Source organism: Rheinheimera sp. (assembly GCF_036782235.1).
Taxonomy (GTDB): domain Bacteria; phylum Pseudomonadota; class Gammaproteobacteria; order Enterobacterales; family Alteromonadaceae; genus Pararheinheimera.
Genome location: NZ_DAIPZL010000015.1, coordinates 1 through 57,671 on the forward strand (window position 1 = coordinate 1; position 57,671 = coordinate 57,671).

Annotated in this window: 47 protein-coding genes and 1 riboswitch (1 of these 48 running past the window's edge); of the genes, 31 read left to right on the forward strand and 16 right to left on the reverse strand. The window is 48.9% G+C overall.

The window, feature by feature from the left end:
• Positions 1–117: 117 nt before the first annotated feature.
• Positions 118–3,285: a ribonuclease E gene (gene rne, locus V7P87_RS14150; protein WP_333798001.1), complete on the reverse strand. Its 3,168-nt coding sequence runs from the start codon at positions 3,283–3,285 to the stop codon at positions 118–120.
• A gap of 537 nt (positions 3,286–3,822) precedes the next feature.
• Here rne and rluC point away from each other — a divergent pair.
• Both rluC and V7P87_RS14160 read left to right on the forward strand, forming a co-directional pair.
• The gene (gene rluC, locus V7P87_RS14155; protein ID WP_296298367.1) at positions 3,823–4,776 is read left to right on the forward strand and encodes a 23S rRNA pseudouridine(955/2504/2580) synthase RluC; all 954 of its coding nucleotides are present in this window, start codon (positions 3,823–3,825) and stop codon (positions 4,774–4,776) included.
• A gap of 91 nt (positions 4,777–4,867) precedes the next feature.
• The gene (locus tag V7P87_RS14160; RefSeq protein WP_333798002.1) at positions 4,868–5,515 is read left to right on the forward strand and encodes an HAD-IA family hydrolase; all 648 of its coding nucleotides are present in this window, start codon (positions 4,868–4,870) and stop codon (positions 5,513–5,515) included.
• Between the two features lie 15 nt (positions 5,516–5,530).
• Here V7P87_RS14160 and V7P87_RS14165 read toward each other — a convergent pair whose 3' ends face one another.
• The gene (locus tag V7P87_RS14165; RefSeq protein WP_333798003.1) at positions 5,531–6,121 is read right to left on the reverse strand and encodes a Maf family protein; all 591 of its coding nucleotides are present in this window, start codon (positions 6,119–6,121) and stop codon (positions 5,531–5,533) included.
• Between the two features lie 139 nt (positions 6,122–6,260).
• Between V7P87_RS14165 and yceD the strand changes: the two genes are divergently transcribed.
• From yceD to V7P87_RS14305, 28 genes are all read left to right on the forward strand, one after another.
• Complete coding sequence (yceD, locus tag V7P87_RS14170; protein WP_296298372.1) at positions 6,261–6,785, forward strand: 23S rRNA accumulation protein YceD; 525 nt, start codon at positions 6,261–6,263, stop codon at positions 6,783–6,785.
• Positions 6,786–6,801: 16 nt separating this feature from the next.
• Entirely contained in the window at positions 6,802–6,966 is a 165-nt protein-coding gene (gene rpmF, locus V7P87_RS14175) for a 50S ribosomal protein L32 (protein WP_031564938.1), read from the forward strand.
• Between the two features lie 6 nt (positions 6,967–6,972).
• Complete coding sequence (gene plsX, locus V7P87_RS14180) at positions 6,973–8,013, forward strand: phosphate acyltransferase PlsX (RefSeq protein WP_260656595.1); 1,041 nt, start codon at positions 6,973–6,975, stop codon at positions 8,011–8,013.
• Positions 8,014–8,019: 6 nt separating this feature from the next.
• Entirely contained in the window at positions 8,020–8,979 is a 960-nt protein-coding gene (locus tag V7P87_RS14185) for a beta-ketoacyl-ACP synthase III (protein WP_333798004.1), read from the forward strand.
• A 107-nt stretch (positions 8,980–9,086) separates the two neighbouring features.
• Positions 9,087–10,028, forward strand: a complete 942-nt coding sequence (gene fabD, locus V7P87_RS14190) for an ACP S-malonyltransferase (protein WP_333798005.1) — start codon at positions 9,087–9,089, stop codon at positions 10,026–10,028.
• Between the two features lie 14 nt (positions 10,029–10,042).
• Entirely contained in the window at positions 10,043–10,786 is a 744-nt protein-coding gene (gene fabG / locus V7P87_RS14195; RefSeq protein WP_333798006.1) for a 3-oxoacyl-ACP reductase FabG, read from the forward strand.
• A gap of 128 nt (positions 10,787–10,914) precedes the next feature.
• On the forward strand, positions 10,915–11,151 hold the full coding sequence (gene acpP / locus V7P87_RS14200) for an acyl carrier protein (protein WP_031564929.1): 237 nt from the start codon (positions 10,915–10,917) through the stop codon (positions 11,149–11,151).
• Between the two features lie 124 nt (positions 11,152–11,275).
• Positions 11,276–12,514: a beta-ketoacyl-ACP synthase II gene (gene fabF, locus V7P87_RS14205; protein ID WP_333798007.1), complete on the forward strand. Its 1,239-nt coding sequence runs from the start codon at positions 11,276–11,278 to the stop codon at positions 12,512–12,514.
• Positions 12,515–12,652: 138 nt separating this feature from the next.
• Positions 12,653–13,432: an aminodeoxychorismate lyase gene (gene pabC, locus V7P87_RS14210; protein WP_333798008.1), complete on the forward strand. Its 780-nt coding sequence runs from the start codon at positions 12,653–12,655 to the stop codon at positions 13,430–13,432.
• A 6-nt stretch (positions 13,433–13,438) separates the two neighbouring features.
• Positions 13,439–14,449 carry an endolytic transglycosylase MltG gene (gene mltG, locus V7P87_RS14215; RefSeq protein WP_333798009.1) on the forward strand — a complete coding sequence of 337 codons (1,011 nt, stop codon included), beginning with the start codon at positions 13,439–13,441 and terminating at the stop codon, positions 14,447–14,449.
• The gene (gene tmk, locus V7P87_RS14220) at positions 14,446–15,066 is read left to right on the forward strand and encodes a dTMP kinase (RefSeq protein WP_333798010.1); all 621 of its coding nucleotides are present in this window, start codon (positions 14,446–14,448) and stop codon (positions 15,064–15,066) included. The genes mltG and tmk overlap by 4 nt, the downstream gene beginning before the upstream one ends.
• Before the next feature lie 2 nt (positions 15,067–15,068).
• Positions 15,069–15,962: a DNA polymerase III subunit delta' gene (gene holB / locus V7P87_RS14225; protein WP_333798054.1), complete on the forward strand. Its 894-nt coding sequence runs from the start codon at positions 15,069–15,071 to the stop codon at positions 15,960–15,962.
• An 11-nt stretch (positions 15,963–15,973) separates the two neighbouring features.
• Positions 15,974–16,300, forward strand: coding sequence for a PilZ domain-containing protein (locus tag V7P87_RS14230; protein ID WP_333798011.1), 327 nt, complete (start codon positions 15,974–15,976; stop codon positions 16,298–16,300).
• Positions 16,301–16,441: 141 nt separating this feature from the next.
• Positions 16,442–17,224 carry a TatD family hydrolase gene (locus V7P87_RS14235; RefSeq protein ID WP_333798012.1) on the forward strand — a complete coding sequence of 261 codons (783 nt, stop codon included), beginning with the start codon at positions 16,442–16,444 and terminating at the stop codon, positions 17,222–17,224.
• 543 nt (positions 17,225–17,767) lie between these two features.
• Entirely contained in the window at positions 17,768–18,445 is a 678-nt protein-coding gene (locus V7P87_RS14240; protein WP_333798013.1) for a GntR family transcriptional regulator, read from the forward strand.
• 1 nt (position 18,446) lies between these two features.
• Positions 18,447–19,334, forward strand: a complete 888-nt coding sequence (gene prpB / locus V7P87_RS14245) for a methylisocitrate lyase (RefSeq protein ID WP_333798014.1) — start codon at positions 18,447–18,449, stop codon at positions 19,332–19,334.
• A gap of 132 nt (positions 19,335–19,466) precedes the next feature.
• On the forward strand, positions 19,467–20,597 hold the full coding sequence (gene prpC / locus V7P87_RS14250; RefSeq protein WP_333798015.1) for a bifunctional 2-methylcitrate synthase/citrate synthase: 1,131 nt from the start codon (positions 19,467–19,469) through the stop codon (positions 20,595–20,597).
• Between the two features lie 96 nt (positions 20,598–20,693).
• Positions 20,694–23,279 (forward strand): Fe/S-dependent 2-methylisocitrate dehydratase AcnD, encoded by a 2,586-nt coding sequence (gene acnD / locus V7P87_RS14255; RefSeq protein WP_333798016.1) that lies wholly within the window; start codon positions 20,694–20,696, stop codon positions 23,277–23,279.
• A 68-nt stretch (positions 23,280–23,347) separates the two neighbouring features.
• Complete coding sequence (gene prpF / locus V7P87_RS14260) at positions 23,348–24,529, forward strand: 2-methylaconitate cis-trans isomerase PrpF (RefSeq protein ID WP_333798017.1); 1,182 nt, start codon at positions 23,348–23,350, stop codon at positions 24,527–24,529.
• A 237-nt stretch (positions 24,530–24,766) separates the two neighbouring features.
• The gene (locus tag V7P87_RS14265; protein ID WP_296298401.1) at positions 24,767–25,153 is read left to right on the forward strand and encodes a hypothetical protein; all 387 of its coding nucleotides are present in this window, start codon (positions 24,767–24,769) and stop codon (positions 25,151–25,153) included.
• A gap of 47 nt (positions 25,154–25,200) precedes the next feature.
• A complete protein-coding gene (locus tag V7P87_RS14270) occupies positions 25,201–25,701 on the forward strand; it encodes a GNAT family N-acetyltransferase (protein ID WP_333798018.1) in 501 nt (166 codons plus the stop codon).
• A gap of 71 nt (positions 25,702–25,772) precedes the next feature.
• Positions 25,773–26,957: a glycerophosphodiester phosphodiesterase family protein gene (locus V7P87_RS14275; RefSeq protein WP_333798019.1), complete on the forward strand. Its 1,185-nt coding sequence runs from the start codon at positions 25,773–25,775 to the stop codon at positions 26,955–26,957.
• A gap of 131 nt (positions 26,958–27,088) precedes the next feature.
• Positions 27,089–28,240 carry an efflux RND transporter periplasmic adaptor subunit gene (locus V7P87_RS14280; RefSeq protein ID WP_333798020.1) on the forward strand — a complete coding sequence of 384 codons (1,152 nt, stop codon included), beginning with the start codon at positions 27,089–27,091 and terminating at the stop codon, positions 28,238–28,240.
• 2 nt (positions 28,241–28,242) lie between these two features.
• Positions 28,243–31,383 carry an efflux RND transporter permease subunit gene (locus V7P87_RS14285; RefSeq protein ID WP_333798021.1) on the forward strand — a complete coding sequence of 1,047 codons (3,141 nt, stop codon included), beginning with the start codon at positions 28,243–28,245 and terminating at the stop codon, positions 31,381–31,383.
• Between the two features lie 225 nt (positions 31,384–31,608).
• Complete coding sequence (locus tag V7P87_RS14290; RefSeq protein WP_333798022.1) at positions 31,609–31,953, forward strand: hypothetical protein; 345 nt, start codon at positions 31,609–31,611, stop codon at positions 31,951–31,953.
• Positions 31,954–32,029: 76 nt separating this feature from the next.
• Positions 32,030–39,067: an FG-GAP-like repeat-containing protein gene (locus V7P87_RS14295; protein WP_333798023.1), complete on the forward strand. Its 7,038-nt coding sequence runs from the start codon at positions 32,030–32,032 to the stop codon at positions 39,065–39,067.
• Between the two features lie 10 nt (positions 39,068–39,077).
• The gene (locus V7P87_RS14300; RefSeq protein ID WP_333798024.1) at positions 39,078–39,515 is read left to right on the forward strand and encodes a hypothetical protein; all 438 of its coding nucleotides are present in this window, start codon (positions 39,078–39,080) and stop codon (positions 39,513–39,515) included.
• A gap of 566 nt (positions 39,516–40,081) precedes the next feature.
• Complete coding sequence (locus tag V7P87_RS14305) at positions 40,082–42,376, forward strand: TonB-dependent receptor domain-containing protein (RefSeq protein WP_333798025.1); 2,295 nt, start codon at positions 40,082–40,084, stop codon at positions 42,374–42,376.
• A 172-nt stretch (positions 42,377–42,548) separates the two neighbouring features.
• On the opposite strand, the gene V7P87_RS14310 is transcribed toward V7P87_RS14305, so the two are convergent.
• Together V7P87_RS14310 and V7P87_RS14315 are read right to left on the reverse strand one after the other, a co-directional pair.
• Positions 42,549–43,592, reverse strand: a complete 1,044-nt coding sequence (locus V7P87_RS14310; RefSeq protein ID WP_333798026.1) for a patatin-like phospholipase family protein — start codon at positions 43,590–43,592, stop codon at positions 42,549–42,551.
• A 51-nt stretch (positions 43,593–43,643) separates the two neighbouring features.
• On the reverse strand, positions 43,644–44,897 hold the full coding sequence (locus V7P87_RS14315; RefSeq protein ID WP_333798027.1) for an anti-phage deoxyguanosine triphosphatase: 1,254 nt from the start codon (positions 44,895–44,897) through the stop codon (positions 43,644–43,646).
• Positions 44,898–45,087: 190 nt separating this feature from the next.
• Between V7P87_RS14315 and V7P87_RS14320 the strand changes: the two genes are divergently transcribed.
• Entirely contained in the window at positions 45,088–45,432 is a 345-nt protein-coding gene (locus tag V7P87_RS14320; RefSeq protein ID WP_333798028.1) for a YebG family protein, read from the forward strand.
• 122 nt (positions 45,433–45,554) lie between these two features.
• Here V7P87_RS14320 and V7P87_RS14325 read toward each other — a convergent pair whose 3' ends face one another.
• The 12 genes from V7P87_RS14325 to sbcB form a co-directional block, all read right to left on the reverse strand.
• On the reverse strand, positions 45,555–46,904 hold the full coding sequence (locus V7P87_RS14325) for a hypothetical protein (RefSeq protein ID WP_333798029.1): 1,350 nt from the start codon (positions 46,902–46,904) through the stop codon (positions 45,555–45,557).
• A gap of 152 nt (positions 46,905–47,056) precedes the next feature.
• A complete protein-coding gene (gene thiH / locus V7P87_RS14330) occupies positions 47,057–48,235 on the reverse strand; it encodes a 2-iminoacetate synthase ThiH (protein WP_333798030.1) in 1,179 nt (392 codons plus the stop codon).
• Positions 48,232–49,002, reverse strand: coding sequence for a thiazole synthase (locus V7P87_RS14335; RefSeq protein WP_333798031.1), 771 nt, complete (start codon positions 49,000–49,002; stop codon positions 48,232–48,234). The genes thiH and V7P87_RS14335 overlap by 4 nt, the downstream gene beginning before the upstream one ends.
• A 1-nt stretch (position 49,003) precedes the next feature.
• A complete protein-coding gene (gene thiS, locus V7P87_RS14340; RefSeq protein WP_333798032.1) occupies positions 49,004–49,231 on the reverse strand; it encodes a sulfur carrier protein ThiS in 228 nt (75 codons plus the stop codon).
• Positions 49,231–50,193, reverse strand: coding sequence for a HesA/MoeB/ThiF family protein (locus V7P87_RS14345; RefSeq protein WP_333798033.1), 963 nt, complete (start codon positions 50,191–50,193; stop codon positions 49,231–49,233). Before V7P87_RS14345 ends, thiS begins: the two co-directional genes overlap by 1 nt.
• Positions 50,184–51,809, reverse strand: coding sequence for a thiamine phosphate synthase (gene thiE / locus V7P87_RS14350; RefSeq protein ID WP_333798034.1), 1,626 nt, complete (start codon positions 51,807–51,809; stop codon positions 50,184–50,186). Before thiE ends, V7P87_RS14345 begins: the two co-directional genes overlap by 10 nt.
• Positions 51,806–53,629, reverse strand: a complete 1,824-nt coding sequence (thiC, locus tag V7P87_RS14355; protein WP_442967976.1) for a phosphomethylpyrimidine synthase ThiC — start codon at positions 53,627–53,629, stop codon at positions 51,806–51,808. Before thiC ends, thiE begins: the two co-directional genes overlap by 4 nt.
• 143 nt (positions 53,630–53,772) lie before the next feature.
• Positions 53,773–53,874, reverse strand: a riboswitch (TPP riboswitch).
• Between the two features lie 40 nt (positions 53,875–53,914).
• Positions 53,915–55,033, reverse strand: coding sequence for a nucleotidyltransferase domain-containing protein (locus V7P87_RS14360; RefSeq protein ID WP_333798035.1), 1,119 nt, complete (start codon positions 55,031–55,033; stop codon positions 53,915–53,917).
• Positions 55,020–55,895 (reverse strand): HprK-related kinase A, encoded by an 876-nt coding sequence (locus V7P87_RS14365; RefSeq protein ID WP_333798036.1) that lies wholly within the window; start codon positions 55,893–55,895, stop codon positions 55,020–55,022. The genes V7P87_RS14360 and V7P87_RS14365 overlap by 14 nt, the downstream gene beginning before the upstream one ends.
• Positions 55,885–56,124, reverse strand: coding sequence for a hypothetical protein (locus V7P87_RS14370; RefSeq protein ID WP_333798037.1), 240 nt, complete (start codon positions 56,122–56,124; stop codon positions 55,885–55,887). Before V7P87_RS14370 ends, V7P87_RS14365 begins: the two co-directional genes overlap by 11 nt.
• A 16-nt stretch (positions 56,125–56,140) precedes the next feature.
• Complete coding sequence (locus V7P87_RS14375) at positions 56,141–56,737, reverse strand: hypothetical protein (RefSeq protein WP_333798038.1); 597 nt, start codon at positions 56,735–56,737, stop codon at positions 56,141–56,143.
• A gap of 179 nt (positions 56,738–56,916) precedes the next feature.
• Positions 56,917–57,671, reverse strand: the 3' portion of a protein-coding gene (sbcB, locus tag V7P87_RS14380; protein WP_333798039.1) for an exodeoxyribonuclease I. The gene runs 673 nt beyond the window's last position; the window shows 755 of its 1,428 coding nt (coding positions 674–1,428); its start codon lies off the right edge, out of view; it ends in the stop codon at positions 56,917–56,919.

Consider the following 57,671-nt stretch of genomic DNA (forward strand, 5'->3'; position numbering starts at 1 on the left):
GGTAAATATCCGCACAAAAAATAATGCCAGTCAGCTTAACTGACTGGCATTACAGACTCAGGTCTGGCTTTTTGTTATCTCAAAGAAGCAGGGGTTACCCCTGCTTTTGGCTATGGTTTATTCATCCACAGCTTTTGGTTTGGTCATAGGCGCAGCTGTGACCTGACGTGCCACTGTGCGTGGTGTTGATACCACCACAGGACGTTCAGCAGCCGGCATGCCGGTTGGCACTTCGGCCGCAGGTTCAGCATCCACCACCACAGGTTTAGTCATGGTCGAGGTCACCATATTGCCGTAGCGGTTGCCTTTGGCAGCGGCAGGCGCGGCAGTGACAGGGGTTGTCTGAGCCACAACCTGTTCAGTTACTGGTGTTGCTTGAGCCACAACTGGCTCTGCAGACTCAACCGGAGCTGGTTTGGCCGCCGGTGATTCAGCTTGTGCAACTGCAGCTGGTGCAACTGATGTAGCAACAGCTGTTGGTACCATTTCAACTGCAGCAGGAGCAGCGACCACATCAGCCGGTGCAACTGTTGCAGTGGCAACAGGCTCAGTACTCAGCATAGTTGGTTCTGATGTCGCCTGAGTCTCTGCTGCGACTTCAGCTTGTGCAGCTGCTTTGGCGCGGCTACGGCTACGTGGTTTAGCAGCAGCTTCCGGTGCTTGTTCAGCTTCAGCCTGAACTGTTGTTGCAGCAACGGCGTCAGCCACAGCTTCAACCGCAGTTTCCGCCAGAATTGGCAGGTCCAGCTGCTGTTCTGCCGCGAGCTCTACATCATCAACCGGATAACGGGCTTCAACTGATTCGTCCGTTTCACCGTTTTGTTGCTCTTTTTTGCGTTTTTGGCCAGCAGCACGTAAATGACGTGGTGAACGGCGTGAACGGCTACGATTTTCGCTGTTTTCTTTATCTGCAGTTTCGCCTTGCTGAGTTTCAGCTACTTCTGCTTGCGTTTCAACAGCGAGCTCTGCAGTTGATTCTGCAATGACCACTGTTTCAGCTGCAACTTGAGGGACTGACTCAGGGCTTACTGGCACAGTTACAGTGTCTGCAGCCACATTTGCCACTTCAACACTTTCAGTAACTGCAGTATTTGCCACAGCTGTGTCTTGTGGAGCAGTTTCTAAAGCGGTGATCACCTGATCTGCTGCAACTGCTTTTTCCAGGCGTACAGATTTACGCATATTACGACGCTGACGGCGCTCAGCCACTTTGCTTGAGCTCGGTACTTCATCGTCGCTGTCAACGGCGACAACCTTGACTGGTTTTTCGGCTGCAGGTTTTTTGCTTTCGTTGCGATCTAACCTTTCTGTGCGTTCAGCACGTTCCGGGCGCTCACTGCGTTCTGCACGTTCGCCGCGGGCAGGGCGTTCACCCCGTTCGTTGCGTTCATTACGGGCTTGGCGGTCCTGCTGCGGACGAGCCTGCTTGCCATCTTCACGCTGCTGCTGTGGTGCGCGTTCTTCCTGACCTTCGTTACGACGGTTTTGGTTACGGCCGTTACGACGGTTTTTATTGTCGCGGTTGTTCACACGGCGTTGTGGCTGCTCAGCTTTTTCTTCGACCTTGGCCGGGGCAGCGCCAAACAAAGATTTAAAGAAACCTGTGACTTTGGCAACCAAACCGGTTTCAGCCACTGCTGCCACCTGAACCTGTGGTTGTGCTTTAGCCACAGGCGCTGGCACCGGAGCTGTTTCCTGCAAAGAAATAGCGGCAATGGCCGGTTTTTCTTTCACTGCATCTGACACCGGGTGGTACAGCGTATTTTGTACTGCTGGTGCTTTGACCATGTTGTAACTGGATTCTTCGATTTCTTCATCAAAACGAATGCGGGTTACTTCATAGTGAGGGGTTTCCATATGCTCGTTTGGAATGATGTAAACACGCACACCTAACCTGCTTTCGATACGGCGGATAGATTCGCGTTTTTCATTCATCAGGTAAGTGGCCACTGATACCGGCACCTGAGCATGAATTTGGCTGGTGTTGTCTTTGATGGCTTCTTCTTCGATCAAACGTAAAATCGACAGGGCAGAAGACTCGGTGCTGCGGATAGTGCCGCGGCCATGACAACGTGGACACACATGAGTGGCCGACTCGCCAAGTGATGGACGCAGACGCTGACGCGACATTTCCAATAAACCAAAACGGGAAATACGGCCAATCTGTACCCGGGCGCGGTCTTGTTTTACAGCTTCTTTTAAGCGGTTTTCTACTTCACGCTGATGCCGTACCGGCGTCATATCGATAAAGTCGATCACAATCAAACCACCTAAGTCGCGCAGGCGTAACTGACGGGCAATTTCATCTGCTGCTTCTAAGTTGGTGTTAAAGGCCGTCTCTTCGATATCACCGCCTTTGGTGGCTTTTGATGAGTTGATATCAATAGCGGTTAAGGCTTCGGTGGAGTCGATGACAATAGAACCACCAGAGGGTAAACGTACTTCACGGCGGAAGGCGGTTTCAATCTGGGTTTCAATCTGGAAATGCATAAACAGCGGCACTTCACCCTGATACATTTTGACACGGTGGGCAAAATCCGGGCGGAACTGCTGGATATACAGTTTGGCTTCTTCAAAAATTCGGGTGTTGTCGATCAGGATTTCACCAACGTCACGGCGCAGATAATCGCGGATAGCGCGGAATACCACGTTGCTTTCCTGGTGAATAAGGAAAGGTGCAGGGCGGTTTTGTGCTTCAGTGGTAATGGCTGACCAATGTTTCATCAGCGCTTTTAAGTCGTAATCCAGCTCTTCGTAAGATTTGCCAACACCGGCGGTGCGCACAATCAAACCCATGCCATCTGGCATTTCCAGCTGACCTAAAGAATCTTTTAATTCCTGACGTTCATCCCCTTCGATACGGCGGGAAATACCACCGGCACGTGGGTTGTTTGGCATCAGTACCAGGTAAGAACCGGCCAGACTGATAAAAGTGGTGAGCGCAGCGCCTTTTTGGCCACGTTCTTCTTTATCAATCTGGATAATAACTTCCTGACCTTCACGTACCACTTCTTTGATATTCGGGCGACCGTCAAAAGAATAACCTTGTGGGAAATATTCACGGGAGATTTCTTTGAGTGGCAGGAAACCATGGCGCTCTGCACCATAATCAACAAAAGCAGCTTCGAGGCTTGGTTCTACGCGGGTGATACGGCCTTTGTAAATATTGGCCTTTTTCTGTTCATGGCCTGGGCTTTCGATATCCAGGTCGTACAATTTCTGGCCATCGACCAGTGCTACGCGGATTTCTTCTTCCTGCGTGGCGTTAATGAGCATTCTTTTCATTGTGTCTGACTCGTCCATTCAGCCACAACGACAGCGAACATGCGTTTGCGTGTCAGATGTTGTCAAACATATTCTGGTGCAGTCTCACGACTGGAATGCTTGAATAATCAATTATTTATCAATTGTTATTGTCAATCTTGTTTATCCGGCCGGATTGAAACCCCCGCCGTATTACAAATTTGCTCTGATCCACATCGCTTCTGAGCGCTGCGTTATAGCGTTTTACTTTTATTTTTTTGCTCATCGACCGGAAGCGGTGTTGTGCTGGTGTTGGTAACAAATTACGCAGCATTACCTCAAGCATCTGGCGTTATTGTCGTTCGGGATAGATAAAGTCGTTGGTTTTCACCACGAATTAGGTATGATCTGTCTCCCGACCGGTGCCTCACATCTTCTCTTACGTCTTGATGAGCGCCCTAATGGCCTTAAGTGATTCAAACCACTGGCACAATTAGCGGGCTGATTATCCCATCAATCAGTAAATAATAGCAACCGAAAATATTGTTAAAACCCGAAGTAGCAGAGCAGCAAATACGCATGACTGATGAAATCAAAACCCCGATCCAATTTATTGATGTGGATGAAGAATATGCAGGCCAGCGCCTGGATAATTTTTTGCTGGCCAGGCTCAAAGGTGTGCCTAAAAGTGTGATCTATCGGGTAGTGCGTAAAGGTGAGGTTCGGGTGAATAAAGGCCGGATCAAACCTGAATACAAATTGCAGGCCGGTGACCAGGTGCGGGTGCCACCTTTGGTGGTGTCGGCTGAAAAAGACCAGGTGTCGACCAAGTTGTCGCTGGTGAAAAATCTCGAAAGCCATATTTTGTTTGAAGACAACGATTTAATTGTCATTAATAAACCCACCGGCATGGCAGTGCACGGCGGCAGTGGCTTACAGTTTGGCGTCATTGAAGCTTTACGCGCGTTGCGACCAACTGCGAAGTTTTTAGAGCTGGTACACCGGCTGGACCGTGATACCTCAGGCTGTTTATTAATCGCCAAAAAACGCTCGGTGCTTACTCACTTACATGAGCAGCTGCGTTTAAAAACTGTTGAGAAAAAATACTGGGCTTTAGTGGCCGGCCAGTGGGATGCCCGCAATAAAAAAGTCACGGAGCCTTTAAAGAAAAATACCCTGCAATCCGGCGAGCGGGTAGTTAGGGTGGATGAAAAAGACGGTAAACCGTCGGAAACCCGCTTTAAAATTCTGCAGCGTTATGTTGAAGGTACTTTGGTGGAAGCTTTTCCGGTAACAGGCCGCACCCACCAAATCCGCGTGCACACTGCCTGTGTTGGTCATCCTATTGCCTGTGATGATAAATACGGTGACAACGAATTTACTGCGCAAATGAATGCCCTTGGTTTAAAGCGGCTGTATCTGCATGCCAAAACTCTGGCTTTTACCCACCCCAATACCGGGGTTGTGATGAAGTGTGAAGCACCGCTCGATGCCGAGCTGGAAAAAATTCTGCAGAAACTCAGCAAAAAATAACAAGGTACAGCATAACACCAGGTTAGTTGCTCAAATGGAAAAAGCCGGCCGAGGCCGGTTTTTTAGTTGCATAAAAAGGTAGTAGCAATAAATGTCGGCACAAAAAGTTGTGATTTTTGATTGGGATGGCACTGTGATGGACTCCATTGGCAAAATTGTCAATTGTGTGCAGGGTGCGGCCAAAGCGCTGAACATCGAGGTGCCCGGTCATCATCAAGCCAAACAAATTATTGGTCTGAGCCTGGAAACCGCTTTTGCCACTTTATTTCCGTCTGCTGATAAGCCAACACTTTTATTGTTGTGTGAAGCTTATAAAGACATTTATCTGCATCAGGATAAAACGGCAACACCGCTGTTTGCAGGCGCTGTTGAGCTTTTTGAAAGGCTCAGGCAACAGGATTATTTATTGGCGGTGGCAACAGGTAAAACCAGGGTTGGTCTCAACCGGATGCTGGAAGAAACTAATACTGCACATTTTTTTGCAACCAGCCGCTGTGCTGATGAAGCAAAGTCAAAACCAGATCCACAAATGCTGCAACTCATTCTTGCTGAGCTTGCTTGCTCAGCAGACCAGGCGCTGATGGTCGGCGATACGACTCATGATTTGGCAATGGCACACGCGATACAAATGCCAAGAGTCGGCATCACCCATGGAGTACACAGTGCTTTGGATTTTGCGCCTTTTGCGCCAAAAGCAGTGATCGACTCACTGCCGGAGCTGCTGGCGCATTGTGCCTGACGCTGCGCCGATCCTTCAGGGCTGCAATAACAAGTCGCGGCCTTGTTGTTTTAACAACTGATGCAGCTTAATCAGCGGTAAACCAATCAGGCTGTTTGGATCATCACCTTCCAGTCTGGAAAACAACGTAATGCCCAAACCTTCACTTTTAAAACTGCCGGCGCAGTTCAGGGGTTGTTCGCGCTTGATATAAGTGTGGATGTCATCATCACTCAACTCGCGAAAATGCACATAAAAAGGCTCAACACAGTGACTGACTTCAGCCGTAGCGGCATTGACCACGGCAAGACCGGTTAAGAAAGTGACTTTGTGACCGCTAAAAGCTTTTAACTGACGATAGGCATTTTCAGCGGTGTGAGGTTTGCCAAGAATGGCGCCATTAAATAAAGCAACCTGATCTGAACCTATCACCAGGCCGTTGTTAAGCTTGTCAGCAATAGCGCAGGCTTTGGCAATGGCGAGCCGCTCAACCAGCGCCTGGGCAGTTTCGCCAGGCAGTGCAGTTTCATCCACTTCTGGTTTTGCGGTTTGAAAGTTGGGGGTGAGTTTTTCCAATAAGGCTTTACGATAGACTGAAGTTGAGGCCAGCCAAAGGTTTTGTGGCATAAAACAGCTCCGTTTTCTCTCAGAAGCAAATGAATGGCGGCACTATACTTATTTTTTCACCGATTTGCGCGTGAAAAATTGACAAAAGTGTGATCAACCCTTTGACAGTGCAGGCCTTGATCTATATGATGCGCGCCTTATGCAAAAGGTAAAAATTCCAATCACTATAGATCCGTCCCGTACTGCACAAAAAAGGCTGAGTTACGAAGGGATCATTCCGCTGAACACGCTGACGCGTTTTACCGAGTCATTGCTGAGCACGGAAGGTGATGTTGCTGTAATCATCGATTGCGGAACCGACGAACAAGGCTTGGTCTTTATTAAAGGTGAAGCCCACTGTACTGTCAGTCTGACCTGTGAAAGGTGTGGTGACGAAATGTCGCTGACGATTGACAGCAGTTTTGCATATACCCCTGTTAAAGGGGATGATTCGGCTCACGATGAAATTCCGGAACGCTACGACGTGATCGAAAAAGACGAACACGGCGAAGTTAACTTGAGGCAATTGGTTGAGGACGAATTAATTCTGGCTTTACCGTTGTTCCCGATGCATGATGCTGACCAATGTGATCCAGCAAAGTTGCAAACGAGCTTCGGGCATATAGAGCCGGAACCAGAAAAACCGAACCCATTTGCAATATTGCAAGAATTGAAGAAAAAGTGAATTTAGGAGAATAGCAATGGCTGTACAACAGAACAAAAAATCTCGTGCAAGACGTGATATGCGTCGTTCTCATGATGCGTTGACAGGCCCAACGCTGTCTGTAGACGCAACAACTGGTGAAACGCACCGTCGTCACCACATCACTGCTGACGGTTTCTACAAAGGCCGTAAAGTTAAATAAGTCGCGGTGCACTCGTTGCAACCAGAACGGCTTAAAATAGCTTTAGATATGATGGGGGGCGATCATGGCCCCCTGTCTACTATTCCTGCAGCTATAGCTGCTGTCGAAGAATTTCCCAATCTTGATTTAATCCTCTGTGGCGACGCCACGACGCTTGAGCAGCAACTGCTTGAAGCCGGCATTTCCAACCATCCACAACTTTCTGTAAAACATGCATCACAACAAGTGCTGATGACGGATAAACCTTCGGTGGCACTGCGTAATAAACGCGACTCTTCAATGCGTGTTGCCCTGGATTTAGCAGAAAAACAACAGGTGCATGCCTGTGTCAGCGCTGGTAATACCGGTGCTTTAATTGCCATGGCACATTTTGTATTAAAAATGCTGGGTGGGGTGGAACGACCTGCGCTGATTAGCGCTTTGCCAACCACAGTGGGCAGTCCGGTTTTTATGCTCGATTTAGGCGCCACAGTAAACTGTGATTCCGATACTTTATTTCAATTTGCCGTGATGGGCGCTGTGATGGCGGAGGAAGTTGAAGGTATTCACCGCCCAAAAGTAGCGCTGTTGAATATGGGCGAAGAAGAAATTAAAGGTTCGGATCAAATCAAACGCACTTCTTTATTGTTGTCTGAATGTGCTGATATTAACTACATAGGTTATATCGAAGGCAATGATATCTTCTCCGGCAAGGCAGATGTGATTGTCTGTGACGGTTTTGTCGGCAATGTGGCACTGAAAACCTGTGAAGGTGTGGCCAAACTCATTATTAAAAGGTTTGAACAGGCACTGAAAAACAGTATGTCTGCGCATTTATTCGGCTGGATGATCAAACCGCTGTTAAAAAGTATCGGAACAGGCGTGAACCCCGACCACTATAACGGTGCAAGTCTGATAGGATTGCGCGGAATTGTAGTGAAAAGTCATGGAAATGCGACAAAAGAAGCATTTCTCAGTGCCATCCGGCAGGCGGTGCGCGAGGTTGAACGCCAGGTGCCCGCAAAAATAAAAGACCGGTTGGAACACGTATTAATCGATAAAGCGTAGGTCCTCATGTATTCACGCATTATAGGCACCGGCAGTTATTTCCCGGCGCAAATCCGTACCAATGCCGATTTAGAAAGCATGGTTGAAACCACCGACGAGTGGATTATTGAACGTACCGGCATTCGTGAACGCCGTATTATTGGTGAACACGAAACAGTGGCCACCATGAGTACACAAGCTTCATTAAAAGCTATTGAAGCTGCGGGTATCGATAAAAATTCCATTGATATGATAGTGCTGGCCACCACCAGTGGTTCACGGGCTTTGCCAAGTTCCGCCTGTGAAGTACAGCGTGAACTGGATATTCCGAATATTCCTGCCTTTGATATTTCCGCGGCCTGTGCCGGTTTTTGTTATGCCTTAAGTATTGCTGATCAATATATTAAAAGTGGCATGGTAAAACGGGTGCTGGTGATTGGCGCCGACTGTTTATCACAGCTGGTCAGCCCTGAAGATCGCTCTATGGTGATTCTGTTTGGCGATGCCGCCGGTGCCGTGGTGCTGGAAGCCTCTGAAGAGCCGGGCATTTTATCAACCCATATTCACTCTGATGGCAAATATTCTGAGCTTTTATATGTCAACAACCCGCGCCGTGGTGATGAAGCCTCTATCCACAACAGCTGGGGTGTAATGAAAGGCAACGACGTGTTTAAAGTGGCCGTCACTAAGTTGTCTGAAGTGGTAGAGCAAACGCTGGCTGCCAATAACCTGGACAAATCTCAGATTGACTGGCTGGTGCCACATCAGGCGAATTTGCGCATTATCTCTGCTGTTGCCCGCAAACTGGATATGTCGATGGACCAGGTGGTGATTAACCTGGACCGTTACGGCAACACTTCAGCGGCCACAGTGCCAACAGCGCTGGATGAAGCAGTACGGGATGGCCGGATCAAACGCGGACAAACCCTGCTGCTGGAAGCATTTGGTGGTGGTTTTGCCTGGGCTTCTGCGCTGGTGAAATATTAACAACGATGCACAGCCTAGATTTACTGCGGCACAGCACCCATTTAAAGGGCTTTGCTGCGCAGTAAGCTGTGCCAGCTGAACAATACAAATACAAAGCGAGCATTCAAATGACCAACAAACTTGCATTGGTATTCCCGGGCCAGGGCTCACAGAGCCTTGGCATGTTAGCTGAACTATATGCTGAATTTCCTCTGGTTCGTGACACTTTTGCTGAAGCTTCCGAAGCTTTGGGCTACGACTTATGGGCGCTTGTCGCCAATGGTCCGGAAGAAGCATTAAATGAAACTTTCCGCACTCAACCTGCACTGCTGACCGCTTCTGTTGCAGTTTGGCGCTTATGGCAGCAGCAGGGCGGCCAAACGCCGGCTTATCTGGCGGGCCACTCTTTAGGTGAATATTCAGCTTTGGTTTGTGCCGGTGTACTGAGCCTTGCTGATGCGGTCAAACTGGTCCAAAACCGCGGCCACTATATGCAAACCGCAGTGCCGGCCGGTACCGGCGCTATGCAAGCCATTATTGGTCTGGATGATGAGCTCATTGCCAAAGCCTGCGAAGAAGCTGCGCAGGGTGAAGTGGTGTCACCGGTGAACTTTAACTCACCAGGCCAGGTGGTGATTGCCGGTAATAAGGCAGCGGTCGAACGGGCCGGTGAACTGTGCAAAACTTACGGTGCAAAAAGAGCCTTACCACTGCCGGTGAGCGTGCCGTCACATTGTGCATTGATGAAGCCAGCAGCCGAAAAACTGGCGGCCGATTTAGCAGCGCTGTCGTTTCACACCCCTGTCATCCCGGTGCTGAATAATGTGGATGTGGCCATAGCAAATGACGCTGCAGCTATCAAAGATGCGCTGGTGCGACAGTTATTCAGCCCGGTGCGCTGGACTGAAAGTATCGAATGGCTGGCCGCTCAGGGTGTGACTGAAGTGGTAGAACTTGGCGCAGGCAAAGTACTGGCCGGTTTGATTAAACGTATTGATAAAAATCTGCTGACAACTTCGGTAAACGATGTTGCCAGTTTAAAAGCGGCCTTAAACCCGGCTGCAGAATAAGGAATTTTGCATAAATGACAGCTTTTATTTCTTTAGAAGGCCAGGTTGCGCTGGTAACAGGTGCCAGCCGTGGTATAGGTCGTGCTATTGCTGAGCAACTTGCTGCACTGGGCGCCAAAGTGATTGGTACCGCCACCACCGAAAAAGGCGCTCAGGCCATTGCCGACTACTTAGGTGCAGGTCAGGGCCTGGTGTTAGATGTAGCCAACGCTGAGTCTATTGAACAATGCCTGGAAACTATTAAAACCAACTTTGGTGACATTGATATTCTGGTCAATAACGCCGGTATTACCCGTGACAACTTATTAATGCGGATGAAAGATGAAGAGTGGTTTGACATTATGCAGACCAACTTAACCTCAGTATTTCGCATGAGCAAAGCTGTGCTGCGAAGCATGATGAAAAAACGCCATGGCCGTATTATCACTATTGGATCTGTAGTAGGATCAATGGGTAACGCCGGTCAAACCAACTACTCAGCGGCCAAAGCCGGGGTACTTGGTTTTACAAAATCTCTTGCGAAAGAAGTGGCGTCTCGTGGTATAACTGTCAACGCTATTGCGCCAGGTTTTATCGACACCGATATGACCAAAGATCTGTCAGATGAGCAAAAGCAAGCAATCTTTAGTCAGGTACCGGCGAATCGTCTCGGTCAGCCTGAAGAAATTGCGGCAACGGTCGCGTTTTTGGCATCCCGCCAGGCGGCTTATATCACCGGTGAAACGATTCACGTAAACGGTGGCATGTATATGGTGTAAGCTAATCAGGTTTGACCAGCAGGAAATGAAACGCTCATTGCTTGCATCAAACCGCGCTTGCCACTAAACTAGCCGCCATCCAAAATTGCACGAATTGTTGCGATTTATATGAGAAAAAGGAAGAAAAGATGAGCAACATCGAAGAACGCGTTAAGAAAATTATCATTGAGCAGTTAGGCGTTAAAGAAGAAGACGTAAAACACGAAGCTTCTTTTGTTGATGACCTGGGTGCCGATTCTTTAGACACAGTTGAACTGGTCATGGCGCTGGAAGAAGAATTCGATACAGAAATTCCTGATGAAGAAGCAGAAAAAATCACGACAGTACAATCTGCTATCGACTACATCAAAGCGCACGCTGAATAAGCAAAGCGCGATGCAGACGGGTAGCTAAGCTACCCGTTTTCATTTCTGGCACAGGCAAACCGATGATCTGAAACCGGTTTGTAGCAGTAAAGCAGAGAAAGATAATTTCCTTGCGGAGGACATAGTGACTAAACGTCGAGTCGTTGTAACTGGATTGGGGATGCTGACGCCGCTTGGCAATGATGTCGCTTCTACCTGGCAGGGCCTGCAACAAGGCAAAAGTGGCATTGGTTATATCACGCATTTTGATACCGAAGCCTACAGCACCAAGTTTGCTGGTTTAATTAAAGATTTTGATGTCGAGTCGTTTTTCCCGGCCAAAGAGGCGCGGAAAATGGACTTATTTATTCAATATGGCGTGGCAGCAGGCATTCAGGCCTTCCGTGATTCCGGTATTGAAGTAACAGAACAAAATGCCGGCCGTATTGGCGCTGCTATAGGTTCAGGCATCGGCGGTTTGGGTTTGATTGAAGAAAACCACGAAAAGCTGCTGGCCAGTGGCCCCCGCAAACTGTCTCCGTTTTTTGTGCCTTCAACCATCATCAATATGATTGCAGGTCATCTGTCGATTATGTTGGGTTTGCAAGGACCAAACATCAGTATCGTGACCGCCTGTACCACTGGTGTGCACAATATTGGTCACGCAGCGCGGATGATTGCCTACGGTGATGCCGATGCCATGTTAGCCGGTGGTGCTGAGAAAGCCTCAACCCATTTAGGGATGGGTGGTTTTGGTGCTGCCCGTGCACTCTCTACCCGCAACGACGCACCACAGCAAGCCAGCCGGCCCTGGGACAAAGACCGTGACGGTTTTGTGCTGGGTGACGGTGCCGGTGTGGTGATGCTGGAAGAATATGAACACGCCAAAGCCCGTGGTGCAAAAATTTATGCCGAACTGGTTGGTTTTGGTATGAGTGGTGATGCTTATCATATGACATCACCACCGGAAGATGGCCGCGGTGGCGCCAATGCGATGGCCAACGCGCTGCGTGATGCCGGTGTTGCACCGGAGCAGGTGGCTTATATCAATGCGCATGGTACTTCAACACCAGCCGGTGACATCGCTGAAACTATGGCGATTAAAAAAGTATTTGCCGGTTCGCTCGACAAGCTGATGGTTAGCTCCAGTAAGTCGATGATTGGCCATTTATTGGGTGCAGCAGGTTCGGTTGAATCCATTATTACCATTTTGTCGTTACAGGATCAGCTGGTGACACCAACCATCAACCTGGATAACCCGGGTGAAGGTTGTGACCTGGATTACGTACCGCACGAAGCACGTCAGGTGGCAATGGAGTACGCGCTGTGTAACTCTTTTGGATTTGGCGGCACCAATGGTTCTATTCTGTTCCGTAAGGTCTGATGGCTTTAAAGTACAGAAAACCGGCAAAGTAACCCTTTGTGTTTTATTCAGGACCGCCGCTTTGGCGGTCTTGTCATTTTCAGGCCGGAAAATTTCAGGCATACTGCCTTTTTAACCGCTTTTAGGCATCTTCTGGCCATGCATGTGCAGCAACCCTCTGTTTCTGACCGCAGTTTTCAGTACGGCGATGGTATTTTCAGCACTATCAGAGTGAAAAATGGCGTTTTGCAGTTCTGGCCTTTGCACTGGCACAGGTTGCAGCAGTCGATGCAACGCCTCGGCTTTGGTTTGATACCCGAAGCAGAGGTAAAAGCACAGGCACAGGCGCAAATCAGCATGCCGGAGCAGGTGGTGAAAGTGTTGGTCAGCCGTGGTCATTGCGGCCGAGGTTACAGCACCAAAGCACTGGGCGCACCTGATATTTATTGTACGGCCAGCCCTTTGCCTGATTACAGTGTGCAGCAACAACAGGGCATCAATGTGGCCAACGCCAGTTTAAGATTGGGTATTCAGCCGCTGCTGGCCGGTATTAAACATACCAGCAGGCTTGAAACTGTGCTGCATAAAACCGAAGTAGAACAAAGCGGCTTTGACGAGCTGCTGGCATTTGACACTGAAGGTTTTGCTGTTGAATTTAGCGCCGCCAATATGTTTTTTTATCAAAATGGCCAATGGTTTACACCTGAGCTTAGTCAAGCTGGTGTTGCCGGAGTGATGCGGGCATTTTTACTTAAAAAGTTGGCAGTGACAGAGGGCCGTTTTATGGCTCAGGATATTGCTGATTGTGAGGCTATGTTTGCCTGTAACGCCCTGATGGGGGTGGTACCGGTGCACCATTATTTACAGCGGCCACTTGCGCTTGCGCCGGTGTGGCCGGTGCAGCAGCTGCTGGCTACTAATTCTGAAGAAGGTTGTTAACGCAGGATGTTTAAAAAACTCGTTGTCATACTGCTATTGTGTTCTGTTGTTGCTTTTGGTCTGCGTAATCAGGTGCAGCAGTTTAGTCAGACTAGGCTTGCGCTCGCGGGCCCTTATTTTGAAGTGAAAGCGGGCAGTTCGTTATCTGCCTTGTGCCAAAGCTGGCAGCAGCAGGGTTTATTAAGCCGTTTTCAGTGTACTCAGCTGAAATTGCTCAGTGTATTTCATCCACAGCTGCGTGATATTAAAGCCGGTGTTTACCGGGTTGCCCCGGATTTGCTGTTGTCTCAGCTGGCGTTGTTTCGAAGTGGCAAAGTAGCGCAGTTTAGTTTTATGCTGCGTGAGGGTGAAACCTTACAACAAAGTTTGCAGGCGCTAAGTCAGGCTGAATTTGTGCAAAACGATATTCAGTCTGTGGCTGAGCTGCAGGCGCTGGTGCGCTGGCCGGCGGACTGGGGACCTGTGCCGTCCGATCCTGAAGCGTTGTTTTTCCCGGAAACATATTATTACCATGCCCACAGCAAAGCCTCCGACATTTATCGGCGGGCACATCAGGCGTTATTAACCCAACTGGAAAAAGCCTGGGCAGCGCGCGACCCGTCTTTACCGCTGCAGTCGCCTTATCAGCTGTTAACACTGGCTTCTATTATTGAAAAAGAAACCGGCGTGCTGACAGAAAAGCCGCTGATCGCCTCGGTATTTGTGAACAGGCTCAGATTAAAAATGAAGTTACAGACTGATCCGACCGTTATTTATGGTTTAAAAGAGCGTTATCAGGGTGACATCACCAGAGCACACTTAAAAGATCCGCACCCTTATAACACTTATGTTCATTTTGGCTTGCCACCTGGCCCTATAGCGCTGGTCAGCGCAACTTCGTTGCAGGCCGCCGCTCAACCAGAAGTCAGTAAGATGTTGTATTTTGTGGCAAAAGGCGATGGTTCGCATCAGTTTTCCGAAAATTTAGATGCCCATAACAAAGCAGTTCAGCAGTATATTTTTGGGAAAAAATCATGAGCAGAGGCCAGTTTGTTGTGATTGAAGGCCTGGAAGGGGCCGGTAAAACCACGGCGGTTCATACTGTGTATCAGTGGCTGACAGCACAAGGTCATACAGTGGTGCAAACCCGTGAACCCGGCGGTACACCGCTGGCCGAGCAGATCCGGACTTTGGTAAAGTCCGTGCAGCATGAGCCCATGGCGCCGGAAACAGAGTTACTGCTGATGTATGCCGCCAGAGTGCAGTTACTCAGTCAGGTTATCAGGCCAGCACTTGAGCGTGGTGACTGGGTGCTGGGGGACCGGCACGATTTATCGTCCCGTGCTTATCAGGGCGGCGGTCGTCAGCTGGATGAACAGCTGATCAACCAAATCCGTACTGCGGTGCTGGGTAATACCAGGCCAGATTTCACTCTTTATCTGGACATTGACCCGGCACTTGGACTTGCAAGAGCCAAAGCACGGGGTGCGCTTGACCGGATTGAGCTTGAGCAACTGGCGTTTTTCCAGCGCACCAGAGCCAAATACCTGCAAATTGCACGGAGTGAAGCCAATATTTGCGTGATTGATGCCAGTCAGCCACTTGAGCAGGTGCAGCAACATATCCGTAAGGCTCTTACGGAGCATTTCGGGTGACTATGCGCCTTCCGCCCTGGCTTGAAGCAACACAGTTACAGCTTGGCACACTGGCATTAGCAGGGCAGTTGCATCATGCGTTGTTGCTGACCGGGGTTGCTGGAGTGGGCAAACACCTGCTTGCGGCAGAGCTGGCGCAGCTGCTGTTGTGCAGTCAGCCAACGGCTTCGGGCGGCTGTGGCCGATGCAAAAGCTGTTTGCTGGTGAAAGCCGGACATCATCCGGATTTACTGCACTTACAAAGTGAAACCAGCCTGGGTGTAGATGCGGTGCGCGAACTCAGCCATTTTATGCAGGGCTCGCCGCAGCAAGGCGGCGCCCGGGTTGTGCTGTTGCCACAGGCACACAAAATGACAGAAGCCGCCGCCAATGCGTTATTAAAAACATTGGAAGAACCGGGCGCCAATAGCTTTTTATTGTTGCAAACAGCTTATGAGCAGCAGTTATTGCCCACTATTTTAAGTCGCTGCCAAAAATGGCTGATAGCGCCAGTGCCTTCCTTTGTTGCCAGAAACTGGCTGGCTGAACAAAATCACATGGCCATTCCGGAATTTTTACTAAGTTTTTGTGAAGGTGCCCCCCTTAAAGCACTTGAGTTGTTAGAGTCTGGTGCCGCAGCAGATATTGCGGCCTTATTAGCGCAGCTCGAGGCTTATCTGCTTGGTGAACAAGCATTGCCCGAGTTGGTCAAAAGGCTGGAACAATTTGAGGATACCGCAACCTTATTCAGCTACTTTGTGCGCCAGCAGCTGTTATCGGCTCCACAACTGGTAAAACCGCAGGCACTGTTTGAGCGGCTGGCACAATGGTGCCGTGACGAACAGCAAATTTTGGGGCAGAATAAGAACTTAGCACTCACTGCCTTGTTGTTGGACTTGCCCAGATTACTGCGCTGAGAGAGGAATAAATGGAAGAAATCCCACTGGACTTTTTAGACATCAAAGAACTGAATCGCGCTTATATGCCTTTTCTGAAACAAGGTGGGTTGTTTGTCCGTACTGCACGCCAATATAAAATGGGTCAGTCGCTGGCACTGTTAGTGACTTTACCCGATGCGCTGGAGGCTATTCCGGTGTCTGGTAAGGTGGCCTGGTTAACACCACACGGTGCACAAAATAACAGCCCGGCCGGTATAGGTGTGGCTTTTATTGACGATAAACTTGGCCTTCGCGACAAAATTGAAAAGCTAGTCAGCGGTTTGCAGGAATCTACAGATCCAACCTACACACTGTAACAGTGACAGCAAGGCGCATCTTAAGCTAAGATCGCGCCCGTCCCGCCACCCCAAAATCATCACATTCGCCGGAATATTGGTTTATTTTGAATAACATCTGCAGTCTGTTTTGCTTTGCCCAGAGGGCTTGGAGATATTGTTTTGTTTGTTGATTCCCATTGTCATCTTGATCGCCTGGAACTGGAAAAATTGGGCATGGATTTGCCTGCAGTGCTCGCCGCAGCCAGGGCACAGCAAGTTGAACATATGCTCTGTGTGTCCGTGAGCCTTGCGGAATTTCCGGCCATGGCGGCACTGGTACAGCATTACCCCCAGGTGTCGGTGTCTTGTGGTGAACACCCGTTGCATCAAACGGATGTGCTGGACGCGGAGCTTTTGGCACAACTGGCCGCTGATGCGCGGGTTGTCGCAGTGGGCGAGACAGGGCTTGATTATTTTTACAGCCCGGACACTAAACAACTACAGCAAGATGCGTTTATCCGGCATATCGAGGTGGCGAACCTGGTCAATAAACCACTGATCGTACACACCAGGGACGCGAAAGCCGACACTTTAGCCATATTGCGGCAATATCAGGCACAAAATTGTGGTGGGGTGCTGCATTGTTTTACTGAAGATTGGGATACAGCAAAGGCGGCGCTGGATCTTGGTTTTTATATTTCGTTTTCCGGCATTATGACCTTTAAAAATGCCGATCCGCTGCGTGAAGTGGTTAAACAGGTGCCGCTGGATCGGCTGTTGATAGAAACAGACTCTCCTTATCTGTCTCCAGTGCCTTATCGTGGCAAAACCAATCAGCCCGCTTACGTCACTGCTGTTGGCGCTGCTGTTGCAGAACTGAAAGGCGTAACTGTGGAACAGCTTGCGCATCAAACCACGGAAAACTTCTATCGTTTGTTTTCTTTGGTTAAAAAGCCCAGTTAAATAAATCAGTTAGCTCTAAAAGAAAAGAAGCCCAGAACCAATCCGCATTGTTCTGGGCCTAGGGGAATGGCTCATTAACTGAGCCGTGCGCTACCGGTGAACACTGCCCAAAGTGCAGTGTGACATAAGCTTCAGTGTAGCCAAGCGCACAAAAAATGCTCAGCAGTGAAAGGTGCAACAGAGCGTTGAAAAGGTGAAGAATTTGTAAGTTTCCCCAAAGTTGCTCTCAACTTATGCAGGGGTTATCCCCAGCTTGTTCAGTGCAAGCCAATAACGGCGCGATAGTCCCTGTTTGAGATCCAAATCTACGTATTATTTTTTATTCTACCAGGCTATTGGTTGTCTTTTTTATAATCGAAAATAATCTAAAAAAATTTAATTAAAGCTGTGCTTCAAGCCAACCGGCAAAAATTTTTTACATACCCTCAGCGCTTCTCAGTCTAAAAACAACAGCAACCTTGAGTATTTTGTCGACAATTGTGTTGACTGCGGTGGTTGTTAAAGGTAAAAAGGCAACATTCATTCTGAATTGTCGACAATATTATGCAAAGCCCCATTTGGCGTGATCCTGTTACCGCCGCTGATCGTGTGCTGCTGGAAATCCAAAAAGCCATTGTCGAAGGCCAGATAGCGCCAGGCAGCAAAATTTCTGAACCTGAGCTTGCCAAAAAGTATGATCTGAGCCGGGCGCCGCTCAGGGAAGCCTTAGCCAGACTGGAGCGTTGTCACTTAATTGAACGTACTCCAAATGCTGGCGCCAGAGTGGTGAAGTTATCGGTTGCTGGCCTGATTTCGTTGTATCAGCTTAGGGAAACGCTGGAAGGTTTGGCCTGTCGTCTGGCGGCAGAGCATATGTCGGATGATGAAATTGCTCAGGTGCAGCAGCTGCTGGATCAGCATTTGTCGACACAAAGAGTGCGCGAAGGTGAAAGTTATTATCAGGAAGCAGGGGATGTCGACTTTCACTACCGCATTATTCTGGGCAGTAAAAACCCATATTTAATTAATTTGTTATGTGACGAGTTGTATTTTCTGGTGCGGATGTACCGGGTGCAACTTGGCATGAATGGTCCGAGGGTGTCGCGGGCATTTGATGAACATAAAGCTATTATCAATGCCATTGCCAACCGTGACGGTGAACTGGCCGATTTACTGATGCGCCGCCATATAGGGGCATCCAGACGCAATATTGAAAATCATTTTAAGCAACAGGGGAATTAACATGGCAACAGCAAGCGCAGGTCTGAAACTTCGTCAGGCCATTACCGCACATAACCCACTGCAACTGGTGGGTACTATTAACGCTTACACCGCCATGATGGCCGAGCGGGTTGGTCACCAGGCTTTGTACCTGTCAGGTGCAGGTGTGGCCAATGCCTCTTTTGGTTTGCCGGATTTAGGTATGACATCACTCAATGACGTCTGTGAAGATATCCGCCGCATTACAGGCGCCACATCCTTGCCACTTCTGGTAGATGCCGACACAGGTTGGGGTGGGGCTTTTAATATTGCCCGTACTGTCAAAGAAATGACCCGTGCCGGTGCGGCCGGTTTTCATATTGAAGATCAGGTGATGCAAAAACGTTGTGGCCACAGACCCAACAAAGAAATTGTGTCACTGGAAGAGATGGTTGACCGGGTCAAAGCCTCGGTCGATGCCAGAACCGACGAAAACTTCTTTATTATGGCGCGCACCGATGCGCTGCAGCAGCAAGGTTTACAGGCCGCTATCGAACGGGCTCAGGCTTGTGTGGAAGCCGGTGCTGATGCCATTTTTGCCGAAGCTGTGTATACGCTGGAACAATACAAAGCTTTTACCGATGTGATTAAAGTGCCGGTGCTTGCCAATATCACCGAGTTTGGTCAGACCCCGCTGTTTAATAAACAGGAGCTGGCCGGTGTGGGCGTAAAGATGGTGTTGTATCCGCTCAGTGCCTTTCGCGCTATGAACAAAGCGGCGCTGAATGTGTATCAGCACATTCTCTCTGACGGCGACCAAAAAGCCGTGATCGACAGCATGCAAACCCGGATGGAACTGTACGATTTTCTGAATTATCACAGCTACGAGCAAAAGCTCGATGCACTTTTTGCTGAAAATAAAAACAAATAACAGCAAATGGCTGCAACTTGCATGTATTTGCAGCAGCAAACGGGAATAGCGGCAGGTGTTCATGATATCTCTGTACCTGCCGATGCAATCTTGAATCAATTTTAAGCATCAACATTCAAAGGGGAGTCACCCATGGCAAATGCAAAAGAGTTAACAGGCGCAGGCCTGCGTGGCCAGATCGCCGGCAAAACCGCCTTGTCGACAGTTGGCAAAACAGGTTCAGGCCTGACCTACCGCGGTTATGATGTCAAAGATTTAGCCGCACATTGTGAATTTGAAGAAGTGGCCCATCTTATTTTAAAAGGTGAGTTGCCAACAGTGGCTGAGCTTGCTGCTTATAAAAGCAAACTTAAAGCCATGCGCAGCTTGCCGCAGGCCTTAAAAGAAGTGCTGGAGCGTATTCCGGCCTCTGCCCATCCGATGGATGTGATGCGTACCGGCTGCTCTATGCTGGGCAATCTGGAAACAGAACAAACCTTTGCACAGCAGCAGGATGCGACAGACCGCATGCTGGCGGTTTTCCCAGGCTTGATTAACTACTGGTACAACTACAGCCACCATGGCAAACGAATTGAAGTGGAAACAGCAGCTGATTCTATTGCCGAGCAGTTCCTCTGGACTTTACACGGTGAAAAACCACAGGCGCTGCATACCCAGGTCATGCAGGCTTCATTAATTTTATACGCCGAGCATGAATTTAACGCTTCGACTTTTACCGCCCGTGTGTGCGCTTCAACCTTGTCAGATATGCATTCCTGCATCACAGGCGCTATTGGTTCACTGCGCGGTCCACTGCACGGTGGTGCCAATGAAGCGGCAATGGAACTCATTGAGAAGATGCAAAACCCGGATCATGCCGAAGAAACCTTAATGGGTATGCTGGCGCGCAAAGACAAAATTATGGGTTTTGGCCACGCCATTTACGCAGAATCAGACCCACGTAACGCCGTGATCAAAGCCTGGTCGGAAAAACTGGCCGCAGCTAATGGTGACAGCAAACTTTATGACGTGTCAGTGCGCTGTGAAGCGGTGATGTGGCGTGAGAAAAAACTGTTTTGTAATGCCGACTTTTTCCATGCCTCGGCATACAACTATATGGGCATTCCAACCAAGTTGTTTACGCCTATTTTTGTTTGCTCACGTTTAACCGGCTGGGCCGCTCATGTGATGGAGCAGCGTGCTGACAACCGTATTATCCGGCCAAGTGCTGAATATACCGGTGTGGAGCCGCGTGAAGTCACGCCTATTGCACAGCGCGGCTAATCAACCATAAAGGGACGCAAAGCGTCCCTTTTGGCTTGATGCTGCTTATCGCTCAATTTTTTTGGGCAGCAATAGTTGCTGCTCTGGAAGCTAAAAATGAATACTCAATATCGCAAGCCGCTTGCCGGCACGCAGTTAGACTATTTTGATGCCCGCGAGGCGGTGAATAATATCAGCCCGGGCGCCTGGGAAACCCTGCCTTATACCAGCCGTGTCCATGCGGAAAACCTGGTGCGCCGCGCAGAGCCTGCCCAGTTAAATGCGTATTTAAGTCAGCTGATTGAACGTAAACAAGAGCTGGATTTTCCCTGGTTTCCGGCTCGAGTGGTGTGTCATGACATTCTTGGCCAAACTGCGCTGGTGGATTTAGCTGGCTTGCGTGACGCCATCGCCCAGATGGGCGGCGACCCTGCCAAAGTAAATCCTGTGGTGCCAACCCAGCTGATTGTTGACCATTCACTGGCCGTTGAGCATGGCGGTTTTGAAAAAGACGCTTTTGACAAAAACCGCGCTATTGAAGACAGACGCAATGACGACAGATTCCATTTTATTAACTGGACAAAAAAAGCCTTTAAAAACGTTGATGTGATTCCGCCTGGCAACGGCATTATGCACCAGATCAATTTAGAGCGGATGTCGCCGGTGATCCATGCCATTGATGGTGTGGCTTTCCCCGACACTTTGGTCGGCACCGACAGCCACACCCCGCATGTGGATGCTTTGGGTGTTATTGCCATTGGTGTTGGTGGTCTGGAAGCCGAAAGTGTCATGCTCGGCCGCGCCTCCTGGATGCGCCTGCCAGACATTATTGGTGTGGAGCTGACAGGTAAAGCCCAGCCTGGCATACAAGCAACAGACATCGTCCTGGCGCTGACCGAGTTTTTGCGTAAACAAAAAGTGGTGTCCAGTTATTTAGAGTTTTTTGGTGAAGGCGCCAGCAGCTTAAGCCTTGGCGACAGAGCCACTATCTCCAATATGACGCCAGAGTACGGCGCTACTGCGGCGATGTTTTATATCGACCAGCAGACTTTGGACTATTTAACCTTAACCGGCCGCGATGCCGCGCAGGTTAAACTGGTCGAAACTTACGCCAAAACGGCAGGTCTTTGGGCTGATAGTTTAACCACAGCCGTGTATCCACGGGTGTTGAAGTTTGATTTATCCACTGTGGTTCGTAACATTGCTGGTCCTTCTAACCCGCATGCGCGGGTAGCGACCACCGACTTAGCGGCAAAAGGCATCAGTGGTGTGGTAGAAAATACCCCGGGCTTAATGCCGGATGGTGCTGTGATTATTGCAGCTATTACCAGCTGTACCAATACCAGCAACCCGCGTAACGTCATTGCCGCTGGTTTATTGGCGCGTAACGCCCACAAACTTGGGTTAAGCCGCAAGCCCTGGGTAAAAAGCTCATTGGCGCCTGGCTCCAAAGCGGTAGAACTGTATTTAAAAGAAGCTAATTTACTGACCGATTTAGAAGCTTTAGGTTTTGGTATTGTCGGTTTTGCCTGCACCACCTGTAATGGTATGAGTGGCGCTTTAGACCCAGTCATTCAGCAGGAAGTGATAGCACGTGATTTATACGCCACAGCGGTGCTGTCCGGTAACCGCAATTTTGATGGCCGTATTCACCCTTATGCTAAACAAGCGTTTTTAGCTTCACCGGCTTTAGTAGTGGCTTACGCCATTGCCGGTACCATCCGTTTTGATATTGAAAAAGATGTGCTGGGTGTCGTAGATGGCCGTGAAATCCGCTTAAAAGACATTTGGCCAACAGATGCAGAAATAGACGCCGTTGTTGCCAGCAGCGTAAAACCGGAGCAATACCGCAAAGTGTACGAGCCGATGTTTGCAGTGTCGGTTGATTTTGGTGAAAAAATCAGCCCGCTGTATGACTGGCGGCCACAAAGTACCTATATCCGTCGTCCCCCTTACTGGGAAGGTGCGTTGGCCGGTGAACGCACGCTCAAAGGTATGCTGCCGCTGGCGGTGCTGGGCGACAACATCACCACAGACCATTTATCACCATCCAACGCCATTATGATGGACAGCGCAGCCGGTGAATATTTACATAAAATGGGCTTGCCGGAAGAAGACTTTAACTCTTACGCCACGCACCGTGGTGACCACTTAACGGCGCAGCGCGCTACTTTTGCCAACCCTAAACTCATCAACGAAATGGCGGTGGTCGATGGCAAGGTGAAACAAGGTTCTCTTGCGCGGATTGAGCCTGAAGGCAAGGTCACCCGGATGTGGGAAGCCATCGAAGCCTATATGGAACGTAAACAGCCGCTGATTATTATTGCCGGTGCTGACTATGGTCAGGGTTCGTCGCGTGACTGGGCGGCCAAAGGCGTGCGTTTAGCTGGTGTTGAAGCCATAGTTGCTGAAGGTTTTGAGCGTATTCACCGCACCAACTTAGTGGGTATGGGGGTATTGCCGCTGGAGTTTAAAGCCGGCACCAACCGCCAGACCTTAGCCCTGGACGGAACCGAAAGTTATGACGTCATTGGTGAGCGTTTGCCAAGGGCTGATTTAACTTTGGTCATTCATCGCCGTAACGGTGAGACTCTGCAAGTGCCGGTCACCTGCCGTTTAGATACCGCCGAAGAAGTGTCGATTTACGATGCCGGCGGGGTACTACAGCGTTTTGCCAAAGACTTTTTGGGTGGTGCTGTTTAACAGCCAGCGTAATTGACTACAAGCCGGTGTCTGTTTTGCAGGACCGGCTTTTTTAACAAGGTGAAATCATGACTTTTGCACCACAAATCAAAATTGCCGCCACTTATATGCGTGGCGGCACCAGTAAAGGGGTGTTTTTTAATTTAACCGATTTACCTTTGGCGGCGCAGCAGCCAGGTGAAGCGCGCGACAAACTGTTGCTGCGGGTGATTGGCAGCCCTGATCCATACGGCAAACACACAGACGGTATGGGGGGCGCGACTTCCAGCACCAGTAAAACAGTGATCTTAAGTAAAAGTCAAAAAGCTGACCACGATGTGGATTATCTGTTTGGTCAGGTGGCCATTGATAAAGCCTTTATCGATTGGAGCGGCAACTGTGGCAACTTAACAGCAGCTGTGGGCTCTTTTGCTATCAGCAATGGTTTGGTGGACTCAGCCCGAATCCCACAAAACGGCATTTGTACAGTTCGGATTTGGCAGGCCAATATTGGTAAAACCATTATTGCCCATGTGCCTGTCACCAACGGCTTTGTTCAGGAAACCGGTGACTTTGAACTGGATGGTGTAACTTTCCCTGCCGCTGAGGTGGTGATTGAGTTTTTAGACCCAGCCGCCGACGAAGAAGGCGGTGGTGGTGCTATGTTCCCAACCGGCAATCTGGTGGACAGTTTACAAGTGCCTGGCATTGGTACTTTTGCCGCCACTATGATCAACGCCGGTATTCCAACCATTTTTGTCAATGCTGCTGATATTGGTTATAGCGGCACTGAGTTGCAAGATGCCATCAATGGCGACGCCAAAGCGCTGGAAAAATTTGAAACTATCCGCGCTTATGGCGCATTAAAAATGGGGCTGATTAGCGAGCTCAGCGAAGCTAAAAGCCGCCAGCACACACCCAAAATTGCTTTTGTGGCACCGCCTGCAGCTTATGTATCATCCAGTGGCAAAGCTATTAGCCAAAACGACATCGATTTATCAGTGCGGGCACTGTCGATGGGCAAATTACACCACGCTATGATGGGTACAGCTGCTGTGGCTATTGGCACAGCTGCGGCAATTCCAGGTACTTTAGTCAATCTGGCCGCTGGTGGCGGGGAGCGCACAGCAGTGCGCTTTGGCCATCCGTCCGGTACTTTAAGAGTGGGCGCAGAAGCGGCGCTGGTCGACGGCCAATGGCAAGTGACCAAAGCCATTATGAGCCGCAGTGCCAGAGTGCTGATGGAAGGTTGGGTAAGGGTGCCTAGTTAACAGCTGTGCGTTTTGTTGCGTCAGTTATGGTTGCGACAGTAAAAAGTAAGCAAGGCAGCGCTTTTACAACAATGTTGTGCCTGCAGCTTTTTACTGGCGCCACTGCCGTCAAGATGGCAGAGCGATGGGCATAACTTATTGCTTGTACAGCGCTTCCTTTTTCTTTGCATTGATTGCAAATTAAAATATTTCTGTTTAGATTGGTACAGTCGAAGGTCAAAACAGCGGGATCACACAATGAAAAAATGGTTGCTTACCAGCCTGATTGCCGCCAGCCTGAGTTGCTCAGTGCAGGCTGCAGATCAGGATTACAAGTTAGTTACAGTCGCCGGTTACCTGAATTTTTATCTGTTGAACCTTAATGCCTGTGAAGATTTCCACCCAGAGGTGCGTAAAGCCGCTTTTGATGCTGAGCAGTCATTATATCCCTGGCTGGAAAAATTAGATGCCCGCACCAAAAACAGCATTGATGCCAGTGTGATCAGTGACGTGGTGAAAAAACGCCGTAATGCGCTCAACGCACAAATTAATGAAGGTGATTTTACGCTGGAGCATTGTCAGGCCGTGATCAAGTTACTGGCAGGCGATGGTTTAGATAAAACCCTGTTAAAAAATCTGGAATAAATTCCGACCGCAAAAAGGAAAGCCCACCATCAGGTGGGCTGTTATTTATGTTGATGATCCGCCAGATGCAGGCTTTTGATTTGCCTGCAGTCGTAAAACTGCAAGACCGTTGTTATTCCGCTGAGTTATTTGAACCTGCTGAACTGTTAAAACGTCGTTTTTCCGCTTTTCCGCAAAGCTGCTGGGTGGCGTGTTATCAGGATAAACTCTGGGGTTATCTGTTTAGCTATCCAGGGCAGCTCGGCAAAATTAATGCGCTGGCCGCTGATTTTGTACAGGTTACAACACCTGATTGTTTGTACTTGCACGATATGGCTGTCAGCCTGGATGCACGTGGGCAGGGGGTAGCGCAACAGTTGTTAACAACGGCAGAGCAATATGCCGTGGCACAAGGTTTAAATACACTTGCGCTGGTGGCGGTGCAAAATTCCGCCTCATATTGGCAACAGCGTGGTTTTGAAATTTTGTCTTCTTTAACTGCAACACAGCAGCAGAACCTGGCAAGTTACAGTGGTCAACAAGCTTTGTATCTGACCAAAACACTGTAAGTCGTTCTATTGTCATCAAAATATCACCGATGTTTTTTACACTCTGGCTTTTTAAGAAGCCGGAGTTTGTGATGCGTGTGTTATTGGCTATTTTTGCGATTGTGCAGGGTTTAACCGTGCAAGCGCAGGCCGCAGAAGCTTGTCCCTATTGGCCTTTGGTTATTGCCCATCGTGGTGCCAGCGGCTATTTGCCTGAGCACAGCCTGGCCGCTTATCAACTGGCTTTAGAGCAAGGTGCTGATTTTATTGAAGTAGATTTGGTGCCAAGCCGTGACGGTGTCTTGATAATACGCCATGAAAATGAGTTAAGTCACAGCACAGATGTAGCTAAAAGAGCCGAATTTGCTCACCTTTATACTAAAAAGCAGGTTGACGGCATTTGGCAGCAAGGCTGGTTTAGTGAAGATTTTACCCTGGCTGAACTTCGGCGTTTAAAACTCAAAGAAAGTATGCCCAAGCTCAGACCACAAAGTGCAAAACACGATGGTGTTTATGGCATTGTCACCCTGGCTGAGGTTCTGGAACTTCTGAGCAGGTATCAGCAACAAACCGGTCGTGATCTGGGCATTTATATTGAAACCAAACATCCCAGTTATTTTGCCCATATTGGTAAAAGGCAAGATGGTCAGCCGATAGCCACAGATATCACGGCTTTGTTGGTGCAGCAATTAAGCAACACCTCAGTGTTACCAACTCAGATCTATATTCAGTCTTTTGAAGTCAGTAACCTGGTGCGGCTAAAACAGCAGTTGCTGCCTGACGCCGGCTTAACAAAGGTTAAGCTGGTGCAGCTAATAGGCGACAGCCGGCAGCAGTATTTGCAGCCAAAAGACAGCTTTTCCGAACCCTATGATTTTTATGCAGCCAGTCAGGGATTGCTGCAGTTACCTGAATTACCGCTTGGGTTAAAAGCCTTTGTCGGCAGCAGGTTACACTATGGTTTACTGATGACAACGCAGGGGCTGAGCGCAGTCACAAGTTATGCCGACGGTATAGGCCCCTGGCGGCAAGACTTATATCCTCAAATCGGTGGGGATGTACCTTTGTTAGCAGAGGCCGCCAAAGCCGGACTGGTGGTGCATCCTTATACCTATCGCCTGGAACCAGATCATCTGCTGGCTGATGGTTCAGGCAAGCTGATGTCGATGCAAAATGAACTTGGCTGGATCTACCGTCAAGGTATTCAGGGTGTTTTTACGGATTTTCCCGATATCGCCGTAAAAATCAGGTCTGAGGTATGTAATAAAGGCAATTAATTATCTGAAAAGTGGCAAGTTATTGAGCCTGTCATAACTTGTTACTGTTTTGCACAGAAGCCCAGTTAACAAATACAGTACACTAAGAGCAATATAAAAAACCTTATTGTATAAAGTTGACGGATCTGTTTATGAAATTCCAGAAGAACTTGTTTTATGTTGCTCTTTTCGCGACTTTTTTAACGGCCTGCAGTAAACCTGAATCTACCGAAAACACCAAATCCGAAACAAAACCTTTATCGCTGGTCAGTGCTGACATTCTGACTTTAAAAGCCAGTGAATTGGCGCGTGGTCCTATGGTGTCGGGATCATTGCAACCCGTGGTCAAAGCTGAACTGAACGCTGAAGTGTCCGGCATTGTCACTAAAGTATTAAAAGACAACGGTGATTTAGTAAAAGCCGGTGAGCTTTTGGTGCAGCTTGATCAAACCACTTTTCGCGATAAGTTAATGTCAGCGCAGGAAGCTGAGCGTTCAGCCTTGGTGACTGCCGATCAGGCGCAAAAACAATTACGCCGCATGCAGTCCCTGCATAAGCAGAATCTGGTGACAGCCGAAGTTTTGGAGTCTGCCGAAATTAAAGCCAATCAGGCACATTCAGAACTGGCCTCTGCCAAAGCGCGTTTGGTTGAAGCAAGGCAGCAGCTGGAGCGTACTGAAGTTCGGGCACCTTTTGATGGTGTAGTGGCGCTTCGCAAAACCTCCGCCGGTGATACAGCCCAAATCGGTAAAGCGCTGATGGTGGTGATTGATCCGTCCAGCATGAGATTTGAAGGTTTTATTGCCGCAGATCAGGTTGGGCAGGTCAAAGTGGGCCAGGCGGTAAACTTCAAAGTGAATGGGTACAACAACCAGCGTTTTGATGGGGTGATTGAACGTATTAACCCACAAGCCGCAGAGACCACCCGTCAGGTTCAGGTGTTTGTAGCTATTAACAGTGAAGAACCCCTGGTGGCCGGTTTGTATGCTGAAGGTCATATTGCTGTTGCCAATCAGCAGAGCCTGATGGTGCCACCTTCGGTGCTGGTGCAGGAAGGTGACAACCATTTTGTCTGGCAACTGAGCGACAATACACTGCATAAAGTAAAAGTGCAGGTGGGTGCCAAAGATCCTCGTTGGGGCACAGTACAGCTGCTGTCGGGCGTGAATATTGGTGACGAGGTGTTATTACAGCCTTTGGGTGCCATTAAAGAAGGTGCCACTGTCACTTTAAACAGAACCGCTGATATCAACAAAAAACCTGATGCAACTGCGGCTGCTCAGACAGCTGTAGTGGGGAACTAACCATGTTTTTGTCAGATTTCAGCATTAAAAGACCCATGGTGGTGGTGGTGGTTACCATCGCCCTGATGCTGTTTGGCTATTTTGCACTAACCAAACTGAAAACCAACCAGTTTCCGGATGTACAGCCACCAGTGCTGGTGGTGAACGTGCCTTATCCGGGCGCTTCGCCCGAAACCGTTGAACGGGAAATTTTAAACCGGGTAGAAGACTCGATGTCGACTATCCAGGGTATTCGGGATATCCGCTCTTATGCCCGCGACTCCAGCGCCACTATCGTAGTGATCTTTGATTTTGATAAGGATTTAACGGCCGCAGCCCAGGAACTGCGTGACAGTATTTCGACGGTGCGCGATAAGCTGCCGAGCGAAATGAAAGAGCCTTTTATTAACCGCGCAGATCCCAATGCTCAACCTGTGATGTCGCTCGCTTTATCCTCAGATACTTTAACCCCGCTGGAAATTTCACGTCTGGCTGATGTGGATATTGGCCGTAAATTAAGGTCAATTCCGGGTGTTGCCTTGGTGACGCTGGAAGGTGAGCTGGAGCGGGAAATGACCATTTTCCTGAACAGCAACGCCATGCGCGAAGCCAAGGTGTCTGCGGTTGATGTGACCAATGCACTGCGCAGTCAAAACCTGGCGGCGCCTGTTGGCCGGGTGATGGATGGTTTGCAGGAGCAAAGTATTCGTCTGCAAGGCAGGCTTAAAGACATCAGTGAATTTGAACAAATGGTGGTCAAACAGAATGGCGATCAGGCCATTCGGTTAGGTCAGATAGCTGATATCGTTGACGGTGGTGCCGAGCAGCGCAGGTTATCGTTTTTTAACGGCAAAAAAGCACTGGGTATTGATATTGTTAAAGCGCGTGAAGCGTCAACCATCAGTGTGACGGACGCCATTAAGGCCGAAATTGAAGAGATCCGAAAACAGCTGCCCAAAGAAGTGGAGCTGGTGATAGTGCAGGATCAGGGCGAAGACGTTGCTGCCAGTATGCGTAACGTGACCGAAGCGCTGGGTCTTGGCGCTTTATTAACCATTATTGTGGTCTTTGTGTTCCTGAACTCCTGGCGTTCTACCTTAATTACCTCTCTGGCGCTGCCAACCTCAGTTCTTGCGTCATTTATTGCGGTTTGGGCCTGTGGTTTTACGCTGAACTTTATGTCGTTGCTTGGCTTGTCTTTAGCCATTGGTGTACTGATTGACGATGCCATTGTGGTGCGGGAAAACATTGTGCGCCATATGGAAATGGGCAAAGACAATATGACAGCCGCCCGTGACGGCACTAAAGAAATTGGGATGGCGGTGACAGCCACTACCATGTCGATTATGGCGGTGTTTATTCCTATTGCTTTTCTGGACGGTATGACAGGTCAGTGGTTTAAGCCTTTTGGTTTAACAGTCGCTTGCTCTGTTTTAGTGTCGCTTTTTATCTCATTTACCATTGACCCTATGATGTCAGCTTACTGGCATGACCCGGATCATGACAAAACCGCCAAACGCCGTGGTTTAGGCTTGGTATTCCAGAAGTTTAACAACTGGTTTGATCATCAGGCTGAACGGTATTCAAAACTGATTGGCTGGGCACTAAAACACCGTAAATCAATGTGGGCGCTGGCTTTTGGCAGCTTTTTTGGTGCCATTTACCTGCAGGGCGCCTTTGGTGGTTCAGGTTTTATGCCGGAAACAGACAATGGTGGTTTTATTGTCAGTATCCGCACGCCGTCTGAATCCAGTCTGGAATACACCCGGATAAAAGCGGCGCAGGTTGCTGAAATAACACAGAAATTACCAGAGCACCGTTATACACAAACCACAGTTGGTACCCAGGGTAATATCACCAGAGCCCAGGTATTTGTACGCCTGGTTCCGGAAAAAGACCGTAGCCGCTCAGCTGAAGAAGTGGCCACTGAAGTTCGCGCTCAGATCAAATCTTTGATTGGCGCTGAATTTACTGTGACTGCAGATTTAAGTGGCGGTGGTGGTGGTGACGGCAAAAAACTGCAAATTCAGTTCCGTGGCCCAGAAACCCGGGTGCTCGAAGGCATAGTGATGGATTATCTGGCCAAGTTAAAACAGGTGCCTGGTGCTGTGGATGTGGGCCTGTCGGCACAGGATCCAAAACCTGAATTGCAGGTTGAATTTGACCGGGGTCTGGCATCCAGTCTGGGCTTATCCATGAGTGATGCTGCCAGTGCGCTGCGTCTGGCCTTTGCCGGCGCAGAAATTGGTGACTGGGTCGACCCGACCGGTGAAACCCGGAATGTGTTTGTAAGGATCCGGCCGGAAGAGCGCGCTACAGTGCAGGATTTAGAGCAGTTGCCGCTGTTGTCCAGTAAAACCGGTGCCATGATCCCATTGGAGCAGGTGGCCACTGTGACGCTGGGCAAAGGTCCGGCGCTGATTGAGCACCTGGATCGTGAAACTATGATGGCGGTCAGCGCCAATATTGAAGGCCGCAGTTTTGGTGAAGTCTTTAAAGACGCCATGGATTTGGCCAAACAAATTAACTTCCCGCCTGGCTACGACTTAGTGGTGGGTGGTGAAGGCCGCGATCAGAACGAAGTATTCGGCAGTATTTTTGGTGCCCTGGGTCTGGCCGTGGTACTGATGTATCTGATTCTGGTGCTGCAGTTCCATAGTTTTATGGCGCCAGTGTCCATTATGATGTCACTGCCATTGTCGCTGATTGGTGTGGTGCTTGCGCTCTTGGCATTTGACTCAACATTAAACCTGATGAGTCTGATTGGGGTGGTGATGCTGATGGGCATAGTCGTGAAAAACGCTATTCTGCTGATTGACTGCGCCCGTAAGAAAGAACTGGAAGAAGGTTTATCTCTGGATGAGTCGTTAATTGCGGCAGGTCGTGAGCGTTTACGTCCTATTCTGATGACCACTTTTGCACTGGTGGCAGGTATGTTGCCGGTGGCAATTGGCATAGGTGAAGGTTCGGGCTTTTACCGGCCACTTGGTATCGCTGTTATTGGCGGTACCATCACATCAACCATTTTGACCTTGTTGGTGGTTCCGACTTTCTACGACAGTCTGGAAACCTTTAAACGTAAGATCAAAGCCCGCTGGCGCCGCCGTTTTGGCAATAAAACAGCTCAGACCCAAGCTGAAAAACCGCTGTTAACTACACCTTAAAATAGTGAACCGCTGCCACTAGATACAACGCCTGCAACTGCAGGCGTTGTTGTTTTTGCTGCCTTTAAACTGTGTTTTTTTTGCATTATCTACTGCAACCGGTTTGCTCTGTAGCTTTGCGTTTACATAAAAATATCATTCAGTTTTCACAAAATTTGCAAGTTGTGCGATTTTCGACCAAACCTAACGCTGCTCATAGTCGGAAATTTATCTAAAGGATTAGTTATGAACATGCCCAGGATCGTTTTTTACGCTTCTATGCTGGTTGTTTCTGCTCACAGCGCGCAGCTTTATGCTGAAGAGACCACAGATCGCAATATCCTCAGTATCGGCTGTCAGAAAGACAAAGGAATTTGCACCCTACAACTCAATGGCGATGCAGTGGGAGGTCGCGGCTGTTTGTCGAATATGCTGATGTTTAATGCGGCAACAGATAAAAATGCGGATGCGGTTTTGTCGCTGTTAAGCGCGGCATTTTTTGCCGGTAAAAAAGTCAGATTTGAGATCAGCGGGCAATGTGGTGACCAGGAAGGGATAGCTACATTCGATAGCTTTAGAGTGCTGAATTAACGATTGTTATTTCCAGACTGCCTGAGGGAATATCCCTTTGGGCAAACCTCATATGGATATGATGAAGGAACATGGAATGATAAAGCGCCTCCTGTTTGCGGTCTTATTGCTGCTAATGCTGTTTTGCTGCCCAGGTCATACCAAAGATTATCGTGGTTACCAGGTTTTTAGCGACCCGCAGGGCGCTCTCTACTTGATGGCTCCCAAGCATTTTATGCAACTGCGTAAAGCGCCGTCTATCCCCTTGAGCGTTCGGCCTAAAAATGGGTTGTTGAAAGTCTTTGAAGAGGACGGCGTTTGGAAAGTACAAGTTTTAACTGAAGCAGAGTGGGCGCTGTTAGAGCTCACAGAAGGGAATAGTCAGCTCCGGGATTTACAATTTGCTGATTTGGACGGAGATGGCATAGCTGACGCATTTTTGGTGTTAAGAAATCAGTTCACCCCTTACATCACACTGGAAAACCTGACTGGTGATGTCACTTTGTCTGCTGCTCAAGGGTACAGCATGGCCGAAGCGATGGCGACTTACCGACTGGTCGATGAAAATGGCGACGGCATTGCGGAAATAGTTTCAGACATCGAACGATTTGATGGTGGTAGCGGTACTATAGGGCGCTCTGCTTTTAAAACTCCGGGCCTATTGGTCGTTGGCATGACAACTGGTGAGTATCGAACTGATGAATCCGGGGCCGCGACTTACCAGATAGCACTGAACATCCCTGCAGGTATAGCGGGAGTGCAGCCAGAGCTTGGGTTTAGTTACAGCAGTGCCGCAGGTGATGGTTATATGGGCAGTGGCTGGAGTATCTCTGGTGCTTCGGCCATTAGTCGTTGCCCAAAAAACATCGCATCTGACAATCTGCAGGGCAATATTTCATTTTCACAAAGTGACCGGCTTTGCCTGAATGGTCAGCGCCTGATTAGCGGAACAGGCAGTTCTGACATAGGTGTATCAGATTCGACTTACTGGTCAGCAGCGAGTTATCACACTGAACTGGAAAGTTTTGTCAAAGTAAAACCGCATGGTGCCACCACTCAAGGGCCAAAAGCTTATACCGTAGAAACTAAGTCGGGCGAAATTCACTACTACGGCGATGTCTCACAGGTATCCGGCAGTGATGAGCGCAGTGTCTCAATGGCGTTGAGTCTGTTAAATACCAGTGGCGCCAGTGAAAGCTCTGCTGATGCACTCTTTGAGCTTAACGGCCTGACCACGCCCAGAATGTGGGCGCTCAAAGCAATCCGGGATGTAAAAGGCAATTATATCCTGTTCAGATATGCCGAAGACCAACTCAAAGGCGAGCATTATCTGACAGAGGTGCAATACACTGGCCGGCCATCGCAGGCACCTTTTGCCAGAGTGGTTTTTACTTACCGGGACAATAAGAAAAAACGCACCGGTTATCAGGCCGGACATCCGGTGAGCCTGACAAAAATCCTCGACAGCGTGACTGTCCATCAGGACAACCAGCAGTATCGTTATTATCAGTTCCAGTACTCAGAATCCGATGTGCTGGAAGAAAAAAACTATCTGACAGCGCTGCAGGAATGTACCTCCGATACGGCTGCTTTATGTTATCCGGCGGTTAGTGTGCAGTGGAACAAGCCAGCATCCAGTAACAGTGGCATCCAAACCGTTTGTGTCAACGGTGAATGCTGGCCGGAAGCAACCACCGATGCTTATAGTCCCATCAGTACCACATCAGTGAAAAAAGGCAGCTCTGTCGAGCGAGTCTACCAGCATTTGATGGATATGAATGGCGATGGTTATGCCGATATGGTTTACCCAAGCGCAGGATCCTGGCGTGTGCGTTTTGGTAACAATAGCATGAGCTATAGCTCGGAAGTGACCTTGTCGACTGTTGGGGTGAATAAAAAGGAGTTTGCCAAAACCATTGATTACAACGGTGACGGTCAACGTGATTTGTTGGTAGCCGACAGTGCCATTTCTAACTGGTTTATCCTGACCTATCAACCGGCAGCTTCGACAGTACAAAGCTGTGAGCCACAACTGAGTTCCGGTTATTTGTGCCCGGACGTGACCATGAGCTTTAGCTACAACAGCATCAACACCGGGCGCACAGCAACAGGGTTGGAAAGCTCCGCTATGGTGGCTGATATCGACGGCGATGGCATGGAAGACATACTGTTTATGGTTAACGGCCAATTTAAGGTGTATCGCAATCTCGGCATGACAGGTTCAACACACAACGGTTTTAGCGCAGCGACGGATGCCGGCACTACAGTGTTTGAAGATGGTGATTTTTACGATGATTCGCTGCCTGTTACTACGGGGCTAAAACAATCATCTGCCTCTGATGTGAATGGGGATGGCAAAACCGATGTGATGGTGTACGTACTGGGTGGCCTCTGTGATGGCGCGACCGGGTGGACCCGGGCCGAATGTCTTTATGAAGGGCGGGTATGGACATCCTTATCCGAATGGAAATTGTTTATATCAAATGGCAGCAGTTACCAGCAGAGTGTCAGTCTTGGCACTTCCGCAAAACATATCAGGCCGGTTGATCTAAATGGTGATGGTTATTCAGATTTTATGTATCAGCTGGGGACTAACTGGTATTACCGTTTATCCAACGGCAGCACCTTAGGTCCTGTGCAGGATGCGATGTTATCGACGCCTCAGGATAGAATTGCGCTGACCTATTTTCTGGATCTGAACGGCGATGGCCGCACCGATGTACTGCAAGCTACCAGTTACTCCAGCTGGAGTTTTGTGCTGTCCCGCCCACACAGCGATGCTGGGAAAATTATTTTTGAAAGCCGTGGCAGTTACAATTTTGCCGCCAATTCAACCATTCAGTTTGCCGATGTGAACGCCGACAACAAACTGGATTTACTGACAGCATCAGATGACAGTGGCTGGAACATTTTCATCAATAGCCGCTCAGGTATCAATGACCATACAGTGAGCACTTTTACCAATAGCTGGGGTGTACCAACCGAGGTGCAATATGCCAACATCAGTAACAACGTCGTTTATTTTCGTGCCAACTCCAGCAACAACATCAATTCAGATTATTTCTCACCACGCAGCGGTTTTTATGTGGTATCCCGCGTCAGGACAGAAGTAAAACCCAGTCAATGGGTGTCGGTTGATTATGAATATGGCGGCTTATTACTGCACAAAAAAGGCCGCGGCTTGCTGGGGTTTGAGCACTTAAGAACCACAGATCTGCAAACTAATGTGGTGACAGAAAGCCGTTATTATCAACTATGGCCCTACACCGGGATGCCCAGAAGCAGCTCACAATCCCGTGGTGGTTATGTGATGGCAACGGCCAGCAATACGGTGCAAAATCTCACCAGTGCATTTGGCGGCAATTACCCTTACATCAGTAGCAGTACTGAGAATAAATACTCACTGGGTTCTAATCTGCTCAGCTCAACTGCCCTCAGTACCATTGCCAGCACTTTTGTGTATGACAACTATGGTAATTTGTCTTCCAGCACTGTGACGCAGTCCGACCCACAAAATAGCAGTAACAATCTGCTGACATCGACCACAAATACCTTTAATCAGTCAGCGTCATACCAACGTTATGGTCGCCTGACGGCCAGTACTGTCACTAAAACACTGAAAGTTGGTGGCACCATAACCAGTAATATCAGCCGTTCCAGTAGTTTTAGCTATGACGCGGATTATCTCTTAAAAACTGAGACTTATGCGCCAAATCTTGCGGCAGCAACGTCGGTAACAACCCATGGTTATGACGCTGCAGGCAACAAAATTTCGGTGTCAGTTTATGCACCTTCAGGCAGTGATGGCACATTACCTGTGACCCGGACAAATTCCACTGCCTATACAGCAAATTATCGTTTTGTGGCCAGCACCACCAATGCGGCAGGTCGCACCGCAATTTATAAATACAATGGCTTAGCAGCCAGCACCTTTGCCGGCAGTCCGGCACTGATCAGCGCTATCGCAGTGACAGATGCCAATAACCAAACCAGCACCACGAGCTTTGATGGCTTTGGTCAAAGCACCAGTAGCGCACTCAAAGGTGCAGCGACTTCTGACATTCAGGTGAATTCGGCACAAAGCCGAAGTTTCTGTAATAGCTGCAATAGTCTTTTCCCGGATGCTTATATCAAAATTATCAGCACCAATGACGCAGGTGCTGAACAGGAGCAATACCTCGATAAATATGGCCGCGAAGTGGGGAGCAGAACAAAGTTACCGCTCTTAGGTTATGCAGTGACCCGTAAAACCTATGACAATCAGGGGCGTCCTTATCAGAGCTTCGAACCCGCCAAAGATGCTGTGTCCAGTTACAAAACAACAGCAGGTTATGACGCACTCGGCCGCATTAGCACAACCACGATGCCAAATAATGGCGTGACCGCCATCAGCTATAACGGATACAGCACAACAACCACAGATGCACTGTCGAAAAATAAAACCAGCACCCAAAACTATCTGGGGCAGGAAGTCAGCATCACTGATCATAACGGAACTTTGCTGAGTTTTAGCTATAACGCCTATGGTGATTTGCTGACTGCATCCAGTGCTGGTGTCACCCGCTTAAGCAATGTCTACGACAACTATGGTCGTAAAACGTCGATGACTGATGTTGACAAGGGTAACTGGAGCTACAAAACCAATGGTTTTGGTGAAACCGTCAGCCAGACAGATGCAAAGAGTCAAACCACCACTTTTGAATTGAATGCGCTTGGTCAGTTGCTGCGCCGATACGACCCATCGGGCACAGTGTGCTGGAGTTACGGTAGCTCAGCTGCAGCCTACAACCTGGACAAGCTGGTGAGCGTAAAACAATGGAGCAGCAATCAGGCTTGTAATAGCGCAACAACTGCAATTTATCAGGAAGGCTACACCTACAACAGCAAAGGCTTGGTCAGCAATAAAACAGTAACCACCGAAGGTACAACATTTAGTTTCACGTCAGCTTATGACAGCCTGGGTCGGCCTTATGAGCTGACATATCCGCTGGTCAATGGGTACGGCGGCCTCATAGTACGCACTGAATATAGCAATGGTGTGGCCTATAAAAACACCGATGTGACAGGTGGTGTGGTTGGCACTGTATATCAACAAATTACCGGCTTTAATGCACGTGGCCAGGTTGAAACAGAAGTGTATGGCAACGGTGTGGTGCAAAACCAGGTTTACGATGCTGCGATGGGCTGGCTTGATAATGCGGCCGTCAGTAAAAGTGGTGTCACCCAACAAAGCTACAACTACGATTTTGACCTGGTGGGAAATGTTACGCGGCGTCAAATTAGTTTTGGTTTATTAAGCAGCGCCAATATGGCGGAGACTTTTGGTTACGATAACCTGCACCGTGTGACCAGCCGCACCGTTACCCAGGCTTTTGCTTTAACCGGCAATCTCGGTATGACCGAAAGTTATGGTTATGATGCCAATGGCAATATCAGCAGCAAAACCGGTGTCGGTCACTATCAATACAATGTCAGCGGCAAACCCAACCGGCTCGCCGGGGTCTGGCAAAACAGCAATTTTAGCGGCACTCAGTATTACAATTTCAGTTACGACAACAATGGTAATGTGATCAATGACGGTAAACGCAGTTTTACCTACACAGCCGATGATAAGCCGCTGCTCGTTACCCAGGGAGCAGAGACTACCAGATTTAGTTATGGTCCAAACCGCGAACTGATTAAGCGTGTTGATGCCAGAAGTTCGGGCACGACGACCACCTTGTTAATCGACAACCTGTATGAGCAGGTGCAACTTGCAAGCGGCGTCACAGAGCATAAGTTTGTTATCGGCAACGCAATTGTTACACGCAGAACTGTTGGTGGTCCGCAGGTTTATTATTTACATAAAGACCAGCAAGGCAGTACAACAGCCATTACCAACCTCGATGGCAATCCGGTACAACAATTATTGTACGACCCGTGGGGCAGACAATATCAAGTGAGTGCTGCAGTTCTGACTTACAGCAGTCAGGCAACCACTTACGGCTACACCGGCCACGATATGGTGAACGACTTTGAAGTGATCCATATGGGTGGCCGAAGTTACAACCCGGTGCTTGGCCGTTTTATGCAGGCTGACCCATTTATTCAGCAAGCATCAAATCTGCAAAGCTTTAACCGTTACGCTTATGTGCTGAATAACCCGATGAGTTATACAGACCCCACTGGGTATTTTTTTAAAGCACTAAACAAACTATTTGGAAAGTTCGCGCCCCTGGTTTCCATAGCAATTGCGATATACATGCCGGGACTGAACTTTTTACAAGGTTTGAATGCAGTACAGATAGGCGCAGTCACGGGATTTGTGTCTGGTGGCGTCGCCACTGGCAGTCTGCGCGGCGCTCTTACAGGTGCTATATCGGGGGCAACGTTTGGGAGCCTGCATAACTGGAAATCCAATCTCATCGCTAAGGGAATAGACTATGGCCGCATAGCTGCACATGGTATGGTTGGGGGTATCTCCAGTGTATTGAGCGGTGGCAAGTTTGGTCATGGTTTTGCAGCTGCTGGGTTTACACAAGCAGCCAGTGAGATTGGTGGTGAAAAACTATTTGTGGAAGGGGCAGAATCATTCCCAGACCGTGCTGCAAATGCAATAAAAGCAGCAATAATTGGTGGCAGCGCATCCGTGTTGTCTGGCGGTAAATTTGGGAATGGGGCAATTACTGGTGCGTTTTCGAGGTTATTGAATGATGATGCTTTTCGAAAGTCAGTTGATAGAAGTGTTTATGCAGCGGAAGATGGCGAAGTTGAGGCTTTAGGCTGGGAGAAGGCTAATGACCATAAAAAAGGATACGGGTACAGACTGAAATTAAGAACAGAGGTGGATTCTTCACTATTTGTTTATGGCCATTTAGATCCAAGTTCTTTGGCTGTTACGAAGGGAGAAATGGTTAAAAAAGGTCAACTTCTTGGCAAATATGCAGATCCGTCTAACGGAGATTCTACTGCTCCCCATTTGCATTTTGAGCAGTGGAGCAAAGACGGCGTGCGCTTAGACCCCGCGGCATATCGTTCGATTGTGCTTCCAAATTACAGACAAACTGACTACATAAGATTTCGTTCAATACACCCAGTGACAGGAAAGGCAAGGTGGCATAATGGATATGATTTAATCGGAGTTTCAAATAATTAAGGTGAAAGTAATGAAAAAACAAATCTCTATAATTTTTCTTATGCTAGTAAGTACATCAACTCTTGCTAACAACGCCGATGCGCTTTGGAATTGGTATTTTTCCGGTATAGCAACAAGAAAACCGAACACTGAAGTACTAATACGCAAAGGATCAGCCAGCGTAACATTGAAAGCTAGCACCATTCATATTGAATTTAATGAAAATGACATGCCTAATTTGAATGCTGTTTACACAGGTGTCGTAAAAAAAAATATGGAGATATCTGGTACTTTAAATGGTTTTTTCTTTCATGGCTCGGAGTTGTGGAGTGGCGTATTCAGTAGAAAAGAAACACCAGCAGGCTGTCACTGGGAAGAGATTCTATTGAGACCAAACATTTTTGATGGTTCAGTTTTGGTGTTGTCACGTGTACAAGGGTGTAAAGTTATGACGGATGTAAGTGAGTAGTTTTTACAAAAAAACAACATCCAAATTTTTAACAGATAACGCAAGTGCATTTCTGCTCAACGAATTTTGGCTGTTAGCGAATATGTATCTGGACACCCACCATAACTGATCTCCGAATACTGCAATAGCGTGTCGTTTAAGATTTCTGATAAGACCAGCGGTATGATTGGCTCGGTATAGCAGAAAATCACCGGTATCATTTGTCGTGGCTAGGCGGGAACCGAAGTCGATGGCGCGACACAGAAAAGCTACAATTGCGATTTTGACCTTGTGGGAAATGTGATCTGATTTACCACTTTAGTAGTGCGGAAGTGTTACCAAATTTTCATAAAAAAGAATGGGTTGGGAAATGTATTACTTACAGGAGTTGGAGTTCAGTCAGCACCAGCCCTCTCACTGTCAGTTAGGTCACAAATCTTAAATCTGTCACTTTATTTTCACAAACCCGTCATTTCTGTGCCTCAGTATTAGCCGCCGTCGGTCACTGATCAGACCAACTACAACGATGAAAACAAACAACTATTTAGGCGCGTTTTTGTGCAGGCGCAATTTTGGGAGATTTGACTGTGTTATCAACCCGTTTACACCCTTTGTCACTGGCATTATTAATGGCGTTACCGGCAACAGCTGCAGTGCCGGTTGAAGAAATGGCCAGCAATGTTGCCGCTGAGGCTGCCATTGAAAAAATTTCGGTGACAGGCAAAAAAGTGGCTTATGCCAATAATGCGACTGACGAAAGTGCCAAACTGCAACAGGCAGCCATTAGTAACGTACTGGATTTAATCAACAAATTGCCCGGTGTTAATGTGGCACAGGGGGATGCTTTTGGTAGTGATGACTACACCACGACTGTCAGTATGCGTGGTTTTGTTATCGACAGGGCCGATCAGCAGCTGGGTATTACCATTGACGGTTTGCCAAATGGTGGTTCGGCCTATGCCGGCGGCAGTAAAGCAAACCGTTATCTGGACAGTGAAAACACAGCTTTTGTTGAAGTCGGTCAGGGCTCAGGTGATATCAGCTCTGCTTCTTTGGATGCGCTGGGTGGAACCATTAACTTTGTGTCGGCCAACCCAATGGCAGAACAACAAGCCAGGCTTGATTACAGCACAGGCAGCTTTAATGCCCGCCGTTATTTTGCCCGTTTTGACTCAGGTGAAGTATTTGGCAATACCACGTCTTATGTCAGTTTGTCGGACAGCTACAACAATCGCTGGATTGGCACTGGCAGCAATGGTTTTTCCAATCGTTTACATGCTGAAGCCAAGTCGGTGACTGAGCTTGATAACAGCAAAATTACCGCCCGTTTTTCGTATGATGACGCCCACGAAGATAACTACGACTATCGTAGCCTCGAACAATTTAAACAAAATCCGAAATTCGACGGTTTAACCAACGTCTGGACAGGTAACCCGGATATTGATCAGAACTTTGCTGAAGCCTGGTCCACGTTACGCGAAAACACGCTGGCTTATGTAAAAGCTGAATTTACCTTAACTGACAGCATGCAGCTGGATGTCAGCCCCTATTTGCACTTGCAGGAAGGGCGTGGTGACTGGTTGCCGCCTTATCAGGTCTATGCCACTGACGCCAAAGGCCAGAAAATCAGCCAGGGTAATGGTGCAAAACGCACCACCTTTACTTATGTCGACGCACAGGGCAGGCCTATCCTGGACCCTAAGGCAGACTTAACAAACGCCAAAAGAGTATCCTCTTACCGTCATACCCACTATGACAAAGATCGTTTTGGTATCACCACAAATCTGAACTGGCAGCTGGACAGCCAGCTGATCCGCGCCGGGATCTGGCTGGAACAACAGCAGCGCAATCAAAGCCGCGACTGGCATCAGGTGCTGGATGCCAAGGTGTATCATTATTTTGATGAAAGACCATACTGGGTGCAGTTTAACGACGACTATCAAAACGATGTGATGAAGTTATACCTGCAGGACAAAATCAGCCTTGGTGATTTAGAGCTGACGCTGGGTGTTCAGCAATATCTGGTGGATGTGGAGCGCACCGACAATTTTAACAGCGCCAATAGCGGCAAGCTGAATTCAGATTCTGACTTATTGCCAAGTGCTGGTCTGGTGTATCCGCTGAGTGCAGAAGTTGAAGTTTTTGCCGGTTTTTCCAAAAACTTTAAAGCCATTCCGGATACTTTATTAAATACCGTCGGTCAGGACTTTAATAAGCTGGAGCCAGAAACGGCCGACAATATGGATTTTGGCCTTCGTTATCAGGGTGAAAGCGTCAATGCGTCGGCCACTTTATATCAAATTAACTTTGATAACCGTATTACCTTATTGGCTTATCAGGAAGTGGATGGAGCGCCGGATTATCTGACTGAGCTGGACGGTACCTTTGTAAACGTTGGTGGTGTGAAATCCAAAGGTCTGGAAGCCAACATCGATTGGCGTTTTGCCGACAGCCTGAGCCTGAATTCGTCGTTAACGCTGAATAACTCAGAGTACACGCAAAATGTAAACGGTTATCGTGCTGGCGACAAAGTCGCTGCTATTCCGGAGCAAATGCTCAGTGCAACCTTCAAATACCAGCATGATAACTACCGTGCCGGTTTAGGTGCCAAGTACACAGCTGAATATTTTGGTGCTGCAAAACGCACTGAAATGAATAAAGTTTCCATCTGGAACCGCGACAATATTCCAGCCCACACTTTGCTTAATCTGTATGCCGGTTATCATGCCGAAATGGCGCAGGCAGGCTTTGTACAAACCCTGGATTTATCTTTTGTCATCAATAACCTGACAGATAAAAGATATATTGCCGGTGGTCAGGAAGGTGCCTATTTGTTAGGCGCTGAACGCTCCGCCAGCCTGACGCTGAGTTTAGGTTTTTAAGCAAAGTTAAACATACTGCAAAAGAGTAAGGACAAGCTGCGGCTTGTCCTTTTTTGTTCAGACTGGCCTGAAACTCCCGCTGTTGACAGGCGCTTACCAAGCCATAGGCACTGGCGCTGTTCGCAACCGAGTACAGTTCACAACAGCATGACTTTTACAATGCAGAGCAGTGTTACAAAGCTTCCAGCTGGTAGTTACCTGTTTTCAGCGCCTGCGCCAATTCAAAAGAACGTTCTGTGACTTGTTGCCAATAGGCGATGCGGTCGGCGTCTGATAATTTGTTAAAGTCGGTGCGGTCCGGAATTTTGCCATAAGGCAAACTTTTCACCCAGCTGTCGCTTGGGCACAACAACACTAAATTATGGAAGTTCCGCTTGTTACCACGGCGCCATTTTAAGCTTTTATCAAACCAGCCCGGGCTTAAATGCGGGTAAAAATGTGGATACAACACCAGGCCTTGCTCGCTAAAAGGCCAGTCAAAGTGGTAATCCAGAATACCGCCGTCAACAAAAATACCGCTTCCTGCTTTGGCGATGTGAGCGACAGGGGATATCACCAGCGGAATGGCACCAGTTGCCAAGAGCGCGGTTTTTAAATTGCCCTCACCAAGCGCCACACGCTCAGTGGGCAAATTGTCGAGCCTGCGAAATGCATTGGCTGAAAGCGGGTGCTGAAACAAATATCTTTGATAAAACAGCCCCAGGCTGCGCCGGTGCACCAGATTGGCAGCAGCCACCAGCGATAAAGCGCCAAGCTGGGCCACTTTGGGTTGTAACTTGCTGATGCCTTTGGCGCGCGCCACCACAAAATTCAACTGAAATACCGGATTTTCCACCACCTGACGTACATGCTCTGCAGTTGGAAATACCGCGTCCATCACGGTCGCGGAAATCGCCGTCACTTGGTGAATATCGGCGTTGGGCGGGTAACATAAGTTGCGATAAGCGTCGCAAAAACGTCTGGAGGCAGCGGCCGGGTCTTGTTGACCATAACAGGCAAAACGCCAGGCGCCGGCCGAGCTGCCTAAAAGCTGTAACGGTTTTTGCCGGCCTTTAAAAAACTCACTACAAAGATACTGATCAAGCCCGAATAAACTAAACCATTTGGGGCCGCCGCTGGCACCAACCAATACTTCAACGGCGTCGCTGGTTAAACCATGTTGCTGTAAATGTAAAAGGGCGGTCGGGCCTGCTTTTACAATAAGTGGTGAAGCCAAAGCTGCTCCTTGCTGTTGTCAAAATTGCCAGGAAAAAATGAAACTGCCGGATTATAAAATACGGCCATATAAACGCTGATGCATACGCTCGGCATATTCGTCGGTCATGCCGGCAATATAATCGGCAATCACCCGCTCGCCGGCGCCTTTGTGTTGTTGCAGTTGCCAGCGCTGCTGGGTATTAAAGGGCAATAACCGCAGCGGGTCGCTGTTAAAAGCACTAAAGAGTTGTTGTACGATACGCTGGCCACGAAATTCCAGCTGCTGCAAGCTTGGATGCAGGATCACATGGCGGTATACAAAAGACTTTAACAAGGCCAGCATCTGTTGTTCCACTTTAGGTAGCACAGCGTTATAACGAATTAAGGGTTCAGCAGCTTCTGGCAATACCTCTGCCCATTGCACATGGGTAATAAGGCGGTTCACCAGCGCACCTATGGCATCTTTTCGAATGTGATGCGCCTGATGAAACAGTTTGTCGCCAACGTCCCGTAAAAACTGCGTGGCTTCTGCCGGCCAGTCACGACAGAGCTCAGGTAGCTCCTGTTGCCAGATTTGCTGTTGCACTGTGCCTGTCACAACAGCGTCTTCCAAGTCATGTACACCGTACGCAATATCGTCCGCCAGCTCCATAATTGCTGCGTCTAATGACTTAAAACGTGAACGGATAAAAGGTGCCTGAGTGAGTTTTTCAGTCTGACAAAATAAATCTCTGTCCGAAGCCGTCAGCGGCGCAAGGATCCAGTCGAGTAAATCTTCGTCTTCCCGATAAATGGCTTTGCAGGGTTTTTGTTTATCAATCACCTTCGGCTGTAACAGCGGATATTTTAATAACCCCAACAAAGTGCGGCGCGCTAAATCCATGCCACCCGATGCGGTGTAAGGTTCGAGTTTGCCAACAATCCGCAGTGTCTGGCCATTGCCTTCAAAACCGCCAAAATCAGCCATGACTGCGTTTAATGCTGTTTCACCACCATGACCAAAAGGCGGATGGCCAATGTCGTGCGCCAGACACAAAGCTTCCATCAGGCTGTCTTCCGGCAATAAGGCAAGCAACTGTGAAGTTGGCGCGTTTAATCTCAGCTGCGCCACCAAAGCAGTGCCAATTTGGGCGGCTTCCAGGGAATGGGTTAACCGGGTGCGGTAAAAGTCGTTTAAGCCAACGCCCATAATCTGGGTTTTGGCCTGCAGTCTGCGAAAAGCTGCACTGTGTAAAATTCTGGCTTTGTCACGTTGCCAGGCACTGCGATGATCCAGTGGTCTTTGGGTTGCACTGGGCTCGCGTCTTTCATTCCATGCCGACATATCAGTTCCTGTACTGCAAAGGTGCCTTATGCTACGTCATTTTTGAGTCGCTTGCGACTAGGGCAAAGTGCAGTTGCTTGCATGCTTTTGAAAAAAAGCTGGACAAAGATTTTATAAATACTGTATAAATAACCAGTATTCTTTATTTCTGATAAATATCGCTGATATTCACAACAAGAGGCAACACAACATGGCCGTGATCGTAAAATATGTGGTTGAACGCAACGGAGTAGAAAAAATGACTTTTGCTGCAAAAAACGAAGCCGATGCTTATGACAAAATGCTGGATATGGCCGATGACTTGTTTGTCGTGCTCGGCGCCAGTCAGCTGCTGCAAGATGAACAGATGCAGGAAACGCTGGCAATGTACTTAGCGCAGCATAAAGACGATGTGTTACAGGCGCTTGGTGCTAAAGCGAAAACGGTTAAAAAAGACAAAACCACTGAGCCTAACGAGATCCAAACCGATGTAAAAACGGACACAGCAGAGCAGGAACAGGCAAATAACACCACATTAAATTTGGTTGCAGCTTAAGTTGAAGCCTTGATGCAAACCTAAGTGCAAGGGTGCTGTGGTTAAAAGCAGGGCGGATAAACTTATTATCGGATAAACAACAAGCCCGCTATAGCGGGCTTGTTGTTTATGACAAACCTGATTTAAGGCTGAGTCAGCTGTTGTTGCAAGGCTTTTGCCTGAGCCAGTGTCTTACTGGCAGCATCCAGTTTTGCTTTGGCGGTGGCAACGTCGGCCGGGCTGGTGGCTTTTGACAACAAAGCCGCAGCCGCTTCCACTTCAGCCTGTGCTTTGCTCACTGCCGCATTGGCAGCTTTTAACTGCGCAGCTTTATCGGCAACTGCAGTTTGTTGCGCCTTATTTTGCATCAGGCTGGCTTGTTCAGCGGCCATTTCTGCTGCTAAATCATTGTCTTCAGCCATTACAGCTGTTGGTGCTGCTTTAACCGCATTTAAACCTTGGCTGGCGGTATTTGCCTTATGTTCAATAGCAGTTTGCAGCTGCGTATTCAGCTGAGTTACAGGTTCGGTCAGCGCTTGTGTGTGCGCTTTAATTTGTGTATCGGCCTCTTGTTTGAGCTTTGTTTGTGCCTGAACCTTCAGTGCCTCGCTTTGTTGCGCTGCACTGGTTAGCGGGTCTTTAACTGCTGTTTGCACCTGTGTTTTGATGGCAGCAACAGGCTGAGTGAATGTTTCGAGCTCTGTTTTAGTTTGTTGTGTTACCTGGGATTTGACCGCCTCAGCAGGTTGGATTGCATCCTTGAGCTGGGTTTTTACCGCGGTCTGCACATCAGTTGCTGCTTTTACTTGCTGTTTTACGGCATTTAATTGTGATGCAACAGGTGCTGTTGTGGTATCGATCAACTGCTGTTTTTCCTGTTCAAGCTTTGCTTTGGCAAGATCTTCAGCTTTGGCCCCGCCAAGCACAGCGCCGGCCAGCTGCTGTTGCTGCTCGCTCAGGCCAAGCTGGGCTGAGGCTTCGCTGCTGGCTTTTTGCAGTGCTTTTTGTTTGAGCTTAACCGGGTCCGCATAGTCGGCCAAATCTGCCGGCCAGCTCGGAACCACTTTGGCCGCCTGATTATTCAGCTGCTCAGCAAAAATCATCGGGGCGCCGCCGGAAACCAGCATCACGGCCATTTGGTTGGTCTCGGAGTTCCAGACAAACCCTGCTTTTTCCGCCATTTGTGGGATAGGGGTGTGGTTGGACACCAGATAGAACAGCGGACCTTCCTGCTGTAACTTATCGGCAGTTTTTAACAAAGTGACGGCTGTGTCGTAATGTTCGCCCAACAGCGGTTGCATCCGGTTTTTGATCAGCGGTTGCTCTAGCAGGTTCATTTCATTGGGATCAAGCCCAACCAGCGGCTTCAGTAAAGCCCACATCAGTTGTCCCTGCGGGGATAACAACAGGGCAGGTGCAACACAACCGGCCAACAATAACATAAGGGCAAAAACCCAAGAGCGCTGCCATGAACGGCGAACTGATGCAGACACGCGAATATTCCTGATCTGATTGGATAAAATATGGCCGACAGGCTACCACAGCGATAAATAAACGGCCAGAGTAACACCGCCGGCAGATTAAACCGCTTGATGTCAAATCAGTACTGAACCGGTGTTCTGAGCCCCGGTGTTCTGAGCATGAACTACTGAGCTTCACCACGGCCAAAAGCCGGGTGCCAGTTGGTCCAGACGGGTTGCAAACCCAGGCTGACCATCACCTCTGCCATCAGAGCCGGGCTGCGTTCATCATCAATGCTAAATTGTTGCAGCGCCTGAGGCGCCACCCGATAACCGCCGGGCTGGGTTTTGGAGCCGGCGCTCAGGCTGGTGATCATCAGTGGCAACAACAGATCACGCAGTCTGGCGTTTTCCCGGGTGGATAAGATCAGTTCAAGTTCAGGTGCAAAAATACGAAAAGCACAATACAGCTGAACCAATTCGGCATCACCGACCAGCACCGCCGGTTCAACACCGCCACTGCAGGGCCTTAACCTGGGAAAAGCCACACTGTACTGGCTGCGCCAATAGTGTTGTTGTAAATGGCGCAGATGTAAGCCAAGCGCCAACGCGTCGAGCCGCCAGTCGGTAAGGCCCAATAAAATGCCGAGGCCAATTTTGTCCATACCGGCTACACCCAGTCTGTCTGGGCAATTCAGCCGCCAGCGCATATCAGTTTTATTGCCTTTTAAATGATATTGCTGATAAGCCAGAGGTTGATAAGTTTCCTGGTACACCAGTACAGTGTCGATGCCAAGTTGTTTTAATTCCTGATAATCGCAGCTCGAAAGCGGCTGCACTTCTAACATCAGACGGCTGAATAAAGGCCGCAGTAACGGAATTTGCCGGCGAAAATAATCCATCCCCACTTTTCGGTCATGTTCACCTGCCACCAATAGCAGCTGATCATGTCCCAGAGCTTTAACAGCTTCTGCTTCCTGTAACAATTCTTCGCTTTGCAGTACCCGGCGTTTAACCGCCTGACTCATGGAAAAACCACAATAAGTACATTCGTTGGCACAAAGGTTCGACATATAAAGTGGTGCAAATAACTGCCGCGCCGCGCCAAAGTGCTGCCTTGTCAGCGCTGCCGCGCGCTCGATAAGGAGTGGCAACGAGGTTTTGGCGCCAGGGCTTAATAATACAGCCAAATCTGAAAGATCCGGTGTTTTGGCATAAAGTGCCTGCAGTACCCTGCTTTGATCGGCAGTGATAAGTTGCAGCTCAGTAAAATCTGTTTGTGCCAAGACATCGCTAAATAGCGGCTGACTAAAAGTCGTTTGTTTGCTGTTGCTAGCTGCCGTTTCTACCTGATGGTGAGTCATTGTAAATAATCCATTAAAGCGTCCACTGGACTGGTGGCACTTGCCCCGTGCTGCGCCGGAGCAAAACGGGCTTTTAAGCCAGCAGCACCAGCTTCAACCGCCAGTTTAAAGGCGCTGGCAGCCAAAACCGGATTTTGTGCTGTGGCAATAGCTGTGTTCACCAGAACAGCGCTGGCACCCATTTCAATGGCAGCACAGGCATCAGATGCTTTGCCGATGCCAGCATCGATAATCACCGGTACCCTGGTCTGGCTGATAATAATGTCCAGCATCAGCCGGTTTTGCAGGCCCTGATTGGAACCGATGGGGGATGCCAGCGGCATCACAGCGGCACAACCTGCATCCTGCAGTGCCAGGCAATGCACAGGATCAGCGCTGCAGTATGGCAATACAATAAAACCTCTTTTGCACAGCTCTTGCGCCGCCACCAGGGTTTGGTGTGGATCCGGCAATAAATAACGGGGATCGGGGTGAATTTCTAGTTTCAGCCAGTTGGTTTGCAGCAATTCGCGGGCAAGTTCGGCGGCAAAAATGGCTTCTTTTGCGTTTACGGCACCTGACGTATTTGGCAATAACCGTACTCCGGCCTGCTGTAGTGGCGTCACTAAATCAGCAGAAGCCTGGCCTGGTTTAACCCTTTTTAACGCCAGAGTCACCATTTCTGTGCCACTGGCCTTAACCGCATCCAGCATTTGTTGTGCACTGGCAAACTTGCCACTGCCAAGCAATAAACGGCTGGAAAATTGTTGTTGCGCAAGTTCAAACATCTTAACCTCCGGCCACCAGATTAAATATCAGCAGCTCGTCTTTGGGCTCTAGTTGTTGTGTTGACCATTCTTTGCGGGTTAATACCCGCTGATTCAGCGCCACTGCAACTTTTAGCTGCTCGTCAGACTGACCGCTCCAGGCTGTTAACAGCGCTGCGACAGTTGCCTTAGCTTCAATCACAAAAGCTTGTTGATTAACAGTGAGTTGCATCATTTGATGTCCGTGCATCAGAAACTCCTTGTGACTTGCGCTGTGCTATGGCGTTCAGCCATGAACACTGGTTGAGATGATTCTGTGGCTGCGCCAAGGTTGGGATCAGAGCGACAAAGCAGCTGCGCGCCCTGACAAACAGCGCAGTCTTTATCGACTGTGATGGTTAAAGGCACAAAGTTTTGTTGTTGATGCTGATACAGCAAAAACCAGCCTTGTTGTTGTACACCGCGTAAATAATTTAAGGCACCGCTACTGAGCTGCATGGCAAGCGTTGCGACCAGCGGCGCAAATACGCCCTGACTGGCGCAGCCTCCCGGTGTCAAAGGCACATCCTGCCCCAAACACTGCAAGCAGCCCATGCGCCCGGGTTTAGGCTGGTTTTGGGTGTTGTGTTTAATGTCGTGCTTACCAGGCTGTGGTTTTTGCACAAAAGCAGGTGGCATCAACCAACTGTAGCCCTGATAAGCCACCACTGAGGCGCCAGCCCAGGCTTTCTGGTACTGATGGCACAGCCGGTTCAGCAGTAATTTTGTCGTCTGGTTGTCGGAGCAATCCAGTACAAAGTCCACTTTGGGGAGCAGCAGATGTAATAAAGCCTCATCAGCATACTGAGCAAGTGCCGTCAGCCGTATATATGGGTTATAGGATTGAAGAGCCGCTTTGGCGGCCTCTGCTTTATTCAGGCCAACATCAGCCGGACGATACAAGGGCTGGCGCGGCAGATTGCTAAGCTCAACGGTATCACCGTCACAAAGCCATAACTGACCTACACCAGCGCCAGCCAGATAGGTAGCGGCAGGGCAGCCTAAGCCGCCCAAACCAATTAGCAGCAGCTTTTTTTGTTTTAATAACAGCTGCGTTGCTTCACTCCAGTCCGGTAGCAGCAGCTGGCGGCTGTAATATAAAAACTCCTGATCCTGCAGTGTTTCAGCTCCTTGCGACGACGAAGTGGCAGCTTTGTGTTTGTTCAGCGACATAAGGTGCTCCCTGAATGACCAGCAAAACCATGACGTACTTCAGAAAAAGGCGGATACAAGGTCTGGCAGTAAGACTGCAACTGCTTTAACGCTTGCTCAGGTTGAGCCGCTTTTGTAATTGCAGACACCACAGCCACACCCCGCACACCGGTTTGCAGCACAGCACTGATGTTGTGCTCTGCAATGCCGCCAATCGCCACTGTAGGTATCTCGTCACAAAGCCAGACGTAATCTGCCAGACGTTTTAAACCCTGAGGTTGAGATGGCATTTGTTTGGTTTGGGTTGGGAAAATATGGCCAAGAGCAATATAAGATGGTTTTAGCGGCAGAACAGCAGCAAGCTCTGCATAACCGTGGGTAGACACACCCAAACGAAGGCCTGCGCCGGCAATCGCCGCTAAATCAGCTTCTTGTAGATCCTCCTGGCCCAGATGTACCCCATAAGCCTGATATTCAATCGCCAGTTGCCAATGATCGTTAATAAAAAGCTGAATTTGATAATCACGGCAAAACTCCACTGCGGCCGAAATTTGCGCCCTGAGTTCTTGTTCGGTTTTATTTTTCAGCCTTAGCTGCACAATGTGTAAACCCAGTGGCAACAAGCGCTTTAACCAGCTGATATCGTCCAGCACCGGATAAAGGCCAATACACTGGCTTAAGCGCGGGAATATAGGGGCGCTAGACTGCAACAATGCCAAACTGACAGGGGCTGTGGCACCCTTTGTGGCTTTAACTGGCGCTGGATATAAGGCCGGAAAATCCTGTTGTTGCAGCGGCCAGCCCAATCGGGCCAAAGTACCTGCACCCTGACCAGTGGCATAACCGGCGCGCAGACTTTGTTGTAAATAAGCCCGGCCTAATACGATTGCATCAATCAGGTCGTAGTTTTGTGCCCATAAAGCGGCGATGGCTGATGCCAAGGTGCAGCCAGTACCATGTTGATGCGGGCTATTCAGTCTGTTGCTGTAGAGTTTTATTGTGCTTTGCTCGGCTGGGCTTTGCGCTACAGGGCTTTGCGCTGTTGAGGGCACAAACAGATCAACAATGTTGTTGTTTTCATTCGGTGCGGCATGGCCAGCTTTTAATAAAATGGCTCCCTGATAAAAAGTCCGCAGTACAAGCAGCTGCGCAGATGCTTCTTCGCAGTCGGCTGAATTTGCCTGTTGCTGCACTTTGGCAAAATAAGCCAGCTCCGGTAGGTTTGGCGTCAGCAGCTGCACTTGTTGCAAAAGTGCCAGACAAGCCTGCCGGCTGATATCTGATAAACAGCGGCCTGTGCTCGCTATCAACACCGGGTCCCAGATCACCGGGCACTGTGGTTGATGGGTGGCCAGCCACAATGCCAAAGCTTCAAGCTGTGCATCATCAGCCAGCATACCAATTTTAATTGCGGCCGGCGGTAAGTCCTGCCACAAGGCATGAAGCTGGCTGCATAAAACCTCGGCAGAGAGTGCGAATACATCTGTCACCGCTACACTGTTTTGTGCGGTCACCGCTGTGATCACTGTGCAGCCATGGCCTGTTAAATCAGTAACAGTTAATAAATCGGCCTGAATGCCGGCGCCGCCACCGCTGTCACTGCCGCCAATACACCAGACAATAACTTTATTGCTCATAAAGGCTCCGCTTTCGCAGTTGCCCTAAGAGCCGAAGTTAAATTGTCCGGACGTACCGCATCCACCGGCACCGACAGCTCACGCAGTTGTTGATTAAGTTTCATTGAACAGAACTTTGGCCCGCACATCGAACAAAATTCGGCGTGTTCATCGGCCTGCGGGCTGCTTTGCTGGTAATAACTGCGTGCTGTGTCGGGGTCGAGCGCCAGATTAAACTGATCCTGCCAGCGAAAATCATAACGGGCCGCCGATAAAGCGTTGTCGCGAAGTTGTGCCGCCGGATGGCCTTTGGCTAAATCTGCAGCATGGGCGGCAATTTTGTAAGTAATCAGGCCTTGTTTGACATCTTCTTTATCTGGCAATCCCAGGTGCTCTTTCGGGGTCACGTAACACAACATGGCGCAGCCAAACCAGCCAATCAGCGCAGCACCAATTCCGGAAGTAATATGATCATAACCCGGCGCTATGTCGGTGGTTAGCGGGCCTAAGGTATAAAAAGGCGCTTCATGACAATGTTTTAACTGCTCTGTCATATTGGCCTGAATAAGATGCAAAGGCACATGGCCAGGGCCTTCAATCATCACCTGCACATCATAAGCCCAGGCAATTTTAGTCAGCTCTCCTAAGGTGCGAAGTTCTGCAAATTGTGCTTCGTCGTTGGCGTCTGCAATGGAGCCAGGGCGCAGGCCATCGCCCAAAGACAAGGAAATATCGTATTGGGCACAAAGCTGACAAATTTCTTCAAAGTGGCTGTAAGCGAAGTTTTCCTGCTGATGCAGTTCACACCACTGCGCCATAATAGCGCCGCCGCGTGAGACTATGCCGGTTAATCTTTTGGCGGTAAGGGGTAAAAACGCCCGTAACACACCGGCGTGAATAGTAAAATAATCCACCCCTTGTTCGGCTTGTTCTATCAGGGTTTCTTTAAATAACTCCCAGCTCAGCTCATTGACCCGGCCACCCACTTTTTCCAGACACTGGTAAATGGGTACAGTACCCACTGGCACCGGGCTGTTACGGATGATCCACTCGCGGGTTTGATGAATACGCCGGCCTGTGGATAGATCCATAATAGTGTCAGCGCCCCAGCGCACTGACCAAATCAGCTTTTCTACCTCTTCTTCAATACTGGAACTCACCGCCGAGTTGCCGATATTGGCGTTTACCTTCACCAGAAAGTTACGTCCAATGATCATGGGCTCAGCTTCAGGGTGATTGATATTCAGCGGTATAATGGCGCGGCCAGCCGCCACTTCAGCGCGGACAAATTCAGCGGTAATTTGTTTGGGAATAGCAGCACCAAAACTTTCGCCCTGGTGCTGAGGGGCCAAACGTTCATCCTGCTGCCTGGCTAAATCGGCCAGCGCCATATTCTCCCGACAGGCAATAAATTTCATTTCAGCGGTGATAATGCCAGCGCGGGCATAATGCAGCTGAGTGACTCTGCGGCCAGCTTTGGCCACCCGGCATGGCACATCAAATTCGGTGGGCCAGGCATCCAGTTCAATATTGTCATCCTGATAACTGCGCTCCACCAGTTCGGTATCAGCGCGCTCATCCAGCCAGCTTTGACGCAGTTGTGGCAAACCACGGCGCACATCCAGGCTTTGTGCCGGGTCACCAAATGCACCACTACAATCGTACAGCAACACCTGACTTTGGCTTTTATCACTGAGCCTGACAGCACGGCAGGGGACCTGAATATTGTCACCAGCATCGAGATAAATCCGGCTGGAACCAGAAAATAACTGCGGGGTTAAAGCGTGAATATTATGTTGTGCCTGCTCACGGGCGGCGCGGCGGTTTTGTGGTTTAGACATAGCAATCCTTAATAAACCAAAGGGTTAAATTAAATTGCTTATCTGGAGTGAGTTGGAGTAATGACGGCTTAAGCTACAACTTTGCCGCTGCATAATAGGTTGCCAATAACTTTGTGCAAAAAGCCAAGGCAACGGTGAGGTGGATGCACATTACCCTTGTTCCCTTCGCAGGTTCTAGCCTGATCAGGTTCAACGGATCCCGCATAATGCGGTCTCAGCCCAAATGGGCACTCCGACAAGTGGGACTGAGTATAATGATTTGGTTACGTTAAATTCAAGCGTGATTTACTTTTTGCTGTGCTGGTCGGTGTTCTTATCCAGGATATTACTGCCAAAGAGGGCACTGAGTATTTGCCGGTAAAACTTGCGGCCAAGATGTTTTAATAACAGCCAGAGCGGCATTTTCAGGTAATGGCCGCGCAGTAATAACATAAAATCAGCCAGCGTATCGCTGCTATTGGCAAAAGCTTGGTGCTGCGGCACGAGTTTGTGCATAAAAATATAATCAAGCAGGCGCAGCTGAAACCGGCTTGGCTGGTAGGGCTCGAGCGTTTTTATCACATGCTCAGGCACTGCTAAAAACAGAATGTTCTGGTTATAACGCAGTGCCAGCAACAGCTCAGTGGCAAAACCAGTCTGTATTGCGAGCTCAACTAATTCTTGCCAGAACTCAGGGGTTTGATATTGCTCAATAATCAGATACAAGTCGGTCAGATCGCGAAAACCGTGTTTAATTTCTTCGCTGAGCATCAAGTGAATAGTGCTATGTAATAACATAGCCGCCGGGCTAAATACGCTATAACCAGCACTGGTTTGTTGGGTATGGTGGAAAAACAGCTGAATATCCGGCGCCCGGCCTGTCATCAGCGGCAATAAATTATGATGCACGTCGAGTAAGGTTCCGCGACTGCCATGACGCAGTGGCGGTATTTCATGTGACCAGACGCGATAGTATTTCTGGTCGTATTCATCGAGATCTTCGGCGAAAAAGCCGTATAAACAAAGTTCACGTTCGATTTGCGGCAAACTTTGTTTGTCGACTAACAGATCAATGTCACTATATGTGCGGCCACGCCCCACAGCGGCATCATCTAACAGTGAATAGGCTGCCCCTTTTAAAAACAACAGATGTGGCGTAAGAGGTTGCAGCAAAGACTGCAGTAGTTTGGCTTCGTATTGCACCTGATGGTATTGTTTTTGTGCTATCAGTTCGGCATTTTTCAGATGATTCTGTACATACTGTGGCAGCGCATCTGTAAGACCATGTTGATCTAACCGCCAGCCAAGCCTGGCCAGACATTGCTGGTCACGTAGGATCCGCACTATAGTGGCCCAGTCTTCTAACGCTAAAGGACCGGGATCTTTGCCTAAAAACAGCTGAATAATCAGGTTATGGCTGCGCATAAGGCAGTACATCCTGTTGCAGAAATTCAGCCAGTTCAGCCACCTCAGTGTAGGTCACTTCGTAGTTCTGACAATGCTCCACCAGCTGCACAATAGTGTGGAATCCCTGGCTACCGGCAAGGCTAAAATTAAAGGCATTTTCCGCCAGCGCCATAAAAGCCTGAGCCTGGTTTAATGCTGTGACTTGCAGCGGCTGCGCTTTTTGGTATTTGGGAAAAACAATAGCAACCACTTCGGCAGGTTCGGTATGTTGTTGCCAGCTTTGCACTGGCGGTGACAAATGCACCACATCACCTTTGTGGGTGTTTTTTGCTATTGTCGAAAACCTTCCTTGAGGGAACCATTGCCGGGCAAGATCAATCGACTGATTTTTAAGGCATATAGGGCGCACAAAAGGAACCACCTGATTGGTGCCCGGAATAAGTAACGCCATTTCATCGGACAATAAACGCCAGCCGTTAAAGGCAAGCCAGGCGGTGAGGGTACTTTTACCAGAACCTGGCGGCGCCGGAAACAACACTGCTTTGCCATCTTTGGCCAGTACTGCGGCATGTACTATGACAAACCGCATCTCAGAAGTGGCAATACACCAGTTCATGCCCCATTCCAGCAAGGCAAAACCATTATCGATGTCAATCGGCTTAAAGGGTTCCTGTTGATCTGCAAGAAAACGCGCTTGCGGCCGCACGTATTTGCGCAGACCGCTGCCGGAGCTTAAGGTCAGATAATAATCAGGGATACCTGGTGTTGTGGAAAGCAAATCAGCATAAATCTGCTGTAAATTCGCAGTAACTTTGCTGATATCTGTGCGGATCTCAAAGCAAAAAGGCGAAAGATGAAGGTATCTGACGTCAAATGTCATCGGCAGTACTCAGGGTATTTAATGCCGCTTCGGACAAAAACAGCTTCAGGCGCTGTATCACCAATGGGGTTTGTCTGAGTTCAGAATTGACATCAGACAGTTGCTGCAAAATGTCAGAAAGCGGCAAACTTAAGGCTAAAGTTTCACCGCTATACATATGAAAAAAAACAGTGCCTGAGTGATCGGCAAAATGATGAATTACAACTGCTGGCCCAAACCATTCCGTCATTGCAGACAACTAAGGACTAAGCGTGGTAATTGTCAATAATAGTGCTCAGTTCGCTGCCCAATTTGCTTGGATTTAACAGTGCTTTGTTGTAAAGATACTTGGCAAAGTCGCTGGCAGTCGCAAAAGGCTGGCCAAAACCAATAATAGGGTAGTTGATACCAAAATAACCGTGGTTAATGGCGTTCAGATACATACCAACCATATGGAAGTTGCAGTTGCCAGCGCCTTTGTTGGCAGGATCGCCAACCAGAATTTCTCCAAAAGTTAAGGTTTTTTTCAATGAAGGCGACCCCATTTTTGTGAAAGCTCTGCCACCAAAAATGGTATAAAAATTCAGTTTATGGAATTGTAAATGATGGTTTGACCAATAGCCTGGTGACAGCAACTCAATAGGGTCGCCACCAGAAAAATCAGAACCGTGGCCTGAGGCGACAATAGACTGAGCAACACCACCACCACTGGCCCACACTGAACGAGCAGGCAGACTGGCAATCACTAAACCTGCAGTTGCTCTTGTCAAAAACTGGCGACGCGACTTGCCAGATCCTGTGGCATGCGCAGAGACCGAAGAAACGGATGATTCGACTGACTTGTTTTCGGGTTGCTCTTGCATAACTTCCTCCTGATACAACAGCACTGAATTAAGCATAATTCATGCCATTATATTATGCTGTTGTCGCCTATAGGTTTTTTGCCAAATCCAGCAAAAAAATTCCTATCTTTGTAAACTGGATTGACAGTTATCCTACGCCTGTTCTGGGTTTGAGTCCAGTTGGACGCTGCAGGTTTATGCTAACCACCAGCGACAAAACGATACAGCGCCTGCAGCAGTTGTAGCTTTTTCTCATTTCCCTGATGCTGTTCAACGGCGTTTTCCAGCGCGATGGTAAACTCTTCCAGCGTCAGAGACGGATTATCCAAACCCAAAGTTAATTTATCATGACAATAACGCTGCCATTTTTGCAGCTCGTCGTAGTTCAGGCTGTCTGGATAATTGCGGGCGCGGAATCTGAACAACAACTGATTAAGCCTATCGTCCTGAAACAGCAGTGGCGTGACCGCAAGCTGCTCCGGGCTCAGCTGATGCAGGTATTGCATCAATTGTTTGTCCTGGTCACTGCAAAAACCCTGATACAACGCATAATCGGGGTTGGTTTCTGCTTTAAAGTCGCTTTCGAGCTGATAAACTTCCACCACTTTTTGTTGCAGTTGCCGGTGTTGGCGTAACCAGTCCAGATGGGCAAGACAAGCGGCCCGGTCGATACCAAGTTCAGCTGCTCTTTGTTCAGATAAGGTTTTGGCGTTGGCAAGCACAGGGCATTTATTCAGATGCACCAGTTTTAACCCAAGGCGCTGCTCGTCTGGGGCCAGATCAGCCGTTTTGCGGTACAGCAGCTGATGTAATTCGGCCGCCGGCAATTCCAGCAGCGGTCTTGGGTCTGCCTGCAGATTAAAACAAATCACAGCGTTTTTATTGGTTGGATGATAAGCCAGCGGCACTATCCAGCTGCAGCAGCCCTGCGAGGCTGGGAACTTGGACGAAACGT

What these genes read in the sequence shown, in the direction of transcription:
- rne (WP_333798001.1), bottom strand. Translation starts at nt 3,285, where the DNA reads ATGAAAAGAATGCTCATTAACGCCACGCAGGAAGAAGAAATCCGCGTA.
- rluC (WP_296298367.1), top strand. Translation starts at nt 3,823, where the DNA reads ATGACTGATGAAATCAAAACCCCGATCCAATTTATTGATGTGGATGAA.
- V7P87_RS14160 (WP_333798002.1), top strand. Translation starts at nt 4,868, where the DNA reads ATGTCGGCACAAAAAGTTGTGATTTTTGATTGGGATGGCACTGTGATG.
- V7P87_RS14165 (WP_333798003.1), bottom strand. Translation starts at nt 6,121, where the DNA reads ATGCCACAAAACCTTTGGCTGGCCTCAACTTCAGTCTATCGTAAAGCC.
- yceD (WP_296298372.1), top strand. Translation starts at nt 6,261, where the DNA reads ATGCAAAAGGTAAAAATTCCAATCACTATAGATCCGTCCCGTACTGCA.
- rpmF (WP_031564938.1), top strand. Translation starts at nt 6,802, where the DNA reads ATGGCTGTACAACAGAACAAAAAATCTCGTGCAAGACGTGATATGCGT.
- V7P87_RS14185 (WP_333798004.1), top strand. Translation starts at nt 8,020, where the DNA reads ATGTATTCACGCATTATAGGCACCGGCAGTTATTTCCCGGCGCAAATC.
- fabD (WP_333798005.1), top strand. Translation starts at nt 9,087, where the DNA reads ATGACCAACAAACTTGCATTGGTATTCCCGGGCCAGGGCTCACAGAGC.
- fabG (WP_333798006.1), top strand. Translation starts at nt 10,043, where the DNA reads ATGACAGCTTTTATTTCTTTAGAAGGCCAGGTTGCGCTGGTAACAGGT.
- acpP (WP_031564929.1), top strand. Translation starts at nt 10,915, where the DNA reads ATGAGCAACATCGAAGAACGCGTTAAGAAAATTATCATTGAGCAGTTA.
- pabC (WP_333798008.1), top strand. Translation starts at nt 12,653, where the DNA reads ATGCATGTGCAGCAACCCTCTGTTTCTGACCGCAGTTTTCAGTACGGC.
- mltG (WP_333798009.1), top strand. Translation starts at nt 13,439, where the DNA reads ATGTTTAAAAAACTCGTTGTCATACTGCTATTGTGTTCTGTTGTTGCT.
- tmk (WP_333798010.1), top strand. Translation starts at nt 14,446, where the DNA reads ATGAGCAGAGGCCAGTTTGTTGTGATTGAAGGCCTGGAAGGGGCCGGT.
- holB (WP_333798054.1), top strand. Translation starts at nt 15,069, where the DNA reads ATGCGCCTTCCGCCCTGGCTTGAAGCAACACAGTTACAGCTTGGCACA.
- V7P87_RS14230 (WP_333798011.1), top strand. Translation starts at nt 15,974, where the DNA reads ATGGAAGAAATCCCACTGGACTTTTTAGACATCAAAGAACTGAATCGC.
- V7P87_RS14240 (WP_333798013.1), top strand. Translation starts at nt 17,768, where the DNA reads ATGCAAAGCCCCATTTGGCGTGATCCTGTTACCGCCGCTGATCGTGTG.
- prpB (WP_333798014.1), top strand. Translation starts at nt 18,447, where the DNA reads ATGGCAACAGCAAGCGCAGGTCTGAAACTTCGTCAGGCCATTACCGCA.
- prpC (WP_333798015.1), top strand. Translation starts at nt 19,467, where the DNA reads ATGGCAAATGCAAAAGAGTTAACAGGCGCAGGCCTGCGTGGCCAGATC.
- acnD (WP_333798016.1), top strand. Translation starts at nt 20,694, where the DNA reads ATGAATACTCAATATCGCAAGCCGCTTGCCGGCACGCAGTTAGACTAT.
- prpF (WP_333798017.1), top strand. Translation starts at nt 23,348, where the DNA reads ATGACTTTTGCACCACAAATCAAAATTGCCGCCACTTATATGCGTGGC.
- V7P87_RS14265 (WP_296298401.1), top strand. Translation starts at nt 24,767, where the DNA reads ATGAAAAAATGGTTGCTTACCAGCCTGATTGCCGCCAGCCTGAGTTGC.
- V7P87_RS14270 (WP_333798018.1), top strand. Translation starts at nt 25,201, where the DNA reads ATGTTGATGATCCGCCAGATGCAGGCTTTTGATTTGCCTGCAGTCGTA.
- V7P87_RS14275 (WP_333798019.1), top strand. Translation starts at nt 25,773, where the DNA reads ATGCGTGTGTTATTGGCTATTTTTGCGATTGTGCAGGGTTTAACCGTG.
- V7P87_RS14280 (WP_333798020.1), top strand. Translation starts at nt 27,089, where the DNA reads ATGAAATTCCAGAAGAACTTGTTTTATGTTGCTCTTTTCGCGACTTTT.
- V7P87_RS14285 (WP_333798021.1), top strand. Translation starts at nt 28,243, where the DNA reads ATGTTTTTGTCAGATTTCAGCATTAAAAGACCCATGGTGGTGGTGGTG.
- V7P87_RS14290 (WP_333798022.1), top strand. Translation starts at nt 31,609, where the DNA reads ATGAACATGCCCAGGATCGTTTTTTACGCTTCTATGCTGGTTGTTTCT.
- V7P87_RS14295 (WP_333798023.1), top strand. Translation starts at nt 32,030, where the DNA reads ATGATAAAGCGCCTCCTGTTTGCGGTCTTATTGCTGCTAATGCTGTTT.
- V7P87_RS14300 (WP_333798024.1), top strand. Translation starts at nt 39,078, where the DNA reads ATGAAAAAACAAATCTCTATAATTTTTCTTATGCTAGTAAGTACATCA.
- V7P87_RS14315 (WP_333798027.1), bottom strand. Translation starts at nt 44,897, where the DNA reads ATGTCGGCATGGAATGAAAGACGCGAGCCCAGTGCAACCCAAAGACCA.
- V7P87_RS14320 (WP_333798028.1), top strand. Translation starts at nt 45,088, where the DNA reads ATGGCCGTGATCGTAAAATATGTGGTTGAACGCAACGGAGTAGAAAAA.
- thiH (WP_333798030.1), bottom strand. Translation starts at nt 48,235, where the DNA reads ATGACTCACCATCAGGTAGAAACGGCAGCTAGCAACAGCAAACAAACG.
- V7P87_RS14335 (WP_333798031.1), bottom strand. Translation starts at nt 49,002, where the DNA reads ATGTTTGAACTTGCGCAACAACAATTTTCCAGCCGTTTATTGCTTGGC.
- thiS (WP_333798032.1), bottom strand. Translation starts at nt 49,231, where the DNA reads ATGCACGGACATCAAATGATGCAACTCACTGTTAATCAACAAGCTTTT.
- V7P87_RS14345 (WP_333798033.1), bottom strand. Translation starts at nt 50,193, where the DNA reads ATGTCGCTGAACAAACACAAAGCTGCCACTTCGTCGTCGCAAGGAGCT.
- thiE (WP_333798034.1), bottom strand. Translation starts at nt 51,809, where the DNA reads ATGAGCAATAAAGTTATTGTCTGGTGTATTGGCGGCAGTGACAGCGGT.
- thiC (WP_442967976.1), bottom strand. Translation starts at nt 53,629, where the DNA reads ATGTCTAAACCACAAAACCGCCGCGCCGCCCGTGAGCAGGCACAACAT.
- V7P87_RS14360 (WP_333798035.1), bottom strand. Translation starts at nt 55,033, where the DNA reads ATGCGCAGCCATAACCTGATTATTCAGCTGTTTTTAGGCAAAGATCCC.
- V7P87_RS14365 (WP_333798036.1), bottom strand. Translation starts at nt 55,895, where the DNA reads ATGACATTTGACGTCAGATACCTTCATCTTTCGCCTTTTTGCTTTGAG.
- V7P87_RS14370 (WP_333798037.1), bottom strand. Translation starts at nt 56,124, where the DNA reads ATGACGGAATGGTTTGGGCCAGCAGTTGTAATTCATCATTTTGCCGAT.
- V7P87_RS14375 (WP_333798038.1), bottom strand. Translation starts at nt 56,737, where the DNA reads ATGCAAGAGCAACCCGAAAACAAGTCAGTCGAATCATCCGTTTCTTCG.